Source organism: Streptomyces sp. NPDC107546 (genome assembly GCF_055639175.1).
This window is the reverse complement of sequence record NZ_JBVKBA010000015.1, coordinates 1-56,572: the sequence shown is the minus strand read 5'-3', so window position 1 is coordinate 56,572 and position 56,572 is coordinate 1. Positions and strand designations below refer to the sequence as shown.

The following is a 56,572-nucleotide window of genomic DNA, read 5'->3' as shown; positions in this document are numbered from 1 at the left end:
AGCGACTTGCCGCCACCGGTGGGCATGAGCACGACGGCGTCGCCGCCGGCCACCACATGCTCGATGACCGCTTCCTGCTCACCGCGGAAGGCGTCGTATCCGAAGACCCGGTGCAGCGTGGCCAGCGCCTCGCTCCCACCGTCCACCACCGGCGCGCCCACCTCGGTCATCACAGCCGTCCCGTCCATCGCCCGTCCCCCGTCAGTCGTCCTTCGACCACTGCGTCCACGATAGGGGGCCACGCAGACAGTCCCGGAGTTATCCACAGGCCCTGTCCCGCCCCGGTCACGGACACGGCCATCGTTCACACGTGCGTGGGAGACCTGCCCGTTTGCGGTCGACAGTCTGAATGGACCGGCGAGCCCCCGTCCCATGGGAGCACTGATGAGCGTCGCACCGAGGGCGTCCACCCCGACCTGGGGTCGCGCAGCCGTGCACGCCTTCGAGCTGGAGCCCACCACCGGTACCTACACCAGCGTGGGCATCTTTCGTGAGCGGATGAAGGTGAGTATGCCCTTCCCGGTCGACCTGGACCTCGCCGAGATCAAGGCGCTCCCCGAGGACGTGCGGTAACTCCGACGGCACACGGCCCGGCACCCCCCGAGCGGGCACCGGGCCGTCGATTACGGGCGCGGGCGCCTCAGCGCACGAACACCCCCGCCTGGTTCGCCAGGTCCAGGAAGTACTGCGGGGCCACACCCAGGGCCACCGTGACCGCCACGCCCACCCCGATCGCCGTCATGGTCAGCGGGGACGGGACCGCCACCGTCGGGCCCTCCGGGCGCGGTTCGCTGAAGAACATCAGGACGATCACGCGAATGTAGAAGAACGCTGCCACGGCGGACGAGATCACACCGATCACGACCAGCGGGATCGCCCCGCCTTCCGCCGCCGCCTTGAACACCGCGAACTTCCCGGCGAAGCCCGAGGTCAGCGGGATGCCCGCGAAAGCCAGCAGGAACACCGCGAACACGGCCGCCACCAGCGGAGACCTGCGGCCGAGCCCGGCCCACTTGGACAGGTGGGTGGCCTCACCGCCCGCGTCGCGGACGAGGGTGACGACCGCGAAGGCACCGATCGTCACGAACGAGTACGCGGCCAGGTAGAAGAGGACCGCGGACACACCGCTCCGCGTGGTCGCGATCACACCCGCGAGGATGAATCCGGCGTGCGCGATCGACGAATACGCCAGCATCCGCTTGATGTCGGTCTGCGTGATCGCCACGATCGCACCACCCAGCATGGTGACGATCGCGATCGCCCACATCACCGGCCGCCAGTCCCAGCGCATCCCCGGCAGGACCACGTACAGCAGCCGCAGCAGCGCGCCGAACGCCGCCACCTTGGTCGCCGCCGCCATGAAGCCGGTCACCGGGGTCGGCGCGCCCTGGTACACGTCCGGCGTCCACATGTGGAACGGCACCGCGGCCACCTTGAACAGCAGGCCCATCACGACCATCGCGGCGCCGACGAGCAGCAGCACGTCGTTGCCCATGGTGTTGGCCAGCGCCGGGTCGACGTTCGTGACCGTGCCGTCGACGACCTGGGCGATCCGCGCGTACGACACCGAGCCCGCGTAGCCGTACAGCAGGGCGATGCCGAACAGCGTGAAGGCGGAGGCGAAGGCGCCGAGCAGGAAGTACTTGACCGCGGCCTCCTGCGACATGAGCCGCTTGCGGCGGGCGAGCGCGCACAGCAGGTACAGCGGCAGCGAGAAGACCTCCAGGGCGACGAAGAGGGTCAGCAGGTCGTTCGCCGAGGGGAAGACCAGCATGCCGCCGACCGCGAACAGCAGCAGCGGGAACGCCTCCGTCGTCGTGAAGCCCGCCTTGACGGCGGCCTTCTCGCTCTCGCTGCCCGGCACGGACGCGGCCTGTGCGGCGAACGAGTCCACGCGGTTGCCGTGCGCCGCCGGGTCGAGGCGCCGCTCGGCGAAGGTGAACACGCCGAGCAGGCCCGCGAGCAGAATCGTGCCCTGCAGGAACAAGGACGGCCCGTCGACCGCGAGCGCGCCCATCGCCGCGATATGGGCCTTGGTGGTGCCGTATCCGTCGGCGGCGAGCGCCACCACCGCGGCGAACGCGGCGGCGAGCGCGACGACGGACACGAACACCTGTGCGTAGTAACGGGACTTGCGCGGCACGAACGCCTCGATCAGCACCCCGACGAGCGCGGCACCGATGACGATCAGGGTCGGCGACAACTGCCCGTACTCGATCTTCGGCGCCTGGATCTTCGCGATCGGGTCGGCTGCGGTTGTCCACAGGCTGTGGACGGCTGTTGCGCTCACTTGGCCGCCTCCACTGCGGGCTTGGGATCGGTCTGGTGTACGTCGGACATGGTGTGCTGGACCGCCGGGTTGACCAGGTCGGTGACCGGCTTCGGGTAGACACCCAGGAAGATCAGCAACGCGATCAGCGGGACGACCACCACGAGTTCGCGGACCCGCAGATCCGGCATCGCCGCGACCTCCGCCTTCACCGGGCCCGTCATCGTCCGCTGGTACAGGACGAGGGTGTAGAGCGCGGCGAGGACGATGCCGAAGGTGGCGATGATGCCGATCACCGGGTGGCGGGTGAACGTGCCGACCAGCACCAGGAACTCACTCACGAACGGCGCGAGCCCCGGCAGGGACAGCGTCGCCAGGCCGCCGATCAGGAAGGTGCCGGCGAGCACCGGCGCCACCTTCTGCACGCCCCCGTACCCCGCGATCAGACGCGAGCCGCGGCGCGAGATCAGGAAGCCCGCCACCAGCATCCAGGCGGCCGTCGAGATACCGTGGTTGACCATGTACAGCGTCGCCCCGGACTGGCCCTGACTGGTCATCGCGAAGATGCCCATGATGATGAAGCCGAAGTGCGAGATCGACGCGTAGGCCACCAGCCGCTTGATGTCGCGCTGACCGACCGCGAGGAGCGCACCGTAGAGGATGCTGATCAGGGCCAGGACGAGGATGACCGGGGTCGCCCACTTGCTCGCCTCCGGGAACAGCTGGAGGCAGAAGCGCAGCATCGCGAACGTGCCCACCTTGTCCACGACCGCCGTGATCAGCACGGCGACGGGGGCGGTGGCCTCCCCCATGGCGTTGGGCAGCCAGGTGTGCAGCGGCCACAGCGGCGCCTTCACCGCGAAGGCGAAGAAGAAGCCGAGGAACAGCCAGCGTTCGGTGCTGGTCGCCATGTGCAGCGAGCCGTTCGCCCGCGCCTGCACGATCTCCGGGAGGGAGAAGTTGCCCGCCTGCACATACAGGCCGATCACCGCGGCCAGCATGATCAGGCCGCCGGCCAGGTTGTAGAGGAGGAACTTCACGGCGGCGTACGACCGTTGCGTGGAGGCCGCCTTCTCGCCCTGCTCGTGGGCACGGTCCCCGAAGCCGCCGATGAGGAAGTACATCGGGATGAGCATGGCTTCGAAGAAGATGTAGAAGAGGAAGACGTCGGTGGCCTCGAACGAGATGATCACCATCGCCTCTACGGCCAGGATCAGGGCGAAGAAGCCCTGCGTCGGCCGCCAGCGCCGGCTTCCGGTCTCCAACGGGTCCGCGTCGTGCCAGCCCGCCAGGATCACGAACGGGATCAGCAGCGCGGTCAGCGCGATGAGCGCCACCGCGATGCCGTCCACACCCAGCTCGTACCGCACACCGAAGTCCTTGATCCAGGCATGGGACTCGGTGAACTGGTAGCGGGCGCCGCCCGGTTCGAAGCGGAAGGTGATCACCGCGGCGAGCGCGAGCGTGGCGAGCGAGACGACCAGCGCGAGCCACTTGGCGGCGGTGCGCTGCGCGGCCGGTACCGCGGCCGTGGCGATCGCCCCCACGGCCGGGAGCACCGCCGTCGCTGTCAGCAGGGGAAAAGACATCGCTATCAGACCGCCCTCATCAGCAGGGTCAGGGCGACGAGCACCGCCGCACCGCCGAACATCGAGACGGCGTACGACCGTGCGTAGCCGTTCTGCAGTCGGCGGAGCCGGCCGGACAGGCCGCCGACCGAGGCCGCCGTGCCGTTGACGACGCCGTCGACCAGGGTGTGGTCCACGTACACCAGGGAGCGCGTGAGGTGCTCTCCGCCCCGGACGAGGACGACGTGGTTGAAGTCGTCCTGAAGCAGGTCGCGCCGGGCGGCCCGGGTGAGCAGGGAGCCGCGCGGGGCGACGGCCGGGACGGGCCTCCGGCCGTACTGCGCCCAGGCGATGGCCACGCCGATGACCAGGCACACCATGGTCGCTCCGGTGACAGTAAGGGCGCTGACCGGCGAGTGCCCCTCGCTGTGCCCGGTGATCGGCTCGAGCCAGTGCAGGAAGCGGTCGCCGATGCTGAAGAACGCGCCGCCGAAGACCGACCCGACCGCCAGCACGATCATGGGGATCGTCATGACGCCCGGCGACTCGTGCGGATGCGGCTCCGCGTGCTCGCCCCGGGTCTCGGCGGCGGGCTCCACGCTCGGCTCGTCGGGGGACGGGGTCGGCGCGTGGCGCCAGCGCTCCTCGCCGAAGAACGTCATCAGCATCACGCGCGTCATGTAGAACGCCGTGATGGCCGCGCCCAGCAGAGCCGCGCCGCCGAGGATCCAGCCCTCGGTGCCGCCCTTCGCGAAGGCCGCCTCGATGATCTTGTCCTTGGAGAAGAAGCCGGACAGACCCGGGAAGCCGATGATCGCGAGATAACCGAGGCCGAAGGTGACGAAGGTGACCGGCATGTACTTCCTGAGGCCGCCGTAACGGCGCATGTCGACCTCGTCGTTCATGCCGTGCATGACCGAGCCGGCGCCGAGGAACAGCCCCGCCTTGAAGAAGCCGTGCGTCACCAGGTGCATGATCGCGAAGACGTAGCCGATGGGGCCGAGGCCCGCGGCCAGCACCATGTAGCCGATCTGCGACATGGTCGAGCCGGCCAGCGCCTTCTTGATGTCGTCCTTGGCGCAACCGACGATCGCACCGAACAGGAGCGTGACGGCACCGACGACGGTGACGGCCAACTGGGCGTCGGGCGCCGCGTTGAAGATCGCTCCGGAGCGGACGATCAGGTAGACGCCCGCGGTCACCATGGTCGCAGCGTGGATCAGGGCCGAGACCGGGGTCGGGCCCTCCATCGCGTCACCGAGCCAGGACTGCAGCGGCACCTGGGCCGACTTGCCGCAGGCGGCGAGCAGCAGCATCAGGCCGATCGCGGTGAGCTTGCCCTCGCTCGTGTCCCCCACGTGGCCGAGGACCGGGCCGAAGGCGAAGGTCCCGAACGTCGTGAACATCAGCATGATGGCGATCGACAGGCCCATGTCGCCGACGCGGTTGACGAGGAAGGCCTTCTTCGCCGCGGTCGCCGCGCTGGGCTTGTGCTGCCAGAAGCCGATCAGCAGGTAGGAGGCGAGGCCGACGCCCTCCCAGCCGACGTACAGCAGCAGGTAGTTGTCGGCGAGGACGAGCAGCAGCATCGCCGCGAGGAACAGGTTCAGATAGCCGAAGAAGCGGCGTCGGCGCTCGTCGTGCTCCATGTAACCGACCGAGTACAGGTGGATGAGCGAGCCGACTCCGGTGATCAGCAGGACGAACGTCATCGACAGCTGGTCCAGCCGGAAGGTGACGTCGGCCTGGAAGCCGGCCACCGGCACCCAGCTGAACAGGTGCTGGGTGATGGTCCGGTGGTCGGCGGCCTTCCCCAGCATGTCGGTGAAGAGGACGGCACCGAACACGAAGGAGGCGGCGGCGAGCACCGTGCCGAGCCAGTGGCCGACAGCGTCCAGCCTTCTGCCGCCGCACAGCAGGACGGCCGCTCCGAGCAGGGGCGCCGCGATCAGCAGCGCAATCAGGTTCTCCACGATTCTCCCGACCCCTTACAGCTTCATCAGGCTGGCGTCGTCGACCGAGGCCGAGTGGCGGGTACGGAACAGCGACACGATGATCGCGAGCCCGACGACGACCTCCGCGGCGGCGACGACCATCGTGAAGAAGGCGATGATCTGGCCGTCGAGATTGCCGTGCATCCGGGAGAAGGTGACGAACGCGAGGTTGCAGGCGTTGAGCATCAGCTCGATGCACATGAACACCACGATCGCGTTGCGCCGGATCAGTACGCCGGTGGCACCGATCGTGAACAACAGGGCCGCGAGGTACAGGTAGTTGACCGGGTTCACTTCGACGCCTCCTCGGTCCGCTTGAGCGCCGGCCGCTTCTCCTCGGTGCGCTCAAGGCGCTCGGCGGCGTGCTGCTCCAGCGCCTTGAGATCGCTGATCGCCTCGTCGGACACGTCGCGGATCTGGCCGCGGGCGCGCAGCGTCTTGTTGACGGTCAGCTCGGACGGGGTGCCGTCCGGCAGGAGGCCCGCGATGTCCACCGCGTTGTGCCGGGCGTAGACGCCGGGGGCCGGCAGCGGCGGAACGTGCTTGCCCTCCCGTACGCGCTGCTCGGACATCTCACGCTGGGTGCGGGCGCGCTCGGTGCGCTCGCGGTGGGTGAGCACCATGGCGCCGACGGCGGCCGTGATGAGCAGGGCACCGGTGATTTCGAAGGCGAACACGTACTTGGTGAAGATGAGGGCCGCCAGACCCTCCACATTGCCGCCCGCGTTCGCCTTGCCGGTGCCGGCGAAGTCCTTCAGGGACGCGTTGGCGATGCCCGCGAACAGCAGGACGCCGAAGCCGAGCCCGCACAGGAGGGCCAGCCAGCGCTGGCCCTTGATGGTCTCCTTCAGGGAGTCCGCCGCGGTGACGCCGACGAGCATCACCACGAACAGGAACAGCATCATGATCGCGCCCGTGTAGACGACGATCTGCACGATCCCCAGGAAATAGGCGCCGTTGGCGAGGTAGAACACCGCCAGGACGATCATGGTGCCCGCGAGGCACAGCGCGCTGTGCACGGCCTTCTTCATGAAGACGGTGCCGAGGGCGCCGAGCACCGCGACGGTGCCGAGGACCCAGAACTGGAAGGCCTCTCCGGTGGAGGTGGAGTAGGCCGCGAGATCAGTCATCCGCCGATCACCTTCTTCGACGCCGGCTCGCCCTCGCCGAAGGTGGAGGCGGCCTCCTGCGGTACCTCGCCCTTCGAGACGGCGGCCTGGCGCACTGTGCCGGGCGCTGCCTGAGTGACCAGGCCCCGGTAGTAGTCCTGCTCGTCCGTCCCCGGGTAGATGGCGTGGGGCGTGTCGACCATGCCCTCTTCCAGGCCGGCGAGCAGTTGCTCCTTGGTGTAGATGAGGTTGGCGCGGCTGGAGTCGGCCAACTCGAACTCGTTGGTCATCGTCAGCGCACGCGTCGGGCACGCCTCGATGCACAGGCCGCACAGGATGCAGCGGGCGTAGTTGATCTGGTAGACCCGCCCGTACCGCTCGCCCGGGGAGTAGCGCTCCTCATCCGTGTTGTCCGCGCCCTCGACGTAGATCGCGTCGGCGGGACACGCCCAGGCGCACAGTTCGCAGCCGACGCACTTCTCCAGGCCGTCCGGATGGCGGTTGAGCTGGTGCCGGCCGTGGAACCGCGGAGCCGTGGTCTTCTTCTGCTCCGGGTACTGCTCGGTGAGCCGCTTCTTGAACATGGCCTTGAAGGTCACGCCGAAGCCGGCCACCGGGTTCTGGAAACCCGGCTTGGTGTCCTTGGGCTCGTCAGCCATCGGACGCCTCCTTTCCATCCGTAGATCCGTCACTCACAGTGTCCGCCCCACCACTGACAATCAGCTCCCGCTCCCGGCGTGGGCGCCGCCTCGGCACCGGCGGCAGCGTCTGTCCCGGTAGCGGCGGCACGGGGAATCCCCCGGCCATCGGGTCGAAGGCGGCGGGTTCCTCGGCGGGCCGCTCGGCCTCCTTGGCCTTCGCGCGGAACATGTCGATGACGAACGACACCAGGAGCAGTGCGAGGACTCCGCCCGCGACGTACAGCGCGATGTCGGCGAAACCGTAGTTCTCGTTGCGAAGCGCCCGCACGGTCGCGACGAGCATCAGCCAGACCACGGAGACCGGGATGAGGACCTTCCAGCCGAGCTTCATCAGCTGGTCGTAGCGGACGCGCGGGAGCGTGCCGCGCAGCCAGATGAAGAAGAACAGCAGCAGCTGGACCTTGATGACGAACCAGAGCAGCGGCCACCAGCCGTGGTTCGCGCCCCCCCAGAAGGTGCTGATCGGCCAGGGGGCGCGCCAGCCGCCCAGGAAGAGCGTGGTGGACACGGCCGAGACAGTCACCATGTTCACGTACTCGGCGAGCATGAACATCGCGAACTTGATCGACGAGTACTCGGTGTTGAAGCCGCCGACCAGGTCGCCCTCGGACTCCGGCATGTCGAAGGGGGCGCGGTTGGTCTCGCCGACCATCGTGACGATGTAGATGATGAAGGACACCGGCAACAGCAGGATGTACCAGCGGTCGTGCTGCGCCTCGACGATCCTCGACGTCGACATCGACCCCGAGTAGAGGAACACGGAGGCGAAGGCGGCGCCCATGGCGATCTCGTAGGAGATCATCTGCGCGCAGGAGCGCAGGCCGCCGAGGAGCGGGTAGGTGGAGCCGGAGCTCCAGCCCGCCAGCACGATGCCGTAGATGCCGACCGAGGCGACCGCGAGGATGTAGAGCATCGCGATCGGCAGGTCGGTGAGCTGCATCGTGGTGCGGTGCCCGAAGATCGAGATCTCGTTGCCGGCGGGCCCGAAGGGGATCACCGCGATCGCCATGAAGGCCGGGATGGCCGCGACGATCGGCGCGAGGATGTAGACCACCTTGTCCGCGCGCTTGACGATGAGGTCTTCCTTCAGCATCAGCTTCACGCCGTCGGCGAGCGACTGGAGCATGCCCCAGGGGCCGTGCCGGTTGGGGCCGATGCGCAGCTGCATCCAGGCGACGACCTTGCGCTCCCAGACGATGGAGAACAGCACGGTCACCATCAGGAAGGCGAAGCAGAACACCGCCTTGATGACGATCAGCCACCAGGGGTCGTGGCCGAACATCGAGAGGTCTTCAGCGGCGAGGTACGGACTCATGCCTCCACCTCCTTGGGGGCTTCGGCGGCGGGCGTCGCCTGGCCGATGCGGACGAGGGTGCCGGGCTGCGCCCCGGTGTCGGAAGGGACGCCGCCGCCCGTGGAGTTCATCGGGAGCCAGACCACGCGGTCGGGCATCTCGGTGATCTGCAGCGGGAGCTCCACGGTTCCGGACGGCCCGCGCACGGCCAGCAGGTCGCCGTCCTCGACGCCCACCTCGGCGGCGGTGGCGGCGGACACACGCGCGCGTGCCGCGTGCCGGGTGCCGGCGAGCGCCTCGTCGCCGTCCTGGAGGCGGCCCTGGTCGAGCAGCAGCCGGTGGCCGGCGAGCACGGCCTCTCCGGCGGCCGGGCGGGGCAGCTGTCCGCCGATCTCCAGGGGGTTGGCGGCCCGCGGACCGTCCCAGGCGCCGAGGCGGTCCAGCTCCACGCGGATCGTGCGCAGATCGGGCAGCCCCAGGTGCACGTCCATCGCGTCGGCGAGCATCTCCAACACGCGCGCGTCGGTCGGCATCAGCGGGCGCGTCATCTGGTCGGGCTTGAGCGCGGCCTCGAAGAAGCGGGCCCTGCCCTCCCAGTTGAGGAAGGTGCCGGCCTTCTCGGCGGCCGCCGCGACCGGCAGCACCACGTCCGCGCGCTCGGTGACCTCGCTGGGCCGCAGTTCCAGGGAGACCAGGAAGGCCACCTCGGACAGTGCTTCACGCGCGCGTGCCGGATCGGGCAGGTCGGCGACCTCGACACCGGCCACGACCAGGGCGCGCAGTTCGCCGGTGGCCGCGGCCTCGACGATCTGACCGGTGTCCCGGCCGTAGCGGTGCGGGAGTTCGGCGAGGCCCCAGGCGGCGGCGACCTCCTCCCGCGCGCGCGGGTCGGTGGCCGGGCGCCCGCCCGGCAGCAGCGAGGGCAGCGCGCCCACCTCGACCGCGCCGCGCTCCCCGGCGCGGCGCGGGATCCACGCCAGCCGGGCGCCGGTGGCGGCCGCGGTGCGGACGGCGGCGGTGAGGCCACCGGCCACGGCGGCGAGACGTTCACCGACGACGATCACAGCGCCCTCGGTGCGCAGCGCCTCCGCGGCACGTACGCCGTCCTCCTCCAGGCCGACCCGTCCGGCCAGCGCGTCCAGCCACTCGGTCTCGGTCCCGGGTGCGGCCGGCAGCAGCGTGCCACCGGCCTTCTCCAGGCCCCGGGTGGCGTGCGTGGCGAGAGCGAACACCTGCTGGCCGTGCCCCCGCCAGGCCTTGCGCAGCCGCAGGAAGACGCCGGGCGCCTCCTCTTCCGACTCGAACCCGACGAGCAGGACGGCGGGCGCCTTCTCCAGGGAGGTGTACGTGACGCCCGTGCTGTCGAGGTCGCGGCCGCGTCCGGCGATCCGGGCGGCCAGGAAGTCGGCCTCCTCGCCGCTGAGCACGCGCGCGCGGAAGTCGATGTCGTTCGTGTCGAGCGCCACGCGCGCGAACTTGCTGTACGCGTAGGCGTCCTCCACGGTGAGCCGGCCGCCGGTGAGCACCCCTGCCCGGCCCCGCGCGGCGAGCAGCCCCCGGGCGGCGATGTCGAGTGCCTCGGGCCAGGACGCGGGCTCCAGCTCACCGCTCTCGCGCCGCACCAGCGGCACATCGAGCCGGTCCTTCGTCTGCGCGTACCGGAACGCGAACCGCCCCTTGTCGCAGATCCACTCCTCGTTGACCTCGGGGTCGTAGGCGGCCAGGCGCCGCATGACCTTGCCGCGCCGGTGGTCGGTGCGGGTGGCGCAGCCGCCGGAGCAGTGCTCGCAGACCGAGGGGGACGAGACGAGGTCGAAGGGGCGCGAGCGGAAGCGGTACGCCGCCGAGGTGAGCGCACCGACCGGGCAGATCTGGATGGTGTTCCCGGAGAAGTACGACTCGAAGGGGTCGCCCTCTCCGGTGCCGACCTGCTGCAGTGCGCCCCGCTCCAGCAGCTCGATCATCGGGTCGCCCGCGATCTGGTTGGAGAACCGGGTGCAGCGGGCGCACAGCACGCACCGCTCACGGTCGAGCAGCACCTGCGTGGAGATCGGCACCGGCTTCTCGTACGTCCGCTTCCTCCCGTCGAAGCGGGACTCGGCGCTGCCGTGCGACATCGCCTGGTTCTGCAGCGGGCACTCGCCGCCCTTGTCGCAGACGGGGCAGTCCAGCGGGTGGTTGATGAGCAGGAGCTCCATCACACCCTTCTGGGCCTTCTCGGCTACGGGCGAGGTGAGGTGCGTCTTCACGACCATCCCGTCCGTGCACGTGATCGTGCAGGACGCCATGGGCTTGCGCTGGCCCTCGACCTCGACGATGCACTGGCGGCAGGCTCCGGCCGGGTCGAGCAGGGGGTGGTCGCAGAAGCGGGGGATCTCGATGCCGAGCTGTTCGGCGGCGCGGATGACCAGGGTGCCCTTGGGCACGCTGATCTCGACGCCGTCGATCGTCAGCGTGACGAGGTCCTCCGGCGGGACCGCCGCCTCTCCCCCACCCGAGGGAGCGCTGGTGGTCACGGTCATGCGTTCACCTCCGCGGGCTTGTCCGCCCAGGCCGTGGACTTGGCCGGGTCGAAGGGGCAGCCCCGGCCCGTGATGTGGTCCTCGTACTCCTCGCGGAAGTACTTGAGGGAGGAGAAGATCGGCGAGGCGGCGCCGTCGCCGAGGGCGCAGAAGGACTTGCCGTTGATGTTGTCGGCGATGTCGGCGAGCTTGTCGAGGTCGGACATCACGCCCTTGCCCGCCTCGATGTCCCGCAGCAGCTGCACGAGCCAGTACGTGCCTTCACGGCAGGGCGTGCACTTGCCGCAGGACTCGTGCGCGTAGAACTCGGTCCAGCGGGTGACGGCCCGTACCACGCAGGTCGTCTCGTCGAAGCACTGCAGGGCCTTGGTGCCGAGCATGGACCCGGCGGCGCCCACGTTCTCGTAGTCCAGCGCGACGTCGAGGTGCTCGTCGGTGAACATCGGCGTGGACGAGCCGCCCGGCGTCCAGAACTTCAGCCGGTGGCCGGGCCGCATGCCGCCGCTCATGTCGAGGAGCTGGCGCAGCGTGATGCCGAGCGGGGCCTCGTACTGGCCGGGGTTGGCCACATGGCCGCTGAGCGAGTACAGCGTGAAGCCGGGCGACTTGTCGCTGCCCATCGACCGGAACCATTCCTTGCCCCGGTTCATGATCGCGGGAACCGACGCGATCGACTCGACGTTGTTCACGACAGTCGGGCAAGCGTAGAGGCCCGCGACCGCAGGGAAGGGGGGACGGAGCCGCGGTTGACCACGGCGGCCTTCGAGCGAGTCGAGCAGTGCGGTCTCCTCGCCGCAGATGTACGCGCCCGCGCCCGCGTGCACGGTGACGTCGAGATCGAGCCCGCTGCCCAGGATGTTCTCGCCGAGGTAGCCCGCCGCGTAGGCCTCGCGGACGGCCGAGTGCAACCGCCGCAGCACGGGGACGACTTCACCACGCAGGTAGATGAAGGCGTGCGACGACCTGATGGCGTAACACGCGATGACGATGCCCTCGATGAGGCTGTGCGGGTTCGCGAAGAGGAGCGGGATGTCCTTGCAGGTTCCGGGCTCCGATTCGTCGGCGTTGACAACCAGATAGTGAGGCTTGCCGTCACCCTGCGGAATGAACTGCCACTTCATTCCCGTGGGGAATCCCGCGCCGCCGCGCCCGCGCAGTCCGGAGTCCTTGACGTACGCGATCACCTCGTCCGGCGACATGGCGAGCGCCTTGCGGAGCCCCTCGTAACCGTCGTGCCTGCGGTAGACGTCCAGCGTCCAGGACCTCTCCTCGTCCCAGAAGGCCGACAGCACGGGCACGAGCAGCTTCTCGGGGCTGGTCTCGTTGAGCTCGGGTGCCAAGGTCATCACTGCCCTCCCTCGTCGGCTACGGGCCCGGCCGGGTGGGCCGGGTCGGAGGCCGATGTGTCCTGCGGCGCGTCGTGCGAGCTGAGGTGCTCGGCCGGCGACGGCTGGTGCGCGGCCGTGTCCCCGGCCTCGTCGTGCGGCCCGCCGTCCCGCGGGTGGACCACACGCGCGGCGGGGGACTCCCCCTTGGCCAGCCGCAGCCCGACCAGCGAGGCCGGACCCGCGCTGCCGGTCGCCTCGACGGCCCCGTCCCGTTCGTCGGGGAAGCCGGCCAGCATCCGGGCGGTCTCCTTGAAGGTGCACAGGGGGGCGCCGCGGGTGGGAGCGACCTGCCGTCCCGCGCGCAGGTCGTCGACGAGGCGCCTGGCCGTCTCGGGGGTCTGGTTGTCGAAGAACTCCCAGTTGACCATCACGACCGGCGCGAAGTCGCAGGCCGCGTTGCACTCGATGTGCTCCAGGGTGACCTTGCCGTCGTCGGTGGTCTCGCCATTGCCGACGCCCAGGTGCTCCTGGAGGGCCTCGAAGATGGCGTCGCCGCCCATGACGGCGCACAGGGTGTTGGTGCAGACGCCCACCTGGTAGTCACCGGAGGGCCGCCGCCGGTACATGGTGTAGAAGGTGGCGACCGCGGTGACCTCGGCCGTGGTCAGGCCCAGCACCTCGGCGCAGAACCGCATCCCGGTGCGCGTGACATGGCCCTCCTCCGACTGCACCAGGTGGAGCAGCGGCAGGAGGGCGGACCGGGAGTCCGGGTAGCGGGCGATGATCTCGTGCGCGTCCCGCTCCAGCCGGGCCCGCACGTCGTGCGGGTAGTCGGGCGCGGGCAGTTCGGGCATGCCCAGGCTGACGCCCCGCTGAGAAGAAGAGGTGGTCACCGGTCGACGCCTCCCATCACGGGGTCGATGGACGCGACGGCGACGATGACGTCGGCGACCTGGCCGCCCTCGCACATCGCCGCCATGGCCTGCAGGTTGGTGAAGGACGGGTCGCGGAAGTGGACCCGGTAGGGGCGGGTGCCGCCGTCGGAGACGACGTGCACGCCGAGCTCGCCCTTGGGCGACTCGACCGCCGCGTACGCCTGTCCCGGCGGGACGCGGAAGCCCTCGGTCACCAGCTTGAAGTGGTGGATCAAGGCCTCCATGGAGGTGCCCATGATCTTCTTGATGTGGTCCAGGGAGTTGCCGAGCCCGTCCGGTCCCAGGGCGAGCTGGGCGGGCCAGGCGATCTTCTTGTCGGCGACCATGACCGGGCCGGGCTGCAGCCGGTCCAGGCACTGCTCGACGATCCTGATCGACTGGCGCATCTCCTCCACGCGGATGAGGAAGCGTCCGTAGGCGTCGCAGGTGTCGGCGGTGGGGACGTCGAAGTCGTACGTCTCGTAGCCGCAGTAGGGCTGTGTCTTGCGCAGGTCGTGCGGCAGGCCGGCGGAGCGCAGGATCGGCCCCGTGGCGCCGAGGGCCATGCAGCCCGCGAGGTCCAGGTAGCCGATGTCCTGCATACGGGCCTTGAAGATGGGGTTCCCGGTGGCGAGCTTGTCGTACTCCGGGAGGTTCTTCTTCATCTTCTTCACGAACTCGCGGATCTGGTCCACCGCGCCCGGGGGCAGGTCCTGGGCGAGTCCGCCGGGGCGGACGTAGGCGTGGTTCATCCGCAGGCCGGTGATCAGCTCGTAGATGTCGAGGATCATCTCCCGGTCGCGGAAGCCGTAGATCATGATCGTGGTGGCGCCGAGCTCCATGCCTCCGGTGGCGATGCACACCAGGTGGGAGGAGAGCCGGTTCAGCTCCATCAGGAGCACACGGATGACGGAGGCGCGGTCGGGGACCTGGTCCTCGATGCCGAGGAGCTTCTCCACGGCGAGGCAGTACGCCGTCTCGTTGAAGAACGGCGTCAGGTAGTCCATGCGCGTCACGAACGTGGTGCCCTGCGTCCACGTGCGGTACTCGAGGTTCTTCTCGATGCCGGTGTGCAGGTAGCCGATGCCGCAGCGGGCCTCGGTGACCGTCTCGCCCTCGATCTCCAGGATCAGCCTGAGCACGCCGTGCGTGGACGGGTGCTGGGGGCCCATGTTGACGATCAGGCGCTCGTCGTCGGCACGGGAGGCGGACTCGACGACCTCGTCCCAGTCACCGCCGGTCACTGTGTAGACGGTGCCCTCGGTGGTCTCGCGCGCGGAGGACGGGGTGTGCGTGCTCATGAGTACGACCTCCGCTGGTCCGGAGCCGGGATCTGGGCGCCCTTGTACTCGACGGGGATGCCGCCGAGGGGGTAGTCCTTGCGCTGCGGATGGCCCTGCCAGTCGTCCGGCATCATGATCCGCGTCAGCGCCGGGTGGCCGTCGAAGACCAGGCCGAAGAAGTCGTACGTCTCGCGTTCGTGCCAGTCGTTCGTGGGATACACGGACACGAGCGACGGGACGTGCGGGTCGGCGTCGGGGGCGCTGACCTCCAGGCGGATCAGCCGGTTGTGGGTGATCGAGCGCAGGTGGTAGACGGCGTGCAGCTCGCGCCCCTTGTCGCCGGGGTAGTGCACTCCGCTCACGCCCGTGCACAGCTCGAAGCGGAGCGCCGGGTCGTCACGCAGGGTCTGGGCGACGGCGAGAAGGTACTCGCGTTCGATGTGGAACGTCAGCTCGTCCCGGTCGACGACGGTCTTCTCGATGGCGTTCTCGGGAACAAGGCCCTGCTCCTCCAGGGCGCCCTCGAGTTCGTCGGCGACCTCGTCGAACCAGCCCCCGTAGGGGCGGGTGGCCGCGCCCGGGAGGCGGATGGAGCGGACCAGGCCGCCGTAGCCGGAGGTGTCGCCGCCGTTGTTGGCGCCGAACATGCCGCGCTGGACGCGGATCTCCTCGCCGCCCTCGCCGCGCCGACCGGGGAGGTTGGCGGCGCCGAGGTCCTTTTCGGGGTTCACCCCGTTCGCGGAGCCGTTCGCCGCGTGGGTGCCGTTCGCGTCGCTCATCGCAGCAGCCCCTTCATCTCGATCGTCGGCAGGGCCTTGAGCGCCGCTTCCTCCGCCTCACGGGCCGCCTCCTCGGCGTTCACGCCGAGCTTGGAGGACTGGATCTTCTGGTGCAGCTTGAGGATCGCGTCCATCAGCATCTCGGGCCGTGGCGGGCAGCCGGGCAGATAGATGTCGACGGGGACGATGTGGTCGACACCCTGGACGATCGCGTAGTTGTTGAACATGCCGCCCGAGGAGGCGCACACGCCCATCGAGATCACCCACTTGGGGTTCGGCATCTGGTCGTAGACCTGCCTGAGGACCGGCGCCATCTTCTGGCTGACCCGACCCGCGACGATCATCAGGTCCGCCTGGCGGGGCGAGCCGCGGAAGACCTCCATGCCGAAACGCGCCAGGTCGTAGCGGCCGGCGCCGGTGGTCATCATCTCGATGGCGCAGCAGGCGAGGCCGAAGGTGGCGGGGAAGACCGACGCCTTGCGCACCCAGCCCGCGGCCTGCTCGACGGTGGTCAGAAGGAAACCGCTCGGCAGCTTTTCTTCGAGTCCCATGACGTAAGGCCCCTCAGTCCCATTCCAGGCCGCCGCGCCGCCATACGTACGCGTACGCGACGAAGACGGTGAGCACGAAGAGCAGCATCTCCACGAGCCCGAAGATCCCCAGGGCGTCGAAGGTGACGGCCCAGGGGTAGAGGAAGACGATCTCGATGTCGAAGACGATGAAGAGCATCGCCGTCAGGTAGTACTTGATGGGGAAGCGCCCGCCGCCGGCCGGCGTGGGGGTCGGCTCGATACCGCACTCGTAGGCCTCGAGCTTGGCGCGGTTGTACCGCTTCGGACCGATCAGCGTGGCCATGACCACGGAGAAGATCGCAAAGCCTGCCCCGAGGGCTCCCAGTACGAGGATGGGCGCATACGCGTTCACCGCTCCTCGCTCCTCTCAGTCGGCACTGACTGCTGGCGGTTGCGCTGGGCTCACATCCGTCCCTCATGTCCCGAGAGCCCCGCTCGCCCCAGCGAAGATCACGGACATGTGAAGCAGGTCACAAGCCCAACTGCCGTGCATCTTATGCCCGCGGGTGTGTGATCTGCGACACGGGGGTCAGCACGTACTTTGTGATCTCCACCACCAGGCGAAGGATCATGAAGTCGGATGAGCGGTGATCTACGTACGCGAAGCAGTCGAGTGATCACCAAGAGGTGACATTTTCACCCGTCTCCGCTGGTAGAGGCAGTCTTGCACTATCAAACGCCAAGCTTTCAAAGCAAATTGGCGCTGGACCAGAACCCTTGGTAAAGGGGCCCGTTCACACTTCAGAGGGAGGAGCGGGGGCGAATGTGGACGTGTGCACGCGTTCACGAGCAGAAGGGCGGCTTCACACGCAGAGGTGCATGCATTCACAAGGGGCAGGGCAGGCGCACGGACCGAGAGCCCCGCTGCGCGCGCGAGACGCCCCGGCGGCAGTGACCGTTCCGTGACCTGTGCCACATCCGTGTGAGGGTTCAATAAAGCGGGCTTGGCCATCCGGCCCAACCAGTGGTAGGCCAGGTGCAATTCGGGACGTAACGACGAAAGCCCATGATCACAGGCTTGATCACCACTGTCCGCTTTGCCCGTTACGGCGTCAATAAAGAATGACACGAGCGGGATTCAGGCCATCGATTGAACAACTGTGGCGCACCACACGTTTCTTGAAGGTATGGAGGAGTCCCTGGTACCGCTTGTCCCCATGTCCCACACCGCTCACATACGCAGCCACCGGAAGCCCCGCAACCGCAGCGCGTCGACCATCGCGATGCGGGCCTCAGTCGCCGGTGGTGTCCTCAGCACCCTGGCCGTGGCCGGAGCCTCGGCGGCATCGGCCGACGCCGCCGAGCCGGTGACCCAGACGCTCGAGTTGCCGACCCTGACGGCCGACGTGGCCACGCAGGTCGCACAGTCCGCGGCGGCCACCCAGCAGGCCGCGGCCAACTACCAGCTGCAGGTCGAGCGTGACGCGGCCGCCGCCAACGCCGCGAAGCAGGCCAAGGCGGACCTCGCGGAGGCCAAGAAGAAGGAGGCCGAGGCCAAGCGGAAGGCCGAGGCGGAGCGCAAGCAGGCGGAGGCCGCCTCGCGCAGCGCTGAGCGCACCGTCCTCGCCGCCGCATCGACCAGCGTCTCGACGGGCTCCTCCACGGCCACCGGTTCGGCCGCGGAGGTCGTCGCCTTCGTCAAGGCGCAGATCGGCAAGGCGTACGTCTCCGGCGCCACCGGTCCTTCGGCATACGACTGCTCCGGCCTGGTGCAGACGGCCTTCAAGCAGGTCGGGATCAACCTGCCGCGGGTCTCCCAGGACCAGTCGACGGCCGGCACCCAGGTCTCGCTGAGCAACCTCCAGCCGGGCGACATCCTCTACTGGGGCGGCGCGGGCAGCGCGTACCACGTGGCGGTGTACGTGGGCGACGGCATGTTCGTCGGCGCGCAGAACCCCTCCAGCGGCGTCGGGGAGCACCCGCTGTCCTACGACCCGCCGTCCGGCGCGGTCCGCGTGCTCTGAGCGAGCCGTCGCGAGCGGTACGGGGACTTCAGGGCCGTCGCCCACGAGGCGGCGGCCCTCCCGGCTCACCCCCGGCCGACCCCGCTCACCCCACGTCGAACGTGTTCGGCAGGCCGAGCCGGTAACGCACCTCGTCGACCCGCTTGAGGGGCTCGAGCTCCGGTGGGCGGTACAGCTCCCAGATCCGGCACCGCTCGGCGTCCGCGCCGTCCGCGTCCAGCAGTGCGTTGACGGCCCTGCGCGCCGACTCGTTGGCGCCCTCCATCGTCGCCAGGTCCACATCCGTCCGGACGTAGTCGCCCGCGAGGAAGAAGTTCGGTACGGCGGTCCTCGCCGAGGGGCGGTTGTAGAGCGTGCCCGTCGGATGGATGAGGAGCGGCTCGCGATTCTGCGGGTCGGGGCCGCCGAGACCGGTCACCGCCGGGTCCATGAACCAGCCGAGGCGGTCCTCGTCCCTGAGCGTGGTCTTCCCGGAGTCGTTGAGTCCGTCCTTCAGCTGCGCCCACAGCTCGGCGACGATCTCCTCCTCGGTGCACTCACGGGCCGTCTTGCCGTACAGGATGCCGGGCTTGTCCCACTCCGAGATGATCGCGGACAGGCAGTCCCGGGCCTGACCGTCGCCGTAGTCCCGCGAGAAGTCCCGTACGTCCCAGAACTGCGCCTGCCCGATCCCGGTCACCGACCAGGGTGAGTCCAGGCAGTTGATGTGCCCGTGGACGACGGGCGTGGGCGTGCGCAGATAGAACTGCACCCCGGTCATCCAGTCCGTCTTGAGCGCGTCGCACCGGGCGAGCCGCGGGTCGGCGGCGCGCAGCGCGGCACCCCAGGTGCGGCGGGCGTGCTCGACGGGCATGGCGGAGACGTAGTGGTCGGCGGTGACGGTGCGCTCGTCGCCGCCGTCGCGCGCGGCGACCCTCACACCGGTGACGCGCCCGCCCGCGTAACCCACCTCACGGACCTCGGTGCCGAGCACGAACTCGACGCCGAGGGAGCGCAGGTGTGCGGCCCAGGGGTCGATCCAGGCCTCGCTGGTCGGGGCGTTGAGGACGCGGTCGATGTCGGCGTCGCCGTCCAGGCCGCGTCCGAGCAGGCCCCAGAGGATGAGGGCCTCGATGATGACGCGGCCGACCGTGCGCGTGGAGGCCACCTCCGCACGCGTGGCGACGAGGTTGCGGGTCTGGCCGATGCCGAGGAGGGTCTGGTACTCCGCGCTCATCTCCCCGGCCCGGATGAACTGCCACCAGGACGTCTTCTCCCACTGGTCCTCGCGGCGGGCGTCGCAGCTGGTGAGGTGGACCAGGAGGCGGTCGGCGAAGTAGGCGGCCTCATGGGCGGGGAGGTGGGTGCCCAGGTCCAGTACGGACAGGATCTGGTCGCGGAGCCAGGACGGGGTGAGGTCGCCGGGGGCCGGCGGGGTGGTGACCCGGCGCAGGGGGAAGTGCAGGTCGGGGCGGCCGGAACTGCGGGCGAACAACTCCTCGGTGCCACTGCGCAGGTTGTCGTGGACGCCGTTCGCGTTGCCGGGGAAGGGGATGCGGCGCATGGTGTCCGGCAGGTTCCGGTAGAAACCGGGGAAGAAGCGGAAGCCGTGCTCGCCGGGCAGGGGCCTCCGGCCACCGCTCCCCGTGCCGGGCACGTCCATGGAGCGGGCCTTGCCGCCGAGGACGTCGTAGTACTCGTAGACGGTGACGGCGTAGCCGCGCTCGGCGAGTTCCTGGGCGGCGCTGAGGCCCGAGACACCGCCGCCCAGCACGGCGACGTGCTTGCGGGTGGCTGCACGGGCGCTGCCGCTCGGCCGTAAGGCGAGCGCGCTCGCCACTCCCCCGGCGCCCGCGAGGAACCGTCTGCGGGTGTGGCCGGTGCTCTCCTGCGGCTGCTGCGCGTGTTCTGTCGTCATGAGTCCCGGAGGGTAGGGAGGGACTCCGGAGGCCGGAAGCCCGATTTCCCGCCGCCACAGCATCCTCACAACAGGGGAGACACAGCGATGCCCGGCGTCTTCGTCCAGGGCAGGCCCGTCGACCCCGCCCGGGACCGGAAGGACGCCCTGCGGCAGGTGGCGGCCCGGCGCCACGAGGTGCTCGCACACCGGGCCGCCAACGTAGAGGGCTGAGCGGCTTATCACAGCCTTCGGCGCCACCTGGATGCGGCGCGGCCCTCGCTCTTGCCCTGTGCCGGTGAGAGGGGGCTGTCAGTGGGAGCGGTGTGCCCACAAGCGCGCCCCGCGTCACGGGTGACCGCGGCCCCTTTCCACGCCCTTGCGGGAGGTGGAAAGGGGGCCGCTTCACGATCAGGAACGCGGAGCCACCTTGCTCAGCCCGTTGATGATGCGGTCCATCGCGTCGCCGCCCGTGGGGTCGGTGAGGTTGGCGAGCATCTTCAGGGTGAACTTCATGAGCACGGGGTGCGTGAGGCCGCGCTGGGTCGCGATCTTCATCACCTTCGGGTTGCCGATCAGCTTCACGAAGGCACGGCCCAGCGTGTAGTAGCCGCCGTAGGTGTCCTTCAGGATCTTCGGATAGTTGTGCAGCGCGAGTTCGCGCTGGCCGGGGGTCGCGCGGGCCAGGGCCTGGACGATGACGTCGGCCGCGATGTGGCCGGACTCCATGGCGTAGGCGATGCCCTCGCCGTTGAAGGGGTTCACCAGGCCGCCCGCGTCGCCGACGAGCAACAGGCCCTTGGTGTAGTGCGGCTGGCGGTTGAAGGCCATGGGGAGGGCGGCGCCGCGGATCGGGCCGGTCATGTTCTCGGGGGTGTAGCCCCAGTCCTCGGGCATCGAGGCGCACCAGGCCTTGAGCACCTCGCGCCAGTCCAGCTCCTTGAAGGACTCCGAGGTGTTCAGCACGCCCAGGCCGACATTGCTCGTCCCGTCGCCCATGCCGAAGATCCAGCCGTAGCCGGGCAGCAGCCGCTCCTGGCCGCCGCGCCGGTCCCACAGCTCCAGCCAGGACTCCAGGTAGTCGTCGTCGTGGCGCGGGGACGTGAAGTACGTACGGACCGCGACGCCCATGGGGCGGTCCTCGCGGCGGTGCAGGCCCATCCCCAGCGACAGCCGCGAGGAATTGCCGTCCGCCGCCACCACGAGCGGCGCGTGGAAGGTGACCTCGCGCTTCTCGTCGCCCAGTTTGGCGTGCACACCGGTGATACGGCCGGTGCGGTCGTCGACGATCGGGGCGCCCACATTGCAGCGCTCGTACAGCCGCGCGCCCGCCTTCTGCGCCTGCCGGGCCAGCTGCTCGTCGAAGTCGTCGCGCTTGCGGACCAGTCCGTAGTCCGGGTAGGAGGCGAGATCCGGCCAGTCGAGCTGGAGCCGCACCCCGCCTCCGATGATGCGCAAACCCTTGTTGCGCAGCCAGCCGGCCTCTTCGGAGATGTCGATGCCCATCGCGACGAGCTGCTTGGTGGCACGCGGCGTCAGGCCGTCACCGCACACCTTCTCGCGCGGGAACGCGGTCTTCTCCAGCAGCAGGACGTCCAGGCCCGCCTTCGCGAGGTAGTACGCGGTGGTGGAACCGGCTGGCCCGGCCCCGACGACGATCACATCGGCGGTGTGTTCGGTAAGGGGCTGGGGCTCGGTCACGGCGGGTTCTCCCCAAGGCTCGACGACGACAACACCAGCGCCTGCGGCAGACAGCGAGAAGGCCACGGGGAAACCGCGGCCGAAACAGCGTGCTGACGGGCACTGGACATGGGCAGTCTATTCAGCGTCAACGACCTCCCGGCTGAAGGGCTGCCCCGATGAACCGAGCTCTCCCCGACGTACGGCTGCGCGTCCCCACCGACGAGGACGCCTTCGCCTGGCACCGGGTGTTCGCCGACCCCGAGGTCATGGAGTTCCACGGCGGCAAGGCCGCCGAGCTGTCCGTCTACGAGGAGCTCACGGCCCGCCAGCGCCGACACGACGCCGAGTACGGCTTCTGTCTGTGGAGCATGCTCGACGGGTCCGGGGAGGTCATCGGCTTCACGGGCGCTCAGCCGTGGCCGCGCGAGTGGGGCCCGAAGGGGGAGATCGAGATCGGCTGGCGGCTCGGGCGGGCGCACTGGGGCAAGGGGTATGTGACGGCGGCCGCCCGGATGACCTTGGAGCGCGTACGTGCGGCGGGCGTGAGCAGCGTGGTCGCCATGGTCGACTCCCGCAACACGCGGTCCATCGCGGTCGCACAGCGGCTGGGGATGCGCCTCGCGGAGACCTTCACGACGCCCGTGTCGCAGCGGCAGGGCCAGTGCTACCGCCTCGATCTGTGACCGAGTGTGATCGACTGTCACAGAAAGACACCTGGCGCTTTCGGGTGGCACCCCCGGCCGGTTACCCTTCCAGTACCGCTGGGGGTGACATCTGTGCCTATACCACCCGAAACACCCGAAGTGCGCGTGCCGCGGCTGATCGGCCTGATGGCGATGGACGCGCGCGAGGCCGCCAAGCGGCAGGGCGTCCTGCTCGCCGCACCCGACCGGCCCGACTTCCACCACACCGTCGTCGACTACGTCGTACGGCAGTACCCGCAGCCGGGCGCCGAGGTGCCGCGCGGTGCCGTCGTCACCGTCTGGTTCGACCTCGGCGAGGGCGAGGGCGGCGGAGGAGCGGGCGTGCGCGAACCGCGCGTGCCGCCACCGCCCAGGGGCGGAATGCAACGCGAGCTGGACGAGCCGGGCGACCCGTACGCGGTCAGTCCTGCTTGAAGCCCCGGTGCAGGGCCACGATCCCGCCGGTGAGGTTCCGCCACGCCACCTGGGACCAGCCCGCCTTGCGCAGCCGCTCGGCGAGGGCCGGCTGGTCGGGCCAGGCGCGGATGGACTCGGCGAGGTAGACGTACGCGTCGGGGCTGGACGACACCGCGCGGGCCACCGGCGGCAGCGCGCGCATCAGGTACTCGGTGTAGACCGTACGGAACGGCGCCCACGTGGGATGCGAGAACTCGCAGATCACGACCCGCCCGCCGGGCTTGGTCACCCGGTACAGCTCGCGCAGCGCCGCGTCCGTGTCCTGCACGTTGCGCAGCCCGAAGGAGATGGTGACGGCGTCGAAGGTGTCGTCCTTGAACGGCAGTTTCGTCGCGTCGCCCGCGGTGAAAGGCATCCAGGGGTGCCGCTTCTTGCCGACCTGGAGCATCCCGAGCGAGAAGTCGCACGGGACGACGTACGCACCGGTCCGCGTGAAGGGGAGCGACGAGGTCGCCGTACCCGCCGCGAGGTCCAGCACCTTCTGTGCGGGCCGCGCGTCGACCGCCTTCGCGACCTCCTTGCGCCACAGCCGCGCCTGCCCGAGTGACAGCACGTCGTTGGTCAGGTCGTACCGTTCCGCCACGTCGTCGAACATCGAGGCGACTTCGTGCGGCTGCTTGTCCAGGGATGCGCGGGTCACGGGGCCATTGTGTCAGGAGGGCCTGAGCCGACCGCGCCCGGCCGGTGCCCACGGCAGGGCGCGTCTTGGACCGGCTCACTCAGCGCCTGCGGTGCACCAGACGGCCCGCGCAGACCGTGGCCAGGCAGGCGCCGGTCTCGTCGAAGACGGCGAGGTCGGCGCGACCGGCCTCGCCGAGCGGGGCTCGCGCGCGGGCGGCCGGGAGGACCAGGACGTCGTTGCGCTCGGCGGCGGCCCGCAGTTCGGGCGTGCCCGCGTGCTCCTCCAGGACGGCCGCCGCGCCCAGCTTCAGCACCGCGTGGACGCGTTCGCGCGGCGTGGGTGCCTGCGGCAGCGGGCCCTGGTGCACGAGCGCGGGGCCGAGGGTGCCGGGCCAGCGGCGTACGCGGGCGCCCGGGAACAGCTTCTGGAGCGCGCAGAGGGTCCCCACCGCGGCGATGCGGGTGCCCTCGACGGCGACGGCTCCGTCCTTGACGGGTTCGGCGTCCCAGGCGACCCGGAGCTCGTCCGCGGCGTGAATCGTCAGCATGCCCGCCCTAGTTGGACGTCAGGAGCTTCAACTCCGGGTGGGCCGTGCCGCCCTCGATGGCCGTGGAGGAGATGTGGGACATCACGCGGTCGTCGACCGGGTCGTCGGCCGGGTCGTCGTGGACCACGAGGTGCTCGTACGTCGTCGACCGCTGGGCCGGGACGCGCCCCGCCTTCCGGATCAGGTCGATGATCTCCATCCGGTTGGAGCGGTGCTTGGCGCCCGCCGAGGAGACGACGTTCTCCTCCAGCATGATCGAGCCCAGGTCGTCGGCGCCGTAGTGCAGGGTCAGCTGGCCGACGTCCTTGCCGGTGGTCAGCCAGGAGCCCTGGATGTGCCGGACGTTGTCGAGGAAGAGGCGGGCGACCGCGATCATCCGCAGGTACTCGAAGACGGTCGCCTGGGTGCGGCCCTTCAGGTGGTTGTTCTCGGGCTGGTAGGTGTACGGGATGAACGCCCGGAAGCCGCCCGTGCGGTCCTGCACGTCCCGGATCATCCGCAGGTGCTCGATGCGCTCGGCGTTGGTCTCGCCCGTGCCCATCAGCATGGTCGAGGTGGACTCCACGCCCAGCCGGTGCGCGGTCTCCATGATCTCCAGCCAGCGCTCGCCGCTCTCCTTCAGTGGCGCGATCGCCTTGCGCGGCCGCTCGGGCAGCAGTTCGGCACCGGCGCCGGCGAAGGAGTCGAGCCCGGCGGCGTGGATGCGGGAGATGGCCTCCTCCACGGACACGCCCGAGATACGGGCCATGTGCTCCACCTCGGACGCCCCCAGGCTGTGGATGACCAGCTGGGGGAACGCCTCCTTGATGGCGCGGAAGTGCCGCTCGTAGTACTCGACGCCGTAGTCGGGGTGGTGGCCGCCCTGGAACATGATCTGGGTGCCGCCGAGTTCGACGGTCTCGGCGCAGCGGCGCAGGATGTCGTCGAGGTCGCGCGTCCAGCCCTTCTCGGTGTCCTTGGGGGCCGCGTAGAAGGCGCAGAACTTGCACGCCGTCACGCACACGTTCGTGTAGTTGATGTTGCGCTCGATGATGTACGTCGCGATGTGCTCGATCCCGGCGTACTTGCGGCGGCGCACGGCGTCGGCGGCGGCGCCCAGCGCGTGCAGCGGCGCCTCGCGGTAGAGGACGAGCGCTTCCTCGGGGGTGATCCGCCCACCGTCGGCGGCACGGTCGAGCACGGCTGTGACATCAATGGACGTGAGGTCGGCCTTCTCGGTCACCGGGCTCCCTTTCGGCGGGGGATGGACGGACACGTAAGGGTCGTGAACGGACCGAACCAGCCTACGCCAGCGCCTTTACGGGCCCGACGTCAGGCCGCGTACGCGCCGATGAGCAGCCCGACGAACGCGCCCGCGATGAGGAACGGCCCGAACGGGATCGTCGTACGCCGTCCGGCGCGCCGGGCGAGGACGAGCCCGAGCCCGTACAGCCCCCCGAACAGGAACCCGGCGAAGGCCCCGAGCACCACGGTGCCCCAGCCGTACCAGCCGAGCACCGCCCCGAGCCCGGGCGCCAGCTTGACGTCCCCGAAGCCGAGGCCGTGCGGGTTGAGGAGGAACAGCAGGAAGTAGGCGCCGCCCAGCACGAGCGCGCCGAGCAGTGCGGTGCGCCACCGTCCCGCGTGCTCGGGCGCCAGCGCTGCCAGCCCCAGCAGTGCGGGGGCGCCGCCGGCCAGCGGCAGGGTCAGGACGTCCGGCAGGCGCTGCACCCGGAAGTCCACGAGGGTCAACAGGACGCCGACAGGGGCGAGCAGCAGCCACACGGCCAGCTCCGGACGCGTGCCGGTGGCGAGCGCGAGCACCGCGCACACCAGCGCGGTGACCGCACCCACGAGCACGGTCCCGGGACCGTACGCCCGCCCGTGCGCACACCGCGCCCGTCCGACCCATCCGCCGATCGGATGCCCGTCCGGGCACCGGTCCCGCCACGGCTGCCCGGGCTCGACGGACAGCCGGTACGCGGCCCGGGGCACCAGCGCGCCGGCCGCCGCACCCCACACCGCGGCACCGACGGCCGCCCAGAGGTCCAGATCCACCCGGACAGCGTAGGGACGGAGCGGACGACTCCCCTACCGTTCGAGCAGCTTCACCCTCACGTCCGCCGGGAAACCGGTCGTCGGGCCGACCCGTCGGGCGAACTCGGCCACGGCCTCCAGCTGTGGGCCCCCGAAGCTGAAGTCGAGCGTCGTGAAGTACCGCTCCAGGACGTCCTCGTCGAAGGCCTCCCAGCGCGCCGCCTGCTCCGCGACCTTGCCGACCTCCTCCAGGGACAGGTTGCGGGAGGCGAGGAAGGCCTCGTGGACCGTGCCGGTGATGAAGGGCTCCCGCTCCAGGTAGTCGCGCCGGGCCGCCCACACCGCGAAGACGAACGGCAGGCCCGTCCACTCCTTCCACAGCGTGCCGAGGTCGTGGACGTCGAGGCCGAAGCGCGGTCCGTCGATGAGGTTGGCGCGCAGGGCGGCGTCGCCAATCAGCACGGCGGCCTCGGCCTCCTGCATCATCAGGCTGAGGTCGGGCGGGCAGGTGTAGTAGTCCGGGGCCACTCCGTACCGCTCGGCGAGCAGCAACTGGGCGAGGCGCACGGAGGTCCGCGAAGTGGAGCCGAGGGCGACCCGGGCGCCGTCCAGCCGGTCCAGCGGGACCTGGGAGACGATCACGCACGACATCACCGGACCGTCGCAGCCGACCGCGATGTCGGGGAAGGCGACCAGGTCGTCGGCGTTCTTGAGGAACTCGACCAGGGTGATCGGACCGATGTCGAGGTCGCCCCGCACGAGCTGCTCGCTGAGCTTCTCGGGTGTGTCCTTGGTCAGCTCGAAGTCGAGGAGGGTGCCGGTTCTCGCGAGCCCCCAGTACAGGGGCAGGCAGTTGAGGAACTGGATGTGGCCGACGCGCGGCCGGGTGCGAGAATTGTCCACATCGCGAGACTAGCCCCCGCCCCGGGCGCAGCCGTCTCCGACCCCCGCTGTCAAGGGCCCCCGGAGCATTCAAACGTACGGGTGACGTGATCTTGACCTCTATTGCTTTTCCCTGCCTGCGTGCTAAGCTCACAGCAAGTTGCAGTTTGGTTTCCTTGCAGTACAGAGCCTGCGGAGCATGTGACCGCGGGCTCTCGTCGTTTTCAGACATATGCAGTTGTGCAGCGGTTCCGTTTTCACACTTGCAGTTCTGGAGCAGGGCAACCCTTTGGGCCCAAGGAGGGCTTATGGCTACCGGAACCGTGAAGTGGTTCAACGCCGAAAAGGGCTTTGGCTTCATCGCCCAGGAAGGCGGCGGCCCGGACGTCTTCGTCCACTACTCCGCGATCAACGCGAACGGCTTCCGTTCCCTCGAGGAGAACCAGCAGGTCTCCTTCGACGTGACGCAGGGCCCGAAGGGCCCGCAGGCGGAGAACGTCACCGCGATCTGAGATCGCTGAAGTCCCTGATCCAGAACTGAGAGCAGTACCCAAGGAGCCCCCCGCCATTCGGCGGCGGGGCTCCTGCCTTTCGGTGAATTCTTCGCGAATTCTCCGGGATGCGCCCGTCTTCCCCGCGAGGGCCGGGGCGCGCTCACAAGTGCTGCATGACGAGCACGAAGGCGCTCCCGGGTGCCAGCGCCTCGTACGAATGGGCGACGTCACCGCGGAACGCCATGTAGTCCCCGGGGCCCAGCTCCACCTCCTCGCCGCGCGGCCCGGCCAGAACCCGCCCCTCACTCACGACCAAGTGCTCCACGCTGCCCGAAATATGGGGTTCCGACACGCGTGCGGCCCCCGGTTCCAGCCGGATGTGATAGAGATCCCGGCGCGCTCCGGGCGGGCTCGCGGACAGCAGGGTCGCCGCGTATCCGGCCTGCTCCGAGTGCACGGTCGGCCCCTGACCCGCGCGGATCACCTGAACGGCCGTGGCCGGCGGTTCGACCAGCGCGCTGAACGGCACGCCGAGGGCGACCCCCAGCGCCCACAGGGTCTCCACGCTGGGATTGCCGCCCGCCGCCTCCAACTGGGACAGCGTGGACTTGGCGATGCCTGCGCGCTTGGCCAGCTCGGAGAGGGAGAGCCCGGCACGCGTGCGCTCACGGCGCAGGGCGGCGGCGATCCAGTCCAGCGGGAGTCGGGGCGGTGGGGCGGCGGTGTCGTAGGTCATCGGCGTTCGCTCCGTCGGTACGTTCGTTCGTCTTGACGGACAGAAAGACTGTTGTCCATTGTAGGAAACATGCGTTCGCTGTTCCGAACACCCGATGTTCTCCCCCTACCGACCACCGTGGACCGGGCCCTGCTCCGGGACATCTCCCTGGTCTGCCTCGCCAGCGGGGTGGTCGGCGTCTCGTTCGGGGCGATCGCGGTCGCGGGCGGGCTGCCGATGTGGGTGCCGGTGGTGATGTCGCTGGTGGTGTACGCGGGCTCCGCTCAGTTCAGCGCGGTGGGGATCCTGCTCGCCGGGGGCGGTCCCGTGGCCGCGGCGGCGACTGGCCTGCTGCTGAACACCCGCACTGCGGCGTTCAGCCTCGCGGTGGCGGACGTCCTGGGGGGCCGGGGGCGCGCGACGCGGTTCCTGGGCGCTCATCTGGTGACCGACGAGACGGCGGCCTTCACCCTCGCCCAGCGGGACCCGGCCCGGCGCCGCGCGGCGTTCTGGATCTCCGGGACCGGGATGTACGTGGTGTGGAACCTGAGCGTGCTCGGCGGGGCCCTCGCCGGGAGCGCGCTCGGCGACACCGACACCTTCGGGCTGGACGCCGCCTTCCCCGCCGTGCTGGCGGCGCTGGTCCTCCCCTCCGTACGGGACGACGCGGGCGTACGGCGGGCGGCGCTGGCCGGCGGCGCGGTGGCCCTCGCGGTGACGCCGTTCGTGCCGGCGGGGCTGCCGGTGCTGCTGGCACTGGCAGGGCTGCTGGCGCTGGGCCGACAGGGCTCGGGGAGGCGGGCATGAGGGCGACGTTCGCCGCGATCGTGGCGCTGGCCGTGGGGACGTACGCCTTCCGGCTGGCGGGTCCGTTGCTGCACGGCCGTGTCGAACTGCCCGACCGCATCCAGCGGTTGCTGTCGGCGGGTGCTGTGGTGCTGCTGGTCGCGCTGCTGGCGACGGGCGCGCTCACCGAGTCGGACGGCTTCGCCGGGTGGGCGCGCCCGGCGGGGGTCCTGGTGGCGGTGGGCCTGGCGTGGCGGCGGGCGCCGTTCGTGGTCGTCGTGCTGGGCGCGGCGGCCACGACGGCGCTGTTGCGGGCGGCCGGGGTGGCCTGACCGCCCGGCCGCGCCTCACCAGGTCACCGGCAGCTCCAGCGGAAAGCGGCGGATCGTTTCGGTGTCCCAGCGGATCTCCTCCGCCGGCACGGCGAGGCGCAGCGTCGGGAACCGTTCGACCAGGCGCCCGATGGCCACCTCCAGCTCCGCCATCGCCAGCGGTACGGCGATGCAGCGGTGGCCGCCCCAGCCGAACGTCATATGGGGCATGGGCGGCCGCTCCGGGTCGATGACGTCCGGGTCGGGGTAGCGCTTCGGGTCGCGGTTCGCCGTCAGATACGACACATGCACGAAGTCGCCCTTGCGGATCCGTACGCCGTCCATCTCGACGTCCTCCAGCGCCACCCGGGGGATGCCGACCCCCTTGCGGAACGGGATGTAGCGGAGCAGCTCGTTGATGACGTCGGTCAGGGACTCCGGCCGGCTCCTCAGGTGCTCCATCAGCTCGGGCCGCGTCAGCAGCAGGTAGCAGATGTCGCTGATCTGGCAGGTGGCGGTGTCCTGCCCGCTGAGCACGAGCGTCAGCGCCATGACCGCCAGTTCCTCGTCGTCGAGGGCGTCGTCGCCGTCCTTGGCCGCGGCCAGCGCGCCGATCAGATCGTTCCCGGGGGTGCGCCGCCGCTGTTCGACCTGCTCCAGGAAGTAGGAGCGCAGCGCGGCCTTGGCGTTCGCGGCGGTCTCGCGGCTGTCCGGCCCGGTCTCCAGCAACTGGTGTGCGTACTCCTGCATCCGCGCCCAGTCCTCGCGGGGGATGCCGAGGACGTCGTAGATGGTCTGCTGTGGGAGCCGGTTGGACAGGTGCTGGACGAGGTCCGCGGGCGGACCCTGCTCCGCCATCTCCTCCAGCAGGGTGTCGGCCAGCCGGACGATCTGCTGCCGCATCCGCTCCACGTGCCCCCGGGCGAAGCCCTGGGACGCCAGGCGGCGCAGGCGGCTGCTGTGCGGCGGGTCCATCACGTTGATGGACTCCGGGGAGACGATGGGCTCCGGGGTCAGGCGCGGATAGTCGTGCCCCATGATCGCCGCCCGGCTGAACCGCTGGTCGGTGGTCACCTGCCGTACGCCCTCGAAGTCGCTGATCAGCCAGGCGGCGCCGTCGCCGTACGGCAGCCGGATACGGGTGATGGAATCGCGGGCCATCAGCTCCGCGAGCGCGGGATCGAACTCCAGACCCTCGCTGAAGTCGAACGGGCACATCGTGGGTTCGGTGCTCTGGGTCATCGCGGGGTTCTCCCTCTTCCACGTGCTCTGTTGGCTCCTGGCCGCACCGGGGGCGCCGGGACGACGTCTCTTCAGCCGGCCGAGGCCGGTGCCGCGTTGGTGGCGTCCACGGCGGCGCGCAGGCCCCGGGCCAGCGTGACGGCGTTCCCGACGGCCCAGAAGTGGGTGAAGAACAGGCGGGGCTCGTCCCTCAGGCCGTGGTTGTGCAGCTCGACGAGTTCCATCCGGGCACGTCTCAGTGCCGCGAGGACGTCCTGGACCTCCCCGGCGACCATCGCCAGGTCGCCGCTGAGCGCCACTCGCCCGGCGCCCAGCGGCTGCCAGTTGAACGCGGTGGTCGACCCCAGACCCGGAGGAAGCACCATGCCGCCCTCGACGATGGTCTCCCTGCGGATGAAGAGGCTCTTGTAGATCCCGTCGTCGTACGTGCCCTTGACGCCCAGCGCGGCGTCGATGGCCGCGGTGTCCAGGGTGTGGCTCGACTTGGCGGGACGCTGCGGGCGCGGGGTGCCGGTGCGGTCGAACGCCGCGCGCAGACCGCGGGCGACGGCCACCGGGTCGTTGCCGTGAGCGTGGACGTGCACCCACCAGACGTGCGGCATGTGGGAGAGCAGGTGCTTGTGGATCGCGGTCACCGCGAGACCCTTTTGGTACAGGACGTCGAGGAACGGCTGCAGCTCCTGCTCGGTGACGACCAGGTCGCCCATCGTCATCGTGCTGCCGTCGGCATAGCGGACGAAGGACACGTGGGAGCCCAGCGCGAGTTCCGGTTTGACGAGGATCCCCTTGGAGATCACCGACAGATCGTGGCGCGGCAGGCCCGTGTGGTACATCAGGTTGCGCTTCATGTCACCGCCCCGGCCCAGCTCCTTGGCCACGTCCGTCCAGTCGGACAGGGTGGTGCGCACCGGCAGGACCGGCGCGTCACCGTGTCCGTGGTCCGCCGCGCCGGACAGGGCACGGGCCGGTGCCTGACGCGCGACGGCCAGCGCCGGCGCCAGGGCGGCTGCCGCGGCCAGCAAGCGCCGCCTGGGCGCAACCGCTCGGCCGTGGGTGTCCTGCTGTGGGTCCTCAGCCATCATGTCCGCCTCCTCGACGCCTCCTCGACCCGATGGAAGCACGGGGAACTGCGGACCGCCGCCAGCACGGCCGCCCCTGCGGCCATGTGGGCTAGTGCTCGATTGCGATCGGGTGAAGCCTTCTGTGGCGGACGTGTGCCGTACGGGCCCTACGGCGCGTACAGCTCCTCCACCTCCCGGGCGAAGTCCCGCATGATCGCCTCGCGGCGCAGCTTCATCGACGGCGTCAGATGTCCGGCCTCCTCGGTGAAGTCCACGGGCAGGACCGCGAAACGGCGGATCGACTCGGGCCGGGAGACGAGTTTGTTGGCCTCGTCCACCGCGCGCTGCAGGACCGCGTCGAGTTCCTCGTCACCCACCAGCAGCTCCGGCGGGACGGGGTGCTTGCCGTTCATCCGGCGCCAGTGGGTGATGCCGTCCACATCGAGCGTGAGGAGGGCGGAGACATAGGGGCGGCCGTCGCCGATGACCAGGCACTGCGAGATCAGGGGGTGGGAGCGCAGCCAGTTCTCCAGCGGCGCGGGCGCCACGTTCTTGCCGCCCGCGGTGATCAGGATCTCCTTCTTCCGGCCCGTGATCGTGAGGTAGCCCTCGTCGTCCAGGCGGCCGATGTCGCCCGTCGGGAACCAGCCGTCGGGGGTCGCCGGGAGCACGCCGCCCGCGTGCGGGTCCCAGTAGCCGCGGAAGACCTGCCCGCCGGACAGCAGCACCTCTCCGTCCGCCGCGATCCGCACCCGGGTGCCGGGCAGCGGCCAGCCCACCGTGCCCAGCCGGGGCTTGAGCGGGGGCGTGACGGTGGCCGCGCCGGTCGACTCCGTCAGGCCGTAGCCCTCGAAGATCTCGATGCCGGCGCCCGCGTAGAAGGCTGCGAGGCGGGTGCCCAGCGGGGAGCCGCCGCTGATGACGTGGCGGAGGCGGCCGCCCAGGGCGCCGCGGATGCGGCGGTAGACGAGCGGGTCGTAGAAGGCGCGTGCCGCCTTCAGGGCGCGGCTCGGGCCGGAGCCGGTGCCGTGCTGCCGGGCCTCCAGCGCCTCGCCGTAGCGGCGGGCCACCGACGTCGCGCGGTCGAACAGCGCTCCCCGGCCGCCGCGCTCGGCCGCCGCCCGGGCGTTGTTGAAGACCTTCTCCAGCATGTACGGGATGACCAGCAGGAAGGTGGGCCGGAAGCTCGCCAGGTCGGCCAGCAGGTCCTCCGCCTTCAGACTGGGCGCGTGCCCGAGCCGTACCCGTGCGCGGATGCAGGCGACCGCGACCATACGGCCGAAGACGTGCGACAGCGGCAGGAACAGCAGCGTCGACGGCTCCTCGCCCGTCCTGGCGTGGAAGACCGGGTGGAGGAGCCGGGTGGCGTTGTCCACCTCCGCCAGGAAGTTGCCGTGGGTCAGCGCACACCCCTTGGGGCGTCCGGTCGTGCCCGAGGTGTAGACGAGGGTGGCGAGGGTGTCCGGGCCGAGCACGCCCCGGCGGACCGTCACCTCCTGGTCGGGGACCGCCGCGCCCAGCTCGGCCAGCCGCTCCACGTGCCCCTTCTCGATCACCCAGGCGTGGCGCAGGTCGGGCAGGCGGTGGCGTTCCGGGCCGATGGCCGCAGCCTGGCCGACCGTCTCCGTGATCAGGGCCACCGCGCCGGAGTCCTGGAGGATCCAGCGGGTCTGGAACACCGAGGAGGTGGGGTAGACGGGGACCGTGACCAGGCCGGCCGCCCAGGCCGCGAAGTCGAGCAGCGTCCACTCGTAGGTCGTGCGCGCCATGATCGCGATCCGGTCGCCCGGCATCAGGCCCTCGAAGATCAGCCCCTTCGCCAGGGCGAGCACCTGGTCGGCGAACTGGGCCGCCGTCACATCCCTCCAGCCGCCGTCCGCGTCCCGGCGGCTGAGCACCCGGTGGCCGGGCGCCTCGCCCGCGTTCTCGAACGGCAGGTCGGCGAGCGAGCCGTGGGTCACCGGCGGCACCAGCGGCGCCACGTAGGCCTCCCGGACCTCCCCGTTCAGCCGCCGGGTCTCCGGCTCCACGAGCACCGGACGGCCGTCGTGGTCGAGGTCGACGGGGGCGGCGGGCACGGGCGCGGACGAGTACGAGATGGGCATGGGCAGCTCCTGGGGCCTGCAGCTACACACTGCTGTGCTGCACAGGTACGCGCGGTGCGCACCGATATGTTCACCTGCGGCAGCGGCTCGCTGTTACCGCCGGTTAGGACCGTGATCGTACGGCGCCGGCGTGGGGACTCTGTGCGGGTTCGGGGATGGTCCGGGGACGGGCCTGTGCAGGCCTCACCCCACGGGTTTGAGGTGCCGTCAGGTCACCGGTGACATAGCCCTACCGCAGGTAACATTACTCGGGAGTAAGCATTGGGGCGAGCAAGGAGCTGCCATGACGACCGACCGTTATCCGCGCTTCGCCGGCACCGCGCCCGGCCGCTTCCCGACCCACCGCCCGGGGTTCGTCGAGGTGAGGACGACGGCCGCGATCCCGCTGTTCATCCGTGAGGCGGGGCGCCGGACGAACTCCCTCGCGCAGGGCGGTCTTCCCGCAGACGTCGCCGAGACCACGGCCTGGCTCGCGCACCCGGCGTCGGGCGCGGTCAACGGGCAGGTCGTTCGCGTCTGCGGCCAGAGCCTGCTGGGGGCGTGATGTCCGTCGTCCTCGCCCGGCCCCCCGCACTCGCGCCGCTCCTGGCCCGCGGCGCCCTGCTGTCCCCCTTCAAACGCCCCCGTCCGGACGCCGGCTTCCCCCGCGACCGGCTCGTCCTGCCCGCCGTGCGCATCGACCTCGCACGGCTCGCGGCGTACGAGCGCGTGTGCGGATTCGCGACCGGCGACGACGCACTGCCGTTGACCTATCCGCACGTGCCGGGCTTCCCGCTGGCCATGCGGCTGATGAGCGGCCGGGGCTTCCCGCTGCCGCTGCTCGGCCTCGTCCACACCTCGATCGAGATCACCCGGTACGGGCCGATGCCGGCCACCGGGGAGTACGAACTCGCCGTGTACATCGGCGAACTGGCGTCACACCGGCGCGGCACCGAGGCCTCGGTGGTGACCGAGGTGCGGGTCGGCGGGGACGTCGTATGGGAGTCGACGAGCACGTATCTGGCCCGGCACCGCACCACGCACCCGGCCGGACCGGCCGGGGACGGCCCCGCGGCGCTGCCCGCGGTCGCCGAGTGGCACCTGGCCGGGGACGTCGGCCGCCGCTACGCCGCCGTCTCCGGCGACCGCAATCCCATCCACGTCCACCCGCTCACCGCCCGCCTGTTCGGCTTCAAGCGACCCATCGCGCACGGCATGTGGACGGTGGCCCGCTGCCTGGCCGCGCACGGCACGCCCCAGCGCACCACGGTGACGGCGCGGTTCAGGGCGCCGGTGCTGCTGCCGGGGACGGTGACGTACGCGGCGGACGGGGAACGCTTCGAGCTGCGCGGTGGTGACCAGGTGCACGTCCAGGGAGAGGTGCGCCCGCTCACCGCGTAGGGCGTCAGGCCACCCAGCCCAGGACGAGGCCGCAGACCAGCGCGAGACCGCCGGCGGCCCAGGTCGGCGCCTCGCGTTCCGTCTTCCAGCGTTCGACCGCGAGCGTGGCGAACACGGCGACGAAGAGCCGGAAGAAACTGTCGGCCGGCGACCCGTCCAGCGCGGTGACGATCTGGCTTGTTCCGAAGCCTACGGCGGTGCAGAGCAGGAGGGGTCTCACCACCTGCTTCTCGGTCACCAGGACCAGGACGGCGATGGTGACCACGACCTGCAGTATTTCGATGACCAGCATGACTTCCTCTCGTGTACAGGGCGGGTGGCGGCCGGGAGTGCACCCGACCGCCACCCGCTCAGTGTTCGTCCGGCTTACTTGCAGCCGTTCTTCTTGCCCCAGTAGGTGTGGGGAATGAATCCCGGGTACGCCCAGGGCCAGTGCAGTTCGAGGCAGTGGTGGACCTTGATGGCCCACTTCGCCTTGCGTTCGATCACGGCGATGTCGATCAGGAGCCAGTCGGCGACGGCGTTCGTGCCCGCTCCGAGGAACGCGGCGATGGTGGCCGCCTTCTGCGCCCACCAGGCGTAGTTCTCGGCGTGCTTCGTCTCGCTCTTGTTGAGCCGGATGCGCACCCCCCACCAGTGCGCCGAGAACTTCAGCTGCCCGGTCAGGTCGAGGTCGTTCACCGGATCGCCCGGGTAGGTGTATGCGTCGGAGTTGCCGCCGTAGACCGGGTCCGTGGTGAGGAAGCGACCGGTGGCCGGGGAGTAGAGGCGGACGCCCATCATGACCACGCTGCTGAGCGTGTCGGACGAGCGCTGGTAGCCGCCGAGCCAGCCGTAGGTACCGCCGACGGTGGTGTCCAGCGCGTTGCCGTACTCGTCGTAGTGCTGGACCGTGCTGGCCCTGCTGGTGTCCAGCGGCTGCTGGACCGTGACGTCACCGTGGATGTCGGTCAGCTGCAGGACCACGTCCCCGCTCGCCGACGTGGTGGCGCCCAGGTCGCCCATGAGGTCCCGGACATTGCGGCTGATGCCGCTGCCGGTCGCGTTCCACGTGGGGCTGTCGCAGCCGCAGCCGTAGTGGTTGGTGACCTTCGTGCTGTCGGTCCAGGTACCGTCCGAACCCTGGGTCTGGGTGATCTGAACGCCGGGCCGGTAGGCGGCGTCGAGGCTCCAGGTGTTGCGGGTGGAGCCGACGGTCTCCGAGTTGACCAGGTCGTTGGTGTAGTACGACAGGGCCGTGCTGCCGCTGGTGGTGGTGCGGCCGAAGGCGTCGTACGCGTAGCCGCCGTTCACCAGGCGGTCGGCCGAGTCGTAGGAGTACGACGTGGTGGCCGTGGTGGCGTCGGCGGTGCTGCTGTCGCAGTCGTCCGACGTCGTCTTCAGCGAGCTGCGGTTGCTGTTGCCGTCGAAGCCGTAGGCACGGCTGGTGCATCCGGTGCCGCTGGTGTCGGTGGCCTGGGTGAGGCGTCCGGCACTGTCGTAGGCGTAGGCGGAGTCGATGCTCGGGCCGTCGGTCTGGGTGTGACCGAGCTGCTGCCCGGTGGCCGAGTACTCGGCCGTGTCGGCGGCGACGCCGGTGCCGTCGGAGGCGGTGTACTCCCGGTCCGTCTGGTTGCCGGCCGTGTCGGTGGTGATGGCCAGGTTGTAACCACCGGGCAGGCTCTCGGACTTGAGGATGCCGTCGGCGTCGTACGTGCCCGTGAAGGTGCCGGCGACCGAGTCGGTCAGGTTCTTCAGGTTGCCCGCCGTGTCGTAGACGTACGTCACGGTGGAGGGCGCCGAGTCGGTGGCCTTCACGGTCCGGTCGAGGACGTCGTAGGCCCTGGTGGTGGTGTTGCCCGCGCCGTCGTTGTAGGTCAGGAGTCGGCCGAGCTGGTCGTAGGTGTAGGCGACGGTCTGGCTGCCCGTGGACCGGGTGGCGATCTGCCCGTTGTTCTGGTCGTAGGTGAGGGTGGTGGCGGGGGTCGCCGTTCCGATGCCGCCGGTGATGGCGCTCTTCACGGTGCGGCCCGCGCTGTCCGTGGTGACAGTGGTGGTGCGGGTCACGCCGTTCGCGGTCTCGGCCTTGGTGGCCGTCTGGCCCCAGCGGCCGTAGGTGTAGGTGGTGGTGACCGCGTCGGTCGGGTTGCTGCCACCGTTGGTGATGGCGGCCGCGGGCGCGGTCTTGCAGAGCAGTCCGGCCCATTCGGGACGGGCGCCGCAGGTGCCCGAGCCGTCCGCGGTGTAGTAGGTGTAGGTCAGGGTGTCCGCGTCGGAGCCGGACGACCCGGCGGTGCGCGTCGAAGCCACCCGGCCGGCGCTGTCGTACGACGTCACCGTGTCCGTGGTGGCGCCGCCCACCGTGGCCTGCTGGCGGCCGGTCGACCAGTCGTAGGTGGTGGTGATGGTGGTGGTGTCGGCGTCCGAGGAGTAGCCGGCCACCATCGCACCGGTCACCGTGGTGGTGACCAGGTCCGAGACCGCCGCACCGGAGGGCCGGTTCTCGTCGTAGGTGTACGACGTGTGGGTCCGGGCCGGAACCACGCTGCCGGCGGCCAACGTGCCGCTGGTGCCCTTGAGTTCGCCGCTCAGGGTGATCCGGTGCAGCGGGCCGGACTGGTCCAGGAGCCGCTTGCCGTCGGTGGAGTACTCCGAGACGGTGGCGAGCTGCCGTGCGCGGTCCGCGGTGGACAGGTCGGTCAGGCCGAGTTCGGCCAGCTCGTCGGCGTCGCCGCCCAGCGCCAGCGCGCGGTTGGCGGCCGTGAGGCTGCTGACCTCGTGGCCGAACCGGTCGTGGTCGGTGGCGGTGATGGAGCCGCCGGGTGTGGCGGAGTTGGTCTCCTCGCCGTCGGCGTTGATGTAGGTGATGGTGGCGCGGCCGTAAGCGGACGACGCGAGGTCGCTGCCGGTGCTGGAGGACGGGACGCTGTCCGCCGGGAAGACGGCGGTGGCGTCCGTCGGTGCCTCCTCCTGGGCCCAGGTGGCGACCGTGTTCGCGTCCATCTGGTTCGGCGCGGAGCTGCCCGACAGCGGCACGTCGTAGACGACCGTGGTGGTCGCCGTGCCCGACGTGGTGCTCGCGCTGCCCTCGGCCAGGGCCGGGCGGGAGGCGCTGAGCAGCATCCCGGAGCCCGCGGTCAGGGCCGAGCCGGCCTTGCCGTAGGTGAAGGTCCACGGCAGCTCACCGGGCTTGGTGAGGGTGGCGACGTGGCCGTCGGCGTCGTAGGTGTACTGCGTCTTCAGCACGGGGCTGATGCGCGGGTCCCAGACCTGACGGAGCCTGCCGGAGGAGTCGTACGCGTAGTCGGTGACGGTCTCGGCGGTGGCGGCCGAGGCACCCGGGTCGGTGGCCCACAGCTTGATCGCCTTGACCTGGCCCGCGTAGTCGCCGAACGACGAGCCGGTGGCCGTGGTGGTGTCGGCATAGACGAACTCCAGGACCCGGCAGCCCTTGGTGGACGGGGCGGTCTGGCAGGTGGTCGCGCCGACCCCGGTCGTCGGGGAGATCACGTACTTCGGGCGGGCCAGGGTCTGGCTGCCGGAGGTGACGGTCTCCGAGACGGTCGTGACGGTCGAGTCGCTCACCGGGGTGGCGGAGGAGGACAGCGTCCAGGTCGGCGTGGCGGGCGCCGCCTTCGCGAACACGGTGGTGTTGGCGTCGGTGTCGGTGAGCGTGAACCGCGTGCCGGACAGCGTGCCCACCAGGGTCAGGCCATCGGCGTCGGTCTCCGGCTGCCAGCCGCCCGAGCTGGTCGCGGTGAAGGCGACCGAGCTGCCGTCCGCCCTGAGCACTTCCACCGAGGTGGCGGAGGTCTGGCGGATCTGCGTGAAGTCGCTGTCGACGGCGACGGCGGAGGTCCATCCGGGGCCGAAGATCTGCGCCTGGCCCTCACTGTCGTTGGCGTTGGCGCGCGAGGAATAGGTGCGCTCCACGTCGGCCATGAACGCCGAGGCGTCGGTGGCCGACAGGGTGTAGTCGCCGGTGAGTTCGTTCACCGTGCCGGGGCCGACCTCGGCGCTCGGGGCGGTGCCGGCGTCGCGGTCGAGGGTGACGTCGACGGTCTGCGAGTGTCCGGTGCTGATGCCGTCGGTGAACTCGGCCCGCAGCTGGATCACACCGTCCTCGGCCAGCGAGTTGACGGTGTTCCACACCAGTTTGGTCGCGGTGCCGTCGGTGACGGAGACCGGCCAGGAGGACACGGCGTTGCCGGAAGCGGTGACGTCACCCACGGGCACGGTGTGCCAGCTGTCGGTCTCGCCGCGCCGGTACTGCCAGGTGACCCCGGTGTAGAAGGTCATGCCCTTCGCCGACAGGGTCAGCCGGCGGGCGGTGGTGTCGCCGTCCTGCGGGGCGAGGATCGCCGCGCCGTCCGCACCCACGCCGAACGAGTACTTGGTGGTGGCGGTGGAGAGGTTGCCGCCGGAGTCGATCGTGCGGGCGTAGAGCGTGTGCCAGCCGCCGGCGGGGTCGATGGAGACGGTGAGCGCGTCACCGCCGTTGCCGTCGGTGGTGTCCAGCTTCTTGTTCGGCAGGGTGCTGTCGTCCAGACCCCAGTAGTAGCCGGCGCCGTCCGACGAGGAGGTGTCGAGCGTGCAGGAGACGGCGGAGTCCGCCTTGGCCGTCCAGCCGTTCTCGACGTACGTGGCGCAGGAGACGGTCGGGGCGGCGGGCGCGGCCGTGTTCAGCACGAACGTCGTGTAGCCCGACCAGGAGCCGTAGTCGGTGCCGTCGTAGGCGCGGACCCGGTAGCGCAGGTGGGTGCCCGCCGGGAGGGCCGAGGCGGACGGGATCGTCAGCTTGGCCGTCGAGCCGGAGGCCACCGACGAGGACGTGCCGGTGTACGAGTAGGTGGTGTCCGCGTACGCCGGATCCGCCGTGACCTCGAACTGGGCCTCGGTGCTGGACCCGTCCGGGTCGGTCACCTTCGCCGACAGGCTCGGCGTGAGGGAGGTGACGTACCGGTTGCCGTTGTAGGCGTTGACCTGCGAGGGGGAGATCGCCAGCGAACCGGGCACGGACGGGTAGGAGTTGTAGGTCACCACCAGCTTCGGCGCGTACCCGGCGGTGGTGTAGTTCGCCGAGCGGAAGCGCCGCCAGGTGGTGGAGTCGGTCTCGTCCGCGCTGCGGATCTGCAGGCCGTAGTTGGCGGAGCCGTCGGCCCACGCCTGCACGATGCTCTGCAGATTCCAGTTCGACCAGTTCGCCGGGCAGGACGAGGAGTAGCCCCAGTGGCCGGTGTTGTTCGCCGCGCCGGTCGTGGTGGTCGACGGCTGCGAGCCCCAGGTGATCGACGTCGACGACCAGGTGGAGGTGATCCGGCGGGCCTGGGTGGCGGCGCCGGAGGTGGAGCAGGTCGCCGAGTAGTAGTTGTACAGCGACATCGTGGCCGCGGTGATGTGCTTGCCCTTGAACGCCGACACGTCGAACTTCAGGTACGAGTGCGCCACGTCCGTGCCGGAGTCGTACGTACCCGACTTCAGCTCCTGCGAGGAGATCTGCGAGTCGGTGTAGTCCGGGTTCTGCACCCAGGTGTCGGTGGTGACCGCGAGCGTGGTGGTCGGGTCGACGGTCACCGGGTAGGTCGCGGTGGCCAGGAAGTGCTTGTCCGGGGTGAGCACCAGCGTCTGCGAGCCGTCGGACGCGGTCTCGATCCTGGTCGCGACCCGCTTCTGGTGGGCGGACTCGCCGGACGCCGCGTCCTTGCTGGAGTCCCACATCATCGGCGCCGGCGCCTCGGCGACCAGCTTGCCGCTCGTGTCCTTGAGCAGCAGGTGGCCGGAGCGGGCCTGGGACAGCTTCAGTCCGTCCAGGTCCAGCGGAATGCGGTACTGAGCGGGACCCTCCGGCTGCTGATTGAGTGTCAGGTTCTCCGAGAAGCCCTGCGCCAGCGCGGTGACCGACAGGGTCTGCCCGCCGCCCAGGTCGTAGGACGCGGTGCTGCTCTTCACCTTCGGCGCGGGCAGCTTGTCCTCCCAGCCCAGCCCGAAGGACGCCTTGCCCTTGGTCACCGACGCCAACTGCTTGTCCCCGCCGTCGGACACCGCGATGTCCGCCGCCGCGGCGTCCGGCGTGAGATCGGCGCCGGTGTCGGACAGCGAGGTGTCGATGTCCCTCCACCGCCCGTCCTGCTTCACCCGGACCGGTCCGGCGTACGTCTCCGTCTGCAGTTCCCCGGTGGGCAGGGCGTACGTCGTCGTGTCCGTCGTGCGTGCCGACAGCACCTCGATCTTCCGCTTCTGCGTCCGGGCCGTCAGCAGGGCCGACGCCACCGAGTCCGCCGACGAGGCGGCCGACTTGGGCTTCGACGCCGTGACCGCCTCCCTCGGTCCGGAATCGGTCGCGAAGGCCGCCCCCGTGCCCAGTGACACCAGCGCCGCCTCCGCCGCCAGCACCGCGGCCACCGCGAGGGCGGTCCGTCTGAGGCGGTTCACTCTGCGTGGCGACCCCACCCGCCACAGGTTGTGTCTCTTCAACACCCCTCCAACAACCGGTCAGGGATGCGGACGCACCCCCGAGTGGGGAGTGAGAAAAGGGGAGTCAGTTGTCATCCAGGTGAACGAGACTCCGCTGACCAGGGCGAATCCGTCCTCAGGTTTCGCTCAAGTCCCTTGTTCACAAGAGACTTGACCTGTTCATGACCCGCCGAACTGTGAGTCGCTCAGGCAATCGCCGTAGGCAATCCGGACAAGCGGTAACCGATCAGGCACCGATTTCTTACGCGGTCCCCGCGGAAATCACACGAAACCCGAGTCGATCCTTTACGAAACCGTGATCGGTGGTGTCCAGGGCCGCCCTTCCATCAGGTTGCCCAGACCCGCCCACGCGAAGTTCATCAGGGTCGACGCGGCCTGCCGGGCAGAGACACCGGGGGTGACGTTGGCCCAGGCGGCGAGCGACTCGGCGGCCCCGACCAGGGCCTCGGCGAGCCCGGCGACCTCGTGTTCTGGCAGGTCGGGGTCGTGGTGATCCCCCAAGCTCTCAACTCCGTTCGAGCAGGGGGTCCCCCCGTCACGGGCCGCGACGGCGATGAGCCGGGTGACGAACGCGACGATCTCCTCGCGCATCGCGGTCACCTCGGCGGCGAAGGGTTCACCGTGCGTACGGGCCTGGAGGTGCAGGATGGCCCAGCCGTCCGGGTTCCGCGCGGTGTGCGTGAAGAAGGCCTGGAGCCCTTCCCAGAGCTGGCGGTCGGCGCCGGTCCCGGGCCGGACGCCGGAGCGGACCGCCTCGACGAGGGCGGCGGCCTCGCGGCGGATGCAGGCGCTGAAGAGGGATTCCTTGGAGTTCAGGTACAGGTACACCAACGGCTTGGACACACCGGCGAGTTCGGCGATCTCGTCCATCGAGGCGGCCATGTAGCCACGCTGCCCGAAGGTCTTCACGGCGGCGTCGAGCATCTGCTGCTCGCGCACGGCCCGCGGCATCCGCTTGTTCTTCACGGAACCCATGCGGGCAAGACTACGGTCAGCCCGCTGTGACACAGGCTTTCAGGAAGTCTGCCCCTGCGTCCGTGCCGTGTCGTCGGCCACGTCCTCCTGGCTGCGGTTCGCCTCGAGGTTCGCCTTCATACGGTCCACCCGCTGCACGATCTGCACCGACGCCCGGTCCCGCTCCTTGCGCAGCACCACGAAGCTGATCGGCGCCGAGATCACCAGGGCCAGCAGGATGATCCACAGGCCGTTGGAGTCGCCGAGGCCGCGCGGGGCGACACCCGAGTAGACGAGGCCCCAGACGACCACGAGGCAGCCCGCGAGGATACCGAGGCGCATCAGCGTGTATCGGAGCATCTCAATCCACTCTTCCGTTCCGATCCGTTCCGAATGTTCCCAAAGGGCACCGTCCAGTGAAGCACGCCGGGGGCCCGATCTTGCAGCGGGGTGCGCGCGACCCTGCTCACCCCAGCGGCAGCAGCATGGTGATGTCGTCTCGGTCGTCCCCGGGGGCCACCCGGATCGCCCCGGGAACCCGGCCGACCTCCTTGTAGCCGCAGGAGCCGTAGAACCGCTCCAGGCCGAGGCCGCCGCGGCAGGTGAGCCGTATCGCCTCTATGCCCTTCAGGCCGCGGGCCGCGTCCGCGGCGACGGCCAGCAGATCACGGCCGTAGCCCTTGCCCTGGTGCCGCGGGTGGACCATGACCGTGTAGAGCCAGATCGAGTGGGTCATCAGGCGGTGCGTGTTGAAGGTGAGGAACGCGGTCGCGGCCACCCGGCCGTCCCCGTCCCGCCCGACGAGCAGCCGGCTGCGCCCCTCGCTCATGGCCACCAGGTGCTTCAGCAGCTCGGGGCGTATCGCGTCCGGGGCGACCGGCGCCACGAACCCCACGGCTCCCCCGGCGTTGGTCACATCGACCCAGAGGTCGAGGATCCCGTCGCGGAGGGCAGGGGTCATGGCGGGGTCGAGCGTGAAATCGAGAGCCACCGGCCGGGTCATACCCTCATCGGCTGCGGCTGTTCCCGGCGCGCCGGGTCCGGGCCCTCGTACTCCCGGATGATCTCGTACCGCGTGTTCCGCTCCACCGGCCGGAACCCGGCGTCGCGGATCAGCTCCAGCAGGTCCTCACGGGTCAGCTTGTTCGGCGTGCCGAAGTTGTCCGCGTCGTGCGTGATCTTGTACTCGACGACCGATCCGTCCATGTCGTCCGCACCGTGCTGGAGGGCCAGTTGCGCGGTCTGGACGCCGTGCATCACCCAGAAGACCTTGACGTGCGGGACGTTGTCGAAGAGCAGGCGTGAGACGGCGAACGTCTTCAGGGCCTCCGCGCCCGTAGCCATCTGCGTGCGGGCCTGGAGACGGTTGCGGACCTTGCCGTCCTTCAGGTCCACGAAGTCGTGCTGGTAGCGCAGCGGGATGAAGACCTGGAAGCCGCCGGTCTCGTCCTGGAGCTCACGCAGGCGCAGCACGTGGTCCACGCGGTGGCGGGGCTCCTCGATGTGGCCGTACAGCATGGTGCACGGGGTCTTCAGACCCTTCTCGTGCGCCAGGCGGTGGATGCGCGACCAGTCCTCCCAGTGGGTCCGGTGGTCGACGATGTGCTGCCGGACCTCCCAGTCGAAGATCTCCGCGCCGCCACCGGTCAGCGACTCCAGACCGGCGTCGATCAGCTCGTCCAGGATCTCGGAGGCCGAAAGACCGGAGATCGTCTCGAAGTGGTGGATCTCCGTCGCCGTGAACGCCTTCAGCGACACGTTCGGCAGCGCCCTCTTCAGCTCGCGCAGCGACCGCGGGTAGTAGCGCCAGGGCAGGTTCGGGTGCAGGCCGTTGACGATGTGCAGCTCGGTGAGGTTCTCCGACTCCATCGCCTGGGCGAGCTTGACCGCCTCCTCGATGCGCATGGTGTACGCGTCCTTCTCGCCCGGCTTGCGCTGGAAGGAGCAGTAGGCGCAGGACGCGGTGCACACGTTCGTCATGTTGAGGTGGCGGTTGACGTTGAAGTGCACGACATCGCCGTTCTTACGCGTCCGCACCTCGTGCGCGAGACCGCCCAGCCAGGCCAGGTCGTCCGACTCGTACAGCGCGATGCCGTCCTCGCGGGTCAGCCGCTCACCGGAGCGGACCTTGTCCTCCAGCTCGCGCTTGAGCCCGACGTCCATGCGGATACCTCTTTCTGAGACAGACTCCGACAACCGTAGCCCTACGCCTCTTCCGGCAGGTCCCCGACCCTGTTCTCCCACTTCGTCGACAGCACGATCGTGGTGCGGGTCCGCGAGACGCCCTTGGTGCCCGACAGCCGGCGGATGATCTTCTCCAGGCCGTCCACGTCCGTCGCCCGCGCCTTGAGCATGAAGGAGTCGTCCCCGGCGATGAACCAGCAGTCCTCGATCTCGGGCAGGTCCTTCAGCCGACGCGCCACGTCCTCGTGGTCGGCGGCGTCGGAGAGCGAGATGCCGATGAGGGCGGTCACTCCGAGGCCGAGCGAGGCGGCGTTCACCGTGGCGCGGTAACCCGTGATGACGCCCGCCGCCTCAAGACGGTTGATGCGGTCGGTGACGCTCGGTCCCGACAGGCCGACGAGGCGCCCCAGCTCCGCGTAGGAGGCCCGGCCGTTCTCCCTCAGGGCCTGAATGAGCTGCCTGTCCACCGCGTCCATGCGATCGAAGCCTTCCGGTGAAGAGATCCGGTGAGAGATCTGCAGAGTTCCTGAAGTGATGAGTGGTGCTGTGCTGCTACTGCCTGGTGCTCCTGGGCGACGGTCACCGGACGGGCCGGGAACCGCCGAGTTCGCCCTCCCAGCGGCGGTACAGCCGGTGCGGCACCCCCGCCGCGTCCAGCACCCGCCCCGCGACGAAGTCCACCAGGTCCTGGATGTGCGTGGCCCCCGCGTAGAACGCCGGCGACGCGGGCAGCACCACCGCGCCCGCCTCGTCCAGCGCCACCAGCTGCTTGAGGGTCTGCCCGGCGAGCGGGGTCTCCCGTACGGCGACGACCAGGCGCCGCCCCTCCTTGAGCGTGACGCTCGCGGCCCGCTGCAACAGGTCCTTCGACAGCCCGAGCGCGACCCCCGCCACACACGCGGTGGACGCGGGCACGATCAGCATGCCCTTCGCCGGGTACGACCCGGAGGACGGCCCTGCGGCCAGGTCCCCGGCGCTCCAGTGGCGCACACGGTCTCCGTCGACGTCGACGACGAACGTCCCGGGCTTTCCGTCGGCGCCCCGTCCCAGCCACTCGCGCAGGTCCTCCCGCCAGTGGGCGTCCCGGAAGGCGATCCCGGTCTCGTCGAGCAGGGTGAGTCGCGAGGCACGGGAGACGACGAGGTCGACGCTCTCGCCCGCGGCGAGGAGTCCGCGCAGCACGGCGGCGGCATACGGGGTGCCGGAGGCGCCGGACACCCCTACGATCCAAGGCGTACGCGGCGTCTCTCCTGGCTTGACTGGGTTCACGACACCGAGCCTATCCGGCGCCGCGGGGCAGGAACGGGCCAAGGGGCCGGTTCCCGGAGCCCCGCCGCCTCCCTCCCCGCCCAATGCCGGAACCCGCTCATGAGAACGGCCCCTTCCGCCCGCGGGCGGAAGGGGCCGTCCCGGCGCGGGCCGGTCAGTGGCCGGGCGTGCACCGGTACAGCGTCTGGGCCGCGACCGCTGCGCCGGCCGTGCCCGAGGCGGCGGAGTCCGGGCCGCCGTACGCCGAGGCCGGGACGGGGGTGCAGGCGGAGCGGACCCAGTCGGTGATCCGCGCCGTGGCCGTCGTCCCATCACCGCCGCCGAACAGGGCACCCGTGCCCCGGCCACCGTTCAGCAGCACGTACCGCACCTTGCCGGAGTCGACCAGCTCCCGGAACTGCGCCTCGGTCGGGAACGGCACCCTGCCGCTGAAGCCGCCGAGCGGCAGGACGTGGGCACCGGTGGCGAGGATGTACGGGGACGCGCCGTTCCATCTGGTGGTGGCGAACACATAGGCGGCCGAGCCCTGGTGCGCGGTGGTGTAGTCGAGCACCTTCCGCTGGGCCGCGGTGAGTCCGCCCTTCGCGCCGAACCCGCCCACGCCACCGAACCCGCCCATGCCACCGCGGGTCGCCCCGGTGCCGCGCGTCCCGCCGCCGCCCCAGGCCAGTCGGCCCGTCCGGCCGGCCGCCGAGATCACCGAGCCGTGGCCGCGGTTCGCGGCGGAGGGACCGACCGCACCCATGCCGGAACTGCTGTAGGACGGGTTGAACACCTGTACCGCCCACGCGCTCGGCGCCAGCAGCAGCGCCGTGAGGGAGGCCGCCAGCCCGGCGAGGGCGAGCCGGCCGCCGGACGGCGTACGACCCGGGCGGGCCCACACCAGCAGGACGACGGCGCCGAGACCGACCATGCCCACCGCGGGCGCCAGCCACGGCAGGAACGACGGGAACTGGCCGGCGAGGTACGCACTCCACGCCGCCGTCGCCGCCACCGCGCCCGGCAGCGCCCATGCGCGACGGCCGCCGGCCCGGTAGGCGCGCCACATCAGCGCGACGCCGCCCCCGGTGAGCGCGGCGAGCGGTACGGCGATCACGCCCATGTAGTACGTGTGGCCGGCGACGCTGCCCGCGCTGAAGACCAGGAAGTACGTGGTCAACCAGGTGCCCCAGAGGAGGAGTCCGGAACGGGTCCGGTCGGTGCGCGGCCTGCCCCGGCGCCACAGGAGACCGCAGACGACGGCGACGGCGGCGATCGGGTAGAGCCAGCCGGTCTGCGAGGCGAGCGACGTACCGAACATCTTCGACCAGCCGTTCTGGTCACCGTCCCGGCCGCCGGTCCGGCGCACGGCGCTCGTCCCGGCTCCCAGGGCGTCCCGCGTCCCGGTACGACGGAAGTGGGCGCCCCCGCCGACTCCGGTGCCACCGGTCCGGCCTGCCTCCTGCGCGGGGCCTGCCCCCTGCCATGGGCCACCCCGGCCGCCTCCGCCGCCCTGCGTGGCGCTCACGCTGCCCGTGGAGGCCGCGCTGATGCCGAGGGAGGAGAAGCGGTTCAGGAAGTTGTAGCCGACCACCATGCTGAACGCGGAGTTGTTGGTGGTGCCATCCACATAGGGCCGGTCCTTGGCGGGGGTGAGGGTGACGGCGAGCATCCAGGACGCCGAGACGGCGGTCATCACCACGGCGGACACGCCCAGATGCGCCAGCCGCCGGCGCAGGGTGGTCGGCGCCGAGAGCAGATACACGAGGGCGAGCGCGGGCAGCACCGCCCACGCCTCCAGCATCTTGGCCTGGAAGCCGAGCCCGACCCACACACCGGCGAGCACCAGCGGGCGCAGCCGGCCGTCCCGGGCGGCACGCTGGGTGGCCTCGGCCGCCAGCAGCAGACACAACGTGAAGGCGGGGTCCTCGACGGCGGTGCGGAAGAGCCCCACGGCCACCGGAGTCAGCAGGAACGCCGTGCAGGCGACCAGCGCCGCGTTCACGCCCGCCCAGCGGCGCACCAGCCGGTGCAGGACCAGCAGGCTCGCCACGCCCTCGACGACCTGGGGAAGGACCAGCGCCCACGGACGGAATCCGAAGATGCGGGCGGAAAGCGCCTGCGGCCACAGGAATCCCGGCAATTTGTCGAGCGTGATGGAATTCCCGGGGTCGAAAGAGCCGTAGAAGAAGGCCTTCCAACTCTCCGTCATGCTGCGGACGGCGTTCGCATAGAAAGTGTGGTACTGGCTGTGGTCGATCCCCCATGCGTAGAGCACGGCGGCGAGCACGAGGATGACCAGCAGCGCCGGGCGCGCGTAGGCCGGCTGGTCCGCCGGTGATCTCCACGGCGCGCGGCGAACGGCACCGGTGGGCGGAGTGAGGACTGTCGTAGCCATGCACAGCAGTGTTGGGCCACCGGGCGCGCACACCCCACCGAAACAGCCCGTTTCAAGGAAACTCTCGCCAGAATCAGGAGGATTCTTTAACCCGGCCGGACGGCATTTCAATCCGCCAAGTGCCGCCCATTACCAGCCTTTGCACATACGCCGCCCACATGAAAAACACAGTGGACGCACAGCTTCGGGAGTTCCCCTCAGGAGTCCCGGCTTTCAGACCGTCAGCCCGCGCGCCAACAGATCCAGCAGTGCGCACACGAACAGGGCGATGCCGATGAACCCGTTGACGCTGAAGAAGGCCCGGTTCAGGCGGGTCAGGTCGTGCGGGCGGACGATCGTGTGCTCGTAGAGGAAGGCGCCCGCCACGATCACCAGACCCAGCCAGAAGAAGAAGCCGGCACCGGTGACGACCGCGTACCAGACGAACAGTGCCGTCGTGACGGCGTGACAGGCGCGGGCACCCCAGATGGCCGCCGGGATGCCGAAGCGGGCCGGCACCGACAGGACGCCGATCTCGCGGTCCGTCTCCACGTCCTGGCAGGCGTAGATCAGGTCGAAGCCGCCGATCCAGATGCCGACGGCGAGACCGAGGATCACCGCGTCCCAGTCCCACCTGCCGCTGATCGCGAGCCAGCCGCCGATGGGGCCCATCGCCTGGGCCAGACCGAGGATGGCCTGCGGGAAGTTGGTGAACCGCTTGCCGTAGGGATACACCACCATCGGGATCACCGCGATGGGGGCGAGCGCCAGGCACAGCGGGTTGAGCAGGGCCGCGGCGCCCAGGAAGAAGACCAGGGCGATCAGGGCACCGGTCCACGCGTGCCGCACCGACATGGCGCCGGTGACCAGTTCGCGGTGGGCGGTGCGCGGGTTGCGGGCGTCGATCTCGCGGTCGATGATCCGGTTCGCGGCCATGGCGAAGGTGCGCAGCCCCACCATGGCGACCGTGACGAGGAGCAGCCGTCCCCAGTGGATGTTCCTGTCCCACTGGTACATCGCGGACAGCGCTGCGATGTACGCGAAGGGCAGGGCGAAGACGGAGTGCTCGATCATGACAAGGCGCAGGAACGCCTTGGTGCGTCCGGGCTGCGGAATCGCGGCGGAGGCGCTGCTCACAGGCCGTACTCCTTCCAGCGGCGGGTCACCTTCGCCGCCGTATCGGGGTCGGACAGGACCATGTCGGGCCAGCCGCCGTCCCTCGTGTAGCCCTCCTCGGGCCACTTCTTCGTGGCGTCGATGCCCGCCTTGCCGCCCCAGAACTGCTGGTAGGAGGCGTGGTCGAGATGGTCGACCGGGCCTTCGACGACGGTGAGGTCCCGGGCGTAGTCCGTGTTGCCGAGGGCGCGCCAGGCGACCTCGTGCAGATCGTGGACGTCGCAGTCGGAGTCGACGACCACGATCAGCTTGGTGAGGGACATCATGTGCGCGCCCCAGATCGCGTGCATCACCTTCTGGGCGTGCTTGGGGTACTTCTTGTCGATCGAGACGATCGCGCAGTTGTGGAAGCCCCCCGCCTCGGGCAGGTGGTAGTCCACGATGTCCGGCACGATGATCTTCAGCAGCGGGAGGAAGAACCGCTCCGTCGCGCGGCCGAGCGGTCCGTCCTCCGTCGGCGGGCGGCCCACGACGACGGACTGGAGCAGCGGGCGGCGGCGCATGGTGACGCAGTCGATCGTCAGCGCCGGGAAGGGCTCCTGGGGGGTGTAGAAGCCGGTGTGGTCGCCGAACGGCCCCTCCGGCAGCATCTCGCCGGGCTCCAGCCAGCCCTCCAGGACCACCTCGGCGTTCGCCGGGACCTGCAGCGGCACCGTCTTGCAGTCGACCATCTCGATCCGCTTGCCCGCGATGAACCCGGCGAACAGGTACTCGTCGATGTCGCCGGGCAGCGGCGCGGTGGCGGCGTACGTCACGGCGGGCGGGCAGCCGAAGGCGATGGCGACCGGCAGCCTCTCGCCGCGCCGGGCCGCCACCTGGTAGTGGTTGCGGCTGTCCTTGTGGATCTGCCAGTGCATGCCGATGGTGCGCCTGTCGTGGCGCTGGAGGCGGTACAGACCGAGGTTGCGGATCCCGGTCTCGGGGTCCTTGGTGTGGGTGAGCCCGAGGTTGAAGAAGGAGCCGCCGTCCTTGGGCCAGGTGAACAGGGCCGGCAGGGCGTCGAGGTCGACGTCGTCGCCGTGCAGCACGACTTCCTGGACGGGCGCGTCCGCGGCCTTCACCTTCCTGGGCGGCACGTGCGCCATCGCGCCGAGCTTCCCGAAGGCCTCGCGCACCCCGACGAAGCCGTGCGGCAGCTCGGGCCTCAGCAGGCCGCCGATCTTCTCGGAGATCTCGTCGTACGACTTCAGGCCGAGGGACTTCAGCAGCCGCCGGTCGGTGCCGAAGACGTTCATCGCCAGCGGCATGCTCGACCCGCGCACGTTCTCGAAGAGCAGCGCGGGACCGCCGGACTTCTGCACCCGGTCGACGATCTCCCCGACCTCCAGATAGGGGTCGACCTCGGCTTTGATGCGCTTGAGGTCTCCCTCGCGCTCCAGCGCCCGGAGCAGGGACCGAAGATCGTCATAAGCCATGCGTCCCAGTATCGCCGAGAGCCGGTTCGGCACTCCGGGCGCCCCGGGGGATCAGCCGGGGGTCCGCCCCGCCGCGCAGCGACTGCGGGCGCAGCGCCCCCCGGAACAGCACAGCCGCCACCCGCTACCCTGACCCCGTCACCGGGGCCCGTCGCACGCCCCTCGCCGTCTCCTGGGGGATCGCACCACCATGTTCAGGTATCTGCCCTTCCTGCTGGTCCTGGCGCTGTGGATATACGCCTTCATCGACTGCCTGAACACCCCCGAGGAGCAGGTGCGCGGGCTGCCCAAGGTGGTCTGGGTCGTCATCATCCTGCTCTTCGGCGAGGTGCTGGTCGGCCCGATCGCCTGGCTGGTGGCGGGCAAGCACCGCGGGCCCGTCCCGTCGAGCGGCTCCACGCCCTCCGAGTGGCACCGCAACCACCGCACCACCTTTGTCGCACCCGACGACAATCCCGAGTTCCTGAGGTCCCTCAAGGAAGAGAACAAGAAGGACGAGGCCCTGCTGAAGGAGTGGGAGGCCGACCTGCGCCGCCGCGAGGAGGAGCTGCGGCGCCGGGAGCGGGACGAGGGGCCCACGGCCGGCTGACGGAACCCGGACTGCTCGAGTGGGCCTCACTTCACCGTGATGGAGTCCAGTTTCTCCCGCAGATACACATGCGAGTCCACCGGCTCGTACGCCACCCTGCCCACCGGCTCCGGAACCGACTCCACGATCGTCCCCGGGGTGCACTCGCCGAAGTAGACCAGGGACATCAGTTCCTCCGCGGGGGCGTCCACCGGCGGCGGCAGGACGCGGTGGCGGCCCGAGCGCCAGCGGTCACCCGTCCAGCGGGCCATCAGGTCACCGATGTTGATGGTGAACGCCTCCGGGTCGTAGGGGGCGTCCTCCCAGCCGCCCTCGTCCGTCCACACCTGCAGACCGCCCCTGCCCGCCTGCCGGTCCAGGATCGTGACCGTGCCGAAGTCGGTGTGCGGGCCGATGCGGAACTGGCCCGGCTCCGGCTCACCGACGACGTCCGCACCCGGGTACCAGTTGATGTTGAAGCCGTAGGTGGGGCGGGCCATGTGCCGCGTGAAGAAGTCCGGTTCCAGGCCCAGGGCCTCGCCGAGCAGCGAGAGCAGACGGTTCTCCAGCTCCGCCATCCGCGCCAGGTACTCCTCGCACAGCCCACGCAGCTCCGGCACCTCCGCCGGCCAGACGTTCGGCGCGTACCACTCCGCGTCGATCTCCGGGTCCTCGAACGGCTCCTGCGTCGCGAAGGTCAGTGACTCCTTCAGGTCGGGCGGTGTCTCGGTGCCCTCCGCGTAGCCGTTGGCCTCCGTGCCGGGGCCGAGCCAGCCGCGCCCACCCACCCGGGCCGCGTACTTCTCCTTGACCGCCACCGGCAGCGTGAAGAAGGTCCGCGCGGCCTCGCGGATCCGGGAGCGCAGGGACGGGTCCACGCCGTGGCCGGTGACCAGCAGGAATCCCGCGGTCTGGAGGGCTTCGTCGACGGTGCGGGCGATGCGGGCGCGGGTGGCGGGGTCGCCGTGCAGCCACGGCCGCAGGTCGATGGTGGGGATACGTGGATCGGTCAGGTCCTCGGTCATCGTCGTCCTCATTCCGCACACTTTCGCAACCAGTCGGTCATCGTGCGCTCCGGTCCGAATCAACTCCCCATTTTTCAACGGTGGTCTGGGTATACCTCACTTCGGGGTACAGCTCACAGCAGCACATCGAAGCGGACCGCGCCGGGGGGAGATGCGGTGGACGACAGACGGCTGCACGGCCGGGAGCCTCTGTTCGACACCGAGCCGCCCGGGCTCGCCTCGCGACTCGTCGGTCTGCGACCCCACCAGCTCCGCTCCTGCCCGTACGAGCACGACGGCGACGTGCCGTTCGTGGTGTTCGCGGGCGGTCGGGGGCTCGGCAAGAGCGCAACTCTCGCCGAGCTGCGCGCCGCCTACCAGGGGCACACGCCCGTCGCACTGATCGACGGTGAGGAGCCACAGTTCGCCGGGCCGCCGCCGGAGCGGCCCGGCGAGGTCTGGTCACCGGTCGCCCAGGCGCTGACCACCGTCGCCGAGCAGCTCGCCGAGCCCGTCACGGGCGCCCGGCGGATCGGGTTCCCGCGGCTCGCCTCCGGGCTGCTCGCGGTCGCGGCGGGCGGCTGGGGCGACCGTGACGTACCGCGCATCCGGCAGGAGGCCGAGCGGATCCTCCTGCTGAACGACTCCCGGTCCTTCCTCGACGGCTTCGCGGGCCGCTGGGTGAGCAAGGTGGTCGCCAAGCTGATCGCGTCCATGTCGAACACCGGGCCCGTCGTCGAGCCGATCATCGAGGCGACCCTGGAGTCCTTCAGCGAGGGCGTCTCCCCCACCCACCGCCGGCTGCGCAGGGCGGCCGCCTGGTACCGCGACTACCCGAACGCGGGCGGCAACCCCAAGCTGGGGCTCATCCTGCTGTCCGGGCACTTCCGGGCCGGCGGCGACTCCCGCACCCACGCCGAGCGCCATCTCGTGCGGGCCCTGCTGGCCGACCTGGACGACGCCTACGCCGGTGTGGTGCAGCGCTCCCGCCGCGTCGGCCGCCCGGTGATCCTCATCGACAACGTGCAGGAGCCCGCCGGACGCGGCCTGCTGGAGTGCGTCCTGCGTGACCGCGCGGACGGCCTCCGCGACCAGGTCGTCTTCTTCTCGGCTCTGCGCGGTCACACCCACCCGGCGCTGCGCAACGCGGCCCGCCGCACCCTGACCGAGGTCGCCCGCACCACCGGCTGGGAGCCCGGCGCCTCCCCGTCCTCCCGGGCGCTGCTCGTGTCGCTGCCGCCGCTCAAGCCCGACGACACCCTGCACATCGTGGGAGCCGTCTGCCGGGGCGTCGACGTGCCGCCCCAGCTTCCGCACGCCACGCACCGGCTCACCGGCGGCAGCCCGCTCGGCATCACCCTGCTCGCCGAGTCGGCCCGGCAGAACCTGCCGCGCGGGGCCGCGTCCCTCGGCGCCCTGCTCACCGGAGACGTCACCGTCCACGACGAGCACGACGGCCGCCCCGCCTACCAGGAGCTGCTGGACCGGCTGGTGCCGGGCGGCCGGCTGGACGAGCTGACCGTGCTCGCGGCCGCCCACGACCGCCCGTCCGCGCTGGCGCTCGCCCGGGACCGCCTCCCGGACGACTTCGGCGCGGCCGGGGTGCTGGGACTGGAGGAACGGCTCGCCGCGGAGGGCTGGCCGAGCGCGCCGGGGCAGTTCGTCGGAGACCCTTTCCTGCGCGCGCTGCTCCTGCTGCGGCTGCACCACCTCGACGCGGGCCACGCCCAGTGGCAGGCGGCGCACCGCGCACTCGTCGACCACTACGGCGAGCAGGGCGGGGCCGATGCCGCCCGCTACCGGCTGCACCATGAACTCGCCCTCGGCAAGGCGGACTTCGCGGTGGCCCATCTGCGCGACACCTTCACCGGCACGGACGTCGGCACCTGGCTGTCCACGCTGGTCTTCATCGCCTCCGCGCCCTATTACCACGCCCACGACCCCGAGGGCCGGGACTTCGACGGCGGCCACGACCACGACCACCGGGCCGCGGTCGCGCTCGGCCGCACGGACGCCGAACAGCGGCCGCCGCAGGGCGTGGATCCCGTCCTGCACCTGCGGGTGCGACGGCTGCTGCACGCGGTGTGGCAGCTGACCGACCCGCTGGTGCTGCCCGATGTGAAGGTGGCCGAGCGGCTGCGCTTCGAGCTGGAGCAGCTGTCGAACCTGCGCCCCTCGGGCACCGCCCTGCTGTGGCGGGCCTCGCGGGACTGGCCGACGGAGGCGCTGGCCGGACGGCCCCTGCGCATCCCCGGCGACGGTGACGACGAGAACGGGGACCGGGGATGACCGGCATGACGGCAGGCCGGTGCGGTCCATGCGGCCGCGGTGGTCGGGGTGGTCGGGGTGGTCCCCGCGGACCGTACGAGAACGGGGGGCGATGATGGCGGGACGCTGGTGGACCTGGCTGCGCGAGGACGTCTGGGAGATCCGGTTCCGCCGGTATGCGGCGCTGCTGCTCGCCGCCGTGCTGGTGGCCGGCACCGCCTGGGCCGTCGTCACCTACATCGGCCGGCAGCCCTCCTGCGCCCCGGGCGTGGCCCGCCTGGACGGCGGCGACTGCGTGGGCGTGTCGACGACGGCGTACGACTTCGGGCAGCCACGGTTCGCCGACGTGGTGCAGGCGGTGTACCGGGAGAACGACCGTCTGAAGTCCGGCGGTTATGTCACCGTCGCGCTCTTCGAGCCGTTCACCGCGAGCGACCCGGACAGTGTCGACGACACGCTGCACGAACTCCAGGGCGCCTACCTCGCCCAGTACCGGGCCAACCACGACGCGACCGGGGAGACCCCCCAGATCCGGCTGGTGCTCGCCAACACCGGCCGGGACGGATCCTACTGGCCGCGTGTGGTCGACCGGCTGACGCAGATGACCGAGGGCGCCGACCGGCTGCGGGCGGTGACCGGGATAGGGCTGAGCACCGACAACAACCGTGCGGCCGTCAAGGAGCTGACCCACCGCGGCATCCCGGTCGTCGGCTCCTCCATCACCGCCGACAGCCTCGCCAACGGGACCGACGGCAAGGATCCCTACCCGGGGCTCGCCCGTGTCGCCCCCACCAACAGCGACTCGGCCCGTGCGCTCGCCTCCTTCGCCCGGGTCTCCGGGGGCAGGGCGCTGCTGGTGTACGACAAGCCGGGCGACCCCTACACGCGCACCCTGCAGAGCGCGTTCGAGAAGCTGGTGGCGGGTTCGCCCTACCAGGCGCAGCCGTTCACCCCTCCCGAGGACCGTACGCAGGAGGGCACGACCGCGAACCAGTTCCGACAGATCACCCAACTGGTGTGCGACACCCCGAAGACCACGGACACGATCCTGTTCGCCGGGCGCCACACCCAGCTGCGGCAGTTCGTCAACGCGCTGGGCGCGCGCGGCTGCATGGACCACCGGCTCACCGTGCTCACGGGCGACGAGGGCTCGTACCTCAACGGGGACAAGCGCCTCGACTGGAAGGCCCTCACGCGGAACCTGTCCGTGCGCTACACCGCGCTCGCGCATCCCGACGCGTGGAAGAAGGAGACGGCGCGGACGGGCGGCAGCGCCGCGGACGCACAGGAGCTCGACGGCCTGATCGCGCGTGGCGCGAAGCAGCCGGTGGGGCCGATCGGGCCGGTGGATCTCGCCGACGGACAGCTGATCATCGCGTACGACGCCATGCGGCTGGCGGTGCAGGGGATGCGGGAGGCCACGCCGAACGGCGACGCGGTGCCTGCGCTGACGGACGTGGTGAACGAGTGGGCGTTCATGAAGGGCTCGCACCGGGTGGACGGGGCGAGCGGTTGGATCTGCATCGACGTGCACGGGAACCCGTACGACAAGGCCGTACCGATCGTGGAACTCACCCCGGACGGGGGTGCGCGGTTCGTACGGATCGCCTGGCCCGAGGGCCGTCCGCCGGCCAAGGAGTGCCTGCCGCCCGCCTAGTAGGACTCCGTTAGGTCTTTCTTGATCTTGGCGTGGCTCTGCTGGGCAGGGGTTGGTGGCAGGTGGTGCAGGTGCCGGTCCAGCAGTTCAG

At 70.4% G+C, this 56,572-nt stretch carries 50 protein-coding genes and 1 pseudogene (1 of these 51 cut by a window edge); 13 read left to right on the top strand and 38 right to left on the bottom strand.

Annotation, left to right across the window (positions count from 1 at the left end; genetic code table 11):
• A protein-coding gene (gene recQ, locus ACZ7L1_RS22430) for a DNA helicase RecQ (RefSeq protein ID WP_471439560.1) crosses the window boundary here: on the bottom strand, positions 1–188 show its start. Its footprint begins 1,804 nt before the window's first position; only the first 188 of its 1,992 coding nucleotides appear in the window; it begins with the start codon at positions 186–188; the stop codon falls past the left edge of the window.
• 196 nt (positions 189–384) lie between these two features.
• On the opposite strand from recQ, the gene ACZ7L1_RS22425 reads away from it, so the two are divergent.
• Positions 385–573: a hypothetical protein gene (locus tag ACZ7L1_RS22425; RefSeq protein ID WP_471439755.1), complete on the top strand. Its 189-nt coding sequence runs from the start codon at positions 385–387 to the stop codon at positions 571–573.
• Positions 574–640: 67 nt separating this feature from the next.
• Here ACZ7L1_RS22425 and nuoN read toward each other — a convergent pair whose 3' ends face one another.
• Genes nuoN through ACZ7L1_RS22355 form a run of 14 tightly spaced genes read right to left on the bottom strand, consistent with a single transcriptional unit; the run spans position 641 to position 16,685 of the window.
• On the bottom strand, positions 641–2,290 hold the full coding sequence (nuoN, locus tag ACZ7L1_RS22420) for an NADH-quinone oxidoreductase subunit NuoN (RefSeq protein WP_471439558.1): 1,650 nt from the start codon (positions 2,288–2,290) through the stop codon (positions 641–643).
• A complete protein-coding gene (locus ACZ7L1_RS22415; protein WP_471439556.1) occupies positions 2,287–3,858 on the bottom strand; it encodes an NADH-quinone oxidoreductase subunit M in 1,572 nt (523 codons plus the stop codon). The genes nuoN and ACZ7L1_RS22415 overlap by 4 nt, the downstream gene beginning before the upstream one ends.
• 5 nt (positions 3,859–3,863) lie before the next feature.
• Positions 3,864–5,810: an NADH-quinone oxidoreductase subunit L gene (gene nuoL, locus ACZ7L1_RS22410; RefSeq protein WP_471439554.1), complete on the bottom strand. Its 1,947-nt coding sequence runs from the start codon at positions 5,808–5,810 to the stop codon at positions 3,864–3,866.
• A 15-nt stretch (positions 5,811–5,825) separates the two neighbouring features.
• A complete protein-coding gene (gene nuoK / locus ACZ7L1_RS22405) occupies positions 5,826–6,125 on the bottom strand; it encodes an NADH-quinone oxidoreductase subunit NuoK (protein ID WP_023547474.1) in 300 nt (99 codons plus the stop codon).
• Complete coding sequence (locus tag ACZ7L1_RS22400; protein ID WP_471439552.1) at positions 6,122–6,961, bottom strand: NADH-quinone oxidoreductase subunit J; 840 nt, start codon at positions 6,959–6,961, stop codon at positions 6,122–6,124. Before ACZ7L1_RS22400 ends, nuoK begins: the two co-directional genes overlap by 4 nt.
• A complete protein-coding gene (gene nuoI, locus ACZ7L1_RS22395) occupies positions 6,958–7,599 on the bottom strand; it encodes an NADH-quinone oxidoreductase subunit NuoI (protein ID WP_471439550.1) in 642 nt (213 codons plus the stop codon). Before nuoI ends, ACZ7L1_RS22400 begins: the two co-directional genes overlap by 4 nt.
• On the bottom strand, positions 7,592–8,956 hold the full coding sequence (gene nuoH, locus ACZ7L1_RS22390; protein WP_471439548.1) for an NADH-quinone oxidoreductase subunit NuoH: 1,365 nt from the start codon (positions 8,954–8,956) through the stop codon (positions 7,592–7,594). Before nuoH ends, nuoI begins: the two co-directional genes overlap by 8 nt.
• Positions 8,953–11,457: an NADH-quinone oxidoreductase subunit G gene (locus ACZ7L1_RS22385; RefSeq protein WP_471439547.1), complete on the bottom strand. Its 2,505-nt coding sequence runs from the start codon at positions 11,455–11,457 to the stop codon at positions 8,953–8,955. Before ACZ7L1_RS22385 ends, nuoH begins: the two co-directional genes overlap by 4 nt.
• A complete protein-coding gene (nuoF, locus tag ACZ7L1_RS22380) occupies positions 11,454–12,803 on the bottom strand; it encodes an NADH-quinone oxidoreductase subunit NuoF (protein ID WP_471439545.1) in 1,350 nt (449 codons plus the stop codon). The genes ACZ7L1_RS22385 and nuoF overlap by 4 nt, the downstream gene beginning before the upstream one ends.
• The gene (nuoE, locus tag ACZ7L1_RS22375) at positions 12,803–13,678 is read right to left on the bottom strand and encodes an NADH-quinone oxidoreductase subunit NuoE (RefSeq protein ID WP_471439543.1); all 876 of its coding nucleotides are present in this window, start codon (positions 13,676–13,678) and stop codon (positions 12,803–12,805) included. The genes nuoF and nuoE overlap by 1 nt, the downstream gene beginning before the upstream one ends.
• Positions 13,675–15,000, bottom strand: coding sequence for an NADH-quinone oxidoreductase subunit D (locus ACZ7L1_RS22370; RefSeq protein WP_471439541.1), 1,326 nt, complete (start codon positions 14,998–15,000; stop codon positions 13,675–13,677). Before ACZ7L1_RS22370 ends, nuoE begins: the two co-directional genes overlap by 4 nt.
• Entirely contained in the window at positions 14,997–15,761 is a 765-nt protein-coding gene (locus ACZ7L1_RS22365) for an NADH-quinone oxidoreductase subunit C (RefSeq protein WP_471439540.1), read from the bottom strand. Before ACZ7L1_RS22365 ends, ACZ7L1_RS22370 begins: the two co-directional genes overlap by 4 nt.
• Positions 15,758–16,312: a NuoB/complex I 20 kDa subunit family protein gene (locus ACZ7L1_RS22360; protein WP_007383964.1), complete on the bottom strand. Its 555-nt coding sequence runs from the start codon at positions 16,310–16,312 to the stop codon at positions 15,758–15,760. The genes ACZ7L1_RS22365 and ACZ7L1_RS22360 overlap by 4 nt, the downstream gene beginning before the upstream one ends.
• 13 nt (positions 16,313–16,325) lie before the next feature.
• Positions 16,326–16,685, bottom strand: a complete 360-nt coding sequence (locus ACZ7L1_RS22355; protein ID WP_003992243.1) for an NADH-quinone oxidoreductase subunit A — start codon at positions 16,683–16,685, stop codon at positions 16,326–16,328.
• Positions 16,686–17,490: 805 nt separating this feature from the next.
• Between ACZ7L1_RS22355 and ACZ7L1_RS22350 the strand changes: the two genes are divergently transcribed.
• On the top strand, positions 17,491–18,297 hold the full coding sequence (locus ACZ7L1_RS22350) for a C40 family peptidase (protein WP_471439538.1): 807 nt from the start codon (positions 17,491–17,493) through the stop codon (positions 18,295–18,297).
• 85 nt (positions 18,298–18,382) lie between these two features.
• On the opposite strand, the gene ACZ7L1_RS22345 is transcribed toward ACZ7L1_RS22350, so the two are convergent.
• On the bottom strand, positions 18,383–20,194 hold the full coding sequence (locus ACZ7L1_RS22345) for a hydroxysqualene dehydroxylase (protein ID WP_471439536.1): 1,812 nt from the start codon (positions 20,192–20,194) through the stop codon (positions 18,383–18,385).
• An 87-nt stretch (positions 20,195–20,281) separates the two neighbouring features.
• On the opposite strand from ACZ7L1_RS22345, the gene ACZ7L1_RS22340 reads away from it, so the two are divergent.
• On the top strand, positions 20,282–20,407 hold the full coding sequence (locus ACZ7L1_RS22340) for a hypothetical protein (RefSeq protein ID WP_471439535.1): 126 nt from the start codon (positions 20,282–20,284) through the stop codon (positions 20,405–20,407).
• Between the two features lie 177 nt (positions 20,408–20,584).
• On the opposite strand, the gene ACZ7L1_RS22335 is transcribed toward ACZ7L1_RS22340, so the two are convergent.
• Positions 20,585–21,874 carry a geranylgeranyl reductase family protein gene (locus ACZ7L1_RS22335; protein WP_471439533.1) on the bottom strand — a complete coding sequence of 430 codons (1,290 nt, stop codon included), beginning with the start codon at positions 21,872–21,874 and terminating at the stop codon, positions 20,585–20,587.
• A gap of 158 nt (positions 21,875–22,032) precedes the next feature.
• Here ACZ7L1_RS22335 and ACZ7L1_RS22330 point away from each other — a divergent pair, with 158 nt between their 5' ends.
• Both ACZ7L1_RS22330 and ACZ7L1_RS22325 read left to right on the top strand, forming a co-directional pair.
• Entirely contained in the window at positions 22,033–22,539 is a 507-nt protein-coding gene (locus ACZ7L1_RS22330; RefSeq protein WP_471439531.1) for a GNAT family N-acetyltransferase, read from the top strand.
• A 93-nt stretch (positions 22,540–22,632) separates the two neighbouring features.
• Positions 22,633–22,974 (top strand): PASTA domain-containing protein, encoded by a 342-nt coding sequence (locus tag ACZ7L1_RS22325; protein ID WP_471439530.1) that lies wholly within the window; start codon positions 22,633–22,635, stop codon positions 22,972–22,974.
• Here the strand turns inward: ACZ7L1_RS22325 and ACZ7L1_RS22320 are convergent.
• The 5 genes from ACZ7L1_RS22320 to ACZ7L1_RS22300 all read right to left on the bottom strand — a co-directional run bounded on the left by ACZ7L1_RS22320 (position 22,961) and on the right by ACZ7L1_RS22300 (position 27,104).
• Positions 22,961–23,656, bottom strand: a complete 696-nt coding sequence (locus tag ACZ7L1_RS22320) for a demethylmenaquinone methyltransferase (protein ID WP_471439528.1) — start codon at positions 23,654–23,656, stop codon at positions 22,961–22,963. The genes ACZ7L1_RS22325 and ACZ7L1_RS22320 overlap by 14 nt on opposite strands.
• A 79-nt stretch (positions 23,657–23,735) precedes the next feature.
• Positions 23,736–24,185 carry an imidazolonepropionase-like domain-containing protein gene (locus tag ACZ7L1_RS22315; RefSeq protein WP_471439526.1) on the bottom strand — a complete coding sequence of 150 codons (450 nt, stop codon included), beginning with the start codon at positions 24,183–24,185 and terminating at the stop codon, positions 23,736–23,738.
• A 7-nt stretch (positions 24,186–24,192) separates the two neighbouring features.
• Positions 24,193–25,407 carry a cyclic dehypoxanthinyl futalosine synthase gene (mqnC, locus tag ACZ7L1_RS22310; RefSeq protein ID WP_471439525.1) on the bottom strand — a complete coding sequence of 405 codons (1,215 nt, stop codon included), beginning with the start codon at positions 25,405–25,407 and terminating at the stop codon, positions 24,193–24,195.
• Between the two features lie 89 nt (positions 25,408–25,496).
• The gene (locus ACZ7L1_RS22305) at positions 25,497–26,222 is read right to left on the bottom strand and encodes a prepilin peptidase (protein ID WP_471439523.1); all 726 of its coding nucleotides are present in this window, start codon (positions 26,220–26,222) and stop codon (positions 25,497–25,499) included.
• 33 nt (positions 26,223–26,255) lie between these two features.
• On the bottom strand, positions 26,256–27,104 hold the full coding sequence (locus tag ACZ7L1_RS22300) for a menaquinone biosynthetic enzyme MqnA/MqnD family protein (protein ID WP_471439521.1): 849 nt from the start codon (positions 27,102–27,104) through the stop codon (positions 26,256–26,258).
• 287 nt (positions 27,105–27,391) lie between these two features.
• Between ACZ7L1_RS22300 and ACZ7L1_RS22295 the strand changes: the two genes are divergently transcribed.
• Entirely contained in the window at positions 27,392–27,595 is a 204-nt protein-coding gene (locus tag ACZ7L1_RS22295; RefSeq protein WP_043442843.1) for a cold-shock protein, read from the top strand.
• Between the two features lie 142 nt (positions 27,596–27,737).
• Here ACZ7L1_RS22295 and ACZ7L1_RS22290 read toward each other — a convergent pair whose 3' ends face one another.
• A complete protein-coding gene (locus ACZ7L1_RS22290; protein WP_471439519.1) occupies positions 27,738–28,313 on the bottom strand; it encodes a helix-turn-helix domain-containing protein in 576 nt (191 codons plus the stop codon).
• 69 nt (positions 28,314–28,382) lie between these two features.
• Here ACZ7L1_RS22290 and ACZ7L1_RS22285 point away from each other — a divergent pair, with 69 nt between their 5' ends.
• Both ACZ7L1_RS22285 and ACZ7L1_RS22280 read left to right on the top strand, forming a co-directional pair.
• On the top strand, positions 28,383–29,099 hold the full coding sequence (locus tag ACZ7L1_RS22285; protein WP_471439517.1) for an AzlC family ABC transporter permease: 717 nt from the start codon (positions 28,383–28,385) through the stop codon (positions 29,097–29,099).
• The gene (locus ACZ7L1_RS22280) at positions 29,096–29,410 is read left to right on the top strand and encodes an AzlD domain-containing protein (RefSeq protein WP_471439515.1); all 315 of its coding nucleotides are present in this window, start codon (positions 29,096–29,098) and stop codon (positions 29,408–29,410) included. The genes ACZ7L1_RS22285 and ACZ7L1_RS22280 overlap by 4 nt, the downstream gene beginning before the upstream one ends.
• 15 nt (positions 29,411–29,425) lie before the next feature.
• Here ACZ7L1_RS22280 and ACZ7L1_RS22275 read toward each other — a convergent pair whose 3' ends face one another.
• The 3 genes from ACZ7L1_RS22275 to ACZ7L1_RS22265 form a co-directional block, all read right to left on the bottom strand.
• Positions 29,426–30,631 carry a cytochrome P450 gene (locus ACZ7L1_RS22275; protein WP_471439514.1) on the bottom strand — a complete coding sequence of 402 codons (1,206 nt, stop codon included), beginning with the start codon at positions 30,629–30,631 and terminating at the stop codon, positions 29,426–29,428.
• A 71-nt stretch (positions 30,632–30,702) separates the two neighbouring features.
• On the bottom strand, positions 30,703–31,713 hold the full coding sequence (locus ACZ7L1_RS22270; RefSeq protein ID WP_471439512.1) for a DUF1259 domain-containing protein: 1,011 nt from the start codon (positions 31,711–31,713) through the stop codon (positions 30,703–30,705).
• A gap of 146 nt (positions 31,714–31,859) precedes the next feature.
• Entirely contained in the window at positions 31,860–33,797 is a 1,938-nt protein-coding gene (locus ACZ7L1_RS22265; RefSeq protein ID WP_471439510.1) for an AMP-dependent synthetase/ligase, read from the bottom strand.
• Positions 33,798–34,143: 346 nt separating this feature from the next.
• On the opposite strand from ACZ7L1_RS22265, the pseudogene ACZ7L1_RS22260 reads away from it, so the two are divergent.
• Together ACZ7L1_RS22260 and ACZ7L1_RS22255 are read left to right on the top strand one after the other, a co-directional pair.
• Positions 34,144–34,341, top strand: a pseudogene (locus ACZ7L1_RS22260) (3-oxoacyl-ACP reductase); the annotation flags it as partial.
• Positions 34,341–35,177 (top strand): MaoC/PaaZ C-terminal domain-containing protein, encoded by an 837-nt coding sequence (locus ACZ7L1_RS22255; RefSeq protein ID WP_471439738.1) that lies wholly within the window; start codon positions 34,341–34,343, stop codon positions 35,175–35,177. The pseudogene ACZ7L1_RS22260 and the gene ACZ7L1_RS22255, both read left to right, overlap by 1 nt.
• A 4-nt stretch (positions 35,178–35,181) precedes the next feature.
• Here ACZ7L1_RS22255 and ACZ7L1_RS22250 read toward each other — a convergent pair whose 3' ends face one another.
• The 11 genes from ACZ7L1_RS22250 to ACZ7L1_RS22200 form a co-directional block, all read right to left on the bottom strand.
• Entirely contained in the window at positions 35,182–35,469 is a 288-nt protein-coding gene (locus tag ACZ7L1_RS22250; RefSeq protein WP_471439508.1) for a hypothetical protein, read from the bottom strand.
• A 74-nt stretch (positions 35,470–35,543) separates the two neighbouring features.
• Complete coding sequence (locus ACZ7L1_RS22245) at positions 35,544–41,588, bottom strand: DNRLRE domain-containing protein (protein ID WP_471439506.1); 6,045 nt, start codon at positions 41,586–41,588, stop codon at positions 35,544–35,546.
• Between the two features lie 327 nt (positions 41,589–41,915).
• Positions 41,916–42,605 carry a TetR/AcrR family transcriptional regulator gene (locus ACZ7L1_RS22240; RefSeq protein ID WP_471439504.1) on the bottom strand — a complete coding sequence of 230 codons (690 nt, stop codon included), beginning with the start codon at positions 42,603–42,605 and terminating at the stop codon, positions 41,916–41,918.
• Positions 42,606–42,644: 39 nt separating this feature from the next.
• Positions 42,645–42,944 carry a DUF4229 domain-containing protein gene (locus ACZ7L1_RS22235; RefSeq protein WP_471439503.1) on the bottom strand — a complete coding sequence of 100 codons (300 nt, stop codon included), beginning with the start codon at positions 42,942–42,944 and terminating at the stop codon, positions 42,645–42,647.
• Positions 42,945–43,050: 106 nt separating this feature from the next.
• On the bottom strand, positions 43,051–43,575 hold the full coding sequence (locus tag ACZ7L1_RS22230) for a GNAT family N-acetyltransferase (protein ID WP_471439502.1): 525 nt from the start codon (positions 43,573–43,575) through the stop codon (positions 43,051–43,053).
• Positions 43,576–43,583: 8 nt separating this feature from the next.
• Entirely contained in the window at positions 43,584–44,747 is a 1,164-nt protein-coding gene (mqnE, locus tag ACZ7L1_RS22225) for an aminofutalosine synthase MqnE (protein ID WP_471439500.1), read from the bottom strand.
• Between the two features lie 41 nt (positions 44,748–44,788).
• Positions 44,789–45,244, bottom strand: a complete 456-nt coding sequence (locus tag ACZ7L1_RS22220) for an Lrp/AsnC family transcriptional regulator (RefSeq protein ID WP_471439498.1) — start codon at positions 45,242–45,244, stop codon at positions 44,789–44,791.
• A gap of 103 nt (positions 45,245–45,347) precedes the next feature.
• Positions 45,348–46,037 (bottom strand): UbiX family flavin prenyltransferase, encoded by a 690-nt coding sequence (locus ACZ7L1_RS22215; protein WP_471439496.1) that lies wholly within the window; start codon positions 46,035–46,037, stop codon positions 45,348–45,350.
• A 154-nt stretch (positions 46,038–46,191) separates the two neighbouring features.
• Positions 46,192–48,414, bottom strand: a complete 2,223-nt coding sequence (locus ACZ7L1_RS22210; RefSeq protein WP_471439495.1) for an ArnT family glycosyltransferase — start codon at positions 48,412–48,414, stop codon at positions 46,192–46,194.
• A 213-nt stretch (positions 48,415–48,627) separates the two neighbouring features.
• Entirely contained in the window at positions 48,628–49,530 is a 903-nt protein-coding gene (mqnP, locus tag ACZ7L1_RS22205) for a menaquinone biosynthesis prenyltransferase MqnP (RefSeq protein ID WP_471439494.1), read from the bottom strand.
• A complete protein-coding gene (locus ACZ7L1_RS22200; RefSeq protein ID WP_471439492.1) occupies positions 49,527–50,984 on the bottom strand; it encodes a menaquinone biosynthesis decarboxylase in 1,458 nt (485 codons plus the stop codon). The genes mqnP and ACZ7L1_RS22200 overlap by 4 nt, the downstream gene beginning before the upstream one ends.
• A 190-nt stretch (positions 50,985–51,174) precedes the next feature.
• Between ACZ7L1_RS22200 and ACZ7L1_RS22195 the strand changes: the two genes are divergently transcribed.
• Positions 51,175–51,573: a PLD nuclease N-terminal domain-containing protein gene (locus tag ACZ7L1_RS22195; RefSeq protein ID WP_471439490.1), complete on the top strand. Its 399-nt coding sequence runs from the start codon at positions 51,175–51,177 to the stop codon at positions 51,571–51,573.
• 26 nt (positions 51,574–51,599) lie between these two features.
• Here ACZ7L1_RS22195 and ACZ7L1_RS22190 read toward each other — a convergent pair whose 3' ends face one another.
• On the bottom strand, positions 51,600–52,577 hold the full coding sequence (locus ACZ7L1_RS22190) for an isopenicillin N synthase family dioxygenase (protein WP_471439488.1): 978 nt from the start codon (positions 52,575–52,577) through the stop codon (positions 51,600–51,602).
• A 156-nt stretch (positions 52,578–52,733) separates the two neighbouring features.
• Between ACZ7L1_RS22190 and ACZ7L1_RS22185 the strand changes: the two genes are divergently transcribed.
• Both ACZ7L1_RS22185 and ACZ7L1_RS22180 read left to right on the top strand, forming a co-directional pair.
• Complete coding sequence (locus ACZ7L1_RS22185; RefSeq protein ID WP_471439486.1) at positions 52,734–54,845, top strand: hypothetical protein; 2,112 nt, start codon at positions 52,734–52,736, stop codon at positions 54,843–54,845.
• Positions 54,846–54,939: 94 nt separating this feature from the next.
• On the top strand, positions 54,940–56,481 hold the full coding sequence (locus tag ACZ7L1_RS22180; protein ID WP_471439736.1) for an ABC transporter substrate-binding protein: 1,542 nt from the start codon (positions 54,940–54,942) through the stop codon (positions 56,479–56,481).
• The last annotated feature ends 91 nt before the right edge of the window (positions 56,482–56,572 follow it).

Bases quoted from the DNA above. Each gene is read 5' to 3' on its own strand.
- nuoF (WP_471439545.1), bottom strand. From the start codon at position 12,803: ATGACCTTGGCACCCGAGCTCAACGAGACCAGCCCCGAGAAGCTGCTC.
- ACZ7L1_RS22385 (WP_471439547.1), bottom strand. From the start codon at position 11,457: ATGACCGTGACCACCAGCGCTCCCTCGGGTGGGGGAGAGGCGGCGGTC.
- ACZ7L1_RS22280 (WP_471439515.1), top strand. From the start codon at position 29,096: ATGAGGGCGACGTTCGCCGCGATCGTGGCGCTGGCCGTGGGGACGTAC.
- ACZ7L1_RS22315 (WP_471439526.1), bottom strand. From the start codon at position 24,185: ATGCTGACGATTCACGCCGCGGACGAGCTCCGGGTCGCCTGGGACGCC.
- ACZ7L1_RS22360 (WP_007383964.1), bottom strand. From the start codon at position 16,312: ATGGGACTCGAAGAAAAGCTGCCGAGCGGTTTCCTTCTGACCACCGTC.
- ACZ7L1_RS22250 (WP_471439508.1), bottom strand. From the start codon at position 35,469: ATGCTGGTCATCGAAATACTGCAGGTCGTGGTCACCATCGCCGTCCTG.
- ACZ7L1_RS22285 (WP_471439517.1), top strand. From the start codon at position 28,383: ATGCGTTCGCTGTTCCGAACACCCGATGTTCTCCCCCTACCGACCACC.
- ACZ7L1_RS22195 (WP_471439490.1), top strand. From the start codon at position 51,175: ATGTTCAGGTATCTGCCCTTCCTGCTGGTCCTGGCGCTGTGGATATAC.
- ACZ7L1_RS22275 (WP_471439514.1), bottom strand. From the start codon at position 30,631: ATGACCCAGAGCACCGAACCCACGATGTGCCCGTTCGACTTCAGCGAG.
- ACZ7L1_RS22290 (WP_471439519.1), bottom strand. From the start codon at position 28,313: ATGACCTACGACACCGCCGCCCCACCGCCCCGACTCCCGCTGGACTGG.
- ACZ7L1_RS22370 (WP_471439541.1), bottom strand. From the start codon at position 15,000: ATGAGCACGCACACCCCGTCCTCCGCGCGCGAGACCACCGAGGGCACC.
- ACZ7L1_RS22340 (WP_471439535.1), top strand. From the start codon at position 20,282: ATGCCCGGCGTCTTCGTCCAGGGCAGGCCCGTCGACCCCGCCCGGGAC.
- ACZ7L1_RS22220 (WP_471439498.1), bottom strand. From the start codon at position 45,244: ATGGACGCGGTGGACAGGCAGCTCATTCAGGCCCTGAGGGAGAACGGC.
- ACZ7L1_RS22295 (WP_043442843.1), top strand. From the start codon at position 27,392: ATGGCTACCGGAACCGTGAAGTGGTTCAACGCCGAAAAGGGCTTTGGC.
- ACZ7L1_RS22265 (WP_471439510.1), bottom strand. From the start codon at position 33,797: ATGCCCATCTCGTACTCGTCCGCGCCCGTGCCCGCCGCCCCCGTCGAC.
- ACZ7L1_RS22200 (WP_471439492.1), bottom strand. From the start codon at position 50,984: ATGGCTTATGACGATCTTCGGTCCCTGCTCCGGGCGCTGGAGCGCGAG.
- ACZ7L1_RS22240 (WP_471439504.1), bottom strand. From the start codon at position 42,605: ATGGGTTCCGTGAAGAACAAGCGGATGCCGCGGGCCGTGCGCGAGCAG.
- ACZ7L1_RS22345 (WP_471439536.1), bottom strand. From the start codon at position 20,194: ATGACGACAGAACACGCGCAGCAGCCGCAGGAGAGCACCGGCCACACC.
- nuoI (WP_471439550.1), bottom strand. From the start codon at position 7,599: ATGGCTGACGAGCCCAAGGACACCAAGCCGGGTTTCCAGAACCCGGTG.
- ACZ7L1_RS22270 (WP_471439512.1), bottom strand. From the start codon at position 31,713: ATGATGGCTGAGGACCCACAGCAGGACACCCACGGCCGAGCGGTTGCG.
- ACZ7L1_RS22180 (WP_471439736.1), top strand. From the start codon at position 54,940: ATGGCGGGACGCTGGTGGACCTGGCTGCGCGAGGACGTCTGGGAGATC.
- ACZ7L1_RS22400 (WP_471439552.1), bottom strand. From the start codon at position 6,961: ATGACTGATCTCGCGGCCTACTCCACCTCCACCGGAGAGGCCTTCCAG.
- ACZ7L1_RS22235 (WP_471439503.1), bottom strand. From the start codon at position 42,944: ATGCTCCGATACACGCTGATGCGCCTCGGTATCCTCGCGGGCTGCCTC.
- nuoH (WP_471439548.1), bottom strand. From the start codon at position 8,956: ATGAGTCCGTACCTCGCCGCTGAAGACCTCTCGATGTTCGGCCACGAC.
- ACZ7L1_RS22255 (WP_471439738.1), top strand. From the start codon at position 34,341: ATGTCCGTCGTCCTCGCCCGGCCCCCCGCACTCGCGCCGCTCCTGGCC.
- ACZ7L1_RS22190 (WP_471439488.1), bottom strand. From the start codon at position 52,577: ATGACCGAGGACCTGACCGATCCACGTATCCCCACCATCGACCTGCGG.
- ACZ7L1_RS22350 (WP_471439538.1), top strand. From the start codon at position 17,491: ATGTCCCACACCGCTCACATACGCAGCCACCGGAAGCCCCGCAACCGC.
- ACZ7L1_RS22330 (WP_471439531.1), top strand. From the start codon at position 22,033: ATGAACCGAGCTCTCCCCGACGTACGGCTGCGCGTCCCCACCGACGAG.
- ACZ7L1_RS22415 (WP_471439556.1), bottom strand. From the start codon at position 3,858: ATGTCTTTTCCCCTGCTGACAGCGACGGCGGTGCTCCCGGCCGTGGGG.
- mqnE (WP_471439500.1), bottom strand. From the start codon at position 44,747: ATGGACGTCGGGCTCAAGCGCGAGCTGGAGGACAAGGTCCGCTCCGGT.
- ACZ7L1_RS22365 (WP_471439540.1), bottom strand. From the start codon at position 15,761: ATGAGCGACGCGAACGGCACCCACGCGGCGAACGGCTCCGCGAACGGG.
- ACZ7L1_RS22210 (WP_471439495.1), bottom strand. From the start codon at position 48,414: ATGGCTACGACAGTCCTCACTCCGCCCACCGGTGCCGTTCGCCGCGCG.
- ACZ7L1_RS22425 (WP_471439755.1), top strand. From the start codon at position 385: ATGAGCGTCGCACCGAGGGCGTCCACCCCGACCTGGGGTCGCGCAGCC.